We start from the raw sequence: 54646 nt of genomic DNA, 5'->3' as shown, positions 1-54646 counted from the left end.
GGGCCTACCAGCTGGCGGTGGTGGCCGACGATGCCGAGCAGGGCATCACCCATATCGTCCGCGGCCAAGACCTGCTGGTTTCGACGCCGCGCCAAATCTGGCTGCAGCGCTGCCTGAACTATCCGCAGCCGCACTACGCCCACCTGCCGCTGCTCACCAACCGCGCCGGCCAGAAATGGTCGAAGCAGACCCTCGCCCCCGCCCTTGATTTGGCGCGACGCGAACAGCTGCTGCGGCAGGTGATGGCCTATCTTCAGCTGCCGCCCTGCCCAGCCGTGGACAAACCGCAGGATCTGCTCGCCTGGGCGGTGCGCCATTGGGACATCGCCCGCATTCCGCCGCAGCCAATCTGCACCGAAGATGCGCCGGCCGAAACCGTTTAACAAGCAGCCTGAAAGCGCCTGCCCGGCTTTCAGGCTGCCAAAAGCGTTGGGGCAAACTTTCAGGCTGCCTGCAAGACGGTTTTGCGGTTTTCAGGCTGCCTGCGTAGCGTAGCAAAGTTGCGGAGCTAAAGCCGCTTTGCCAAGCCGGCATGCCGCGCGTAGAGATGGCGGGCGGTTTCTTAGGCTATAATCCGCCCTTTCTACACTTCCCGCCTGCCGCCATGAACGCCTTTGCCCAAGCCCTGTCCGCCGCCCTTCAATACGCCATCGTCAGCCGCGAAATCAGCGCCGGTGATGCCGCCGCCGGCTTCGTTTACCGCGAAGCGCCGGCCTTCGAGCAAGACAGCGGCTGGCGTTTTTTCAGCGGCGCGGAAAGCGACGAATTCTGCGAAGACGCCGCCAATTTCGACACCCTGCCGCTCTCGCAGGCGCTCGAACTCTGCCCCGAAGCCGCCGCGCTGATGAACGAAACCGCCGGCGCCTGGGAATGGGACGACGATGCCGGCCGCTTTCAGGCTGCCGCCGACTGGCAGCCGCAGGATTAGTCCTTCCCCCTTTCATCCACCTTCACAAGATCCCCGTCATGAAAACCATCGAACCCCTAAGCGGCGATTTTCGCCTGCGTATCGGCATCGTCCAAGCCCGTTTTTCCAACGAAATCGGCAGCGCCATGTTGAAAGTAGCCCACCAGAAACTGATCGAATTGGGCGTGGCCGACGACGATATCGTCGTCGCCACCGTGCCCGGCGCGCTGGAAATTCCGCTGGCGCTGCAGCAGATGGCGCGCGCACGCACCAAATTCGACGCGCTGATCGCCATCGGCGCGGTGATCCGCGGCGAAACCTACCATTTCGAGCTGGTGTCCAACGAATCGGGCGCCGGTATCACCCGCGTCGGCCTGGATCACGACATCCCGATCGCCAATGCCGTGCTCACCACCGAAAACGACGAACAGGCGCACGCGCGCATTGAAGAAAAAGCCCGTGATGCCGCCCTTGTCGCCGTAGAAGGCGCCCGCCTGAAAGCCGCGCTGCACTACCATCTTTAAACGCTTCCCGCCACACAGGAACCCTCCGATGAAAAGCAAACCTTTCCTGCCCTCGCCGCGCCGCCGCGCCCGCGAATACGCCGTGCAGTCGCTCTACCAGATCCAAATCAATCCCGACATCCTGCCCGAGCAAGCCGCCAAAAGCGTGTACGACAGCATCGCCAAAGACAAAGCCGCCGCCCGCAGCGCGCTGGAAAGCCGCGACGACGGCGCCGCTCCCGCCGCGGCGCTGGCCAAACTCGACAATCTCGAAAGCACCGCCACCGAGCTGTATGCCGCCATCTTTTTCGGCGCCCATGCCCGCGAAGGCGAGCTGATGGCCATCATCCGCCCGCTGCTCGAGCGCGACGAGAAAACCGTCAATCCCATCGAGCGCTGCGTGCTGCTGATGGCGGCGTTCGAACTGAAAGCCATGCCGGAAACGCCCTATCCGGTGATTATCAACGAAGCCATCGAAATCACCAAAACCTTCGGCGGCACCGACAGCCACAAATTCGTCAACAGCATTCTCGACAAACTGGCGGCCGAACTGCGCCCGCACGATCCGAAGCCCAAAGCGCATTAAACGCGCCGGCACAGGCTTTCAGGCTGCCTTCACCAACAAAGCAGCCTGAAAAGGCAGCCTGAAAACGCCGCACCCGTTTTACCGACAGCCGGCACGCCGGCACAAGGAGCTACACCATGAAACAGACTTCGCTGTTTTTCCCGCTACTGCTGATTATCTTCGGCGCACTGTGGTTCTTAAAAAGCATGCACTGGTTCCCCGAAACCAGCGACATCATCGCCTTTTTCCTGATTGCCGCCGGTATTCTGGTGTTTGTGCTCGACGGCTTTAACAAACAGTCCGTCGTCAGCGCGCCGCTGCTGATGTACTTTGGCGGCGCACTGTATGTGAACCAGCACCACGACTATCCGGTATCGCCGATGGCGGCGCTGGGGCTGGTGCTGTGGGGGCTGTGCCTGCTGCTGGCACGCAGCGGGCTGGTGCCGCCGAAACACCGCGAATGGAACGGCGGCTGATTGCCCGTCCCCAAACATAACAAGGCAGCCTGAAAACCGAAAATACGGTTTTCAGGCTGCCTTTTTGTTTTCATTTGCCTACTGCGGCGGCGTATCGTTTTCTGCCGCCGCTTTACCGCTAAAGCGGCAGACGATGATGCCGATTTCGTAGAGCAGCAGCATCGGCACCGCCAGCATAAACTGCGACAGCACATCAGGCGGGGTCAGCACCGCGGCGACGATAAAGGCGCCCACCACCACATACGGCCGCGCCTGCTTCAGTTTTTCCAGGCCGATCACGCCCATGCGGTGCAGCAGCACCACCGCCACCGGCACTTCGAAAGCCGTGCCGAAGGCAACAAACATGCCGATCACGAAAGACACATAATTGCCGATGTCGGTGGCCATATTCACGCCGTCGGGCGTGGTGCCGCTCAGGAATTTAAACACCACCGGAAACACCAGAAAATAACAAAACGCCATGCCGGCGGCAAACAGCGTCAGGCTCGACAGCAGCAGCGGCAGCACCAGCCGTTTTTCCTGCTTGTACAGCGCGGGGGCGACAAACGCCCACAGCTGGAACAGCGTATGCGGCAGCGACAGCAGAAAGGCCGCCATCGCCGTTACCTTCAGCGGCACGAAAAACGGCGCCGCCACATCGGTGGCAATCATGTGCGTGCCCTGCGGCAGCGCCGACATCAATGGCTGCGCCACCAGCGCGTAAATCTGCTTGGCAAAGGGCAGCAGCGCCAGCAGGCAAAGCACGAACACCGACGCCGCCCACAGCAGGCGGCGGCGCAGTTCGATCAGGTGCTCGATCAGGGGCTGACCCGCGCCCAGTTGTTCTTCGCTCAACGGCGGCTCCTTAAGCGCGGTTTGGGGCGGTAGCGCGGGCGCAGGTCGCGTTTGCGCGCCATCGCCTGTTTGCGCAGCGATTTGGTGTAAAAGCCAGCCTGTGCCGGCGGCGGGACGTATTCGTCGATGCCGAAATCGGCAGGCGTTTTCAGCGGCGGCAGGCGCTCCCAGGCCGACAGGCCGTCGGCATCGCGGCCGATGTCGGCAGCGGCTTCGTTCAGGCTGCCCTGCAATTGGCCGGCGGCCTGCTGCAATTCGTCTTTCACCGCAGAGAGTTCGGACGCTTCAACCTGGCGCATCAGCTCTTCTTTCATGCCGGCAGCCAGGCTGCGGATTTTGCCCGCCCAGCGGCCGGCGGTGCGCGCCACTTTGGGCAGGCGCTCGGGGCCGAGCACCACCAGCGCGACGGCGCCCGCTACCAGCATTTCGTTGAAGCTGAAATCAAACATTGGTTTTTCAGGCTGCTTTGCCGCCGTCGGACGATTCGCCGCCTTCGGCTTTTTCTGCGGTGTTTTCAGCGGTTTTTTCCGCAGGGGCGTCTTTATTTTCGCTGCCCTGGTTCAGGCCTTCTTTGAAATCGTGCACCGCGCCGCCCAGATCGCGGCCGATGTTGCGCAGTTTGGCGGTGCCGAATACCAGCACCACTATCAGTAAAACGATCAGCCAGTGGCTGACAGATGAGAGACCCATGATGTTTCCTTTCGGGTAAGGGACGGATGCGGCGGATGCCGGCCGCGCCGTTCGGATCGGGTAAAACGGTTTTCAGGCTGCCTGAAAGCGTTGCGGGGCGGTATCGGCGGCCGATACGGCTGTCTTTTATGCAAGCAGCCTGAAATAGCGATATTTCAGGCTGCCGTATTGTAATTTATTTTGCCGGCCGCAGGCGCGTTTTTTGGCACGAGCGGCGCTTGGGGCTCAACGGCCGCCACGGTTTTAGCTCCGCAACTGCGCTACGCTACGCAGGCTGCCTGAAACGCGGCAACGGCGCTGCCGCTCAGGATTTGAGCGGCGTAATCACGCACACGCCGTGCACCTGCTTGCCTTCGGACTGCGCGGCTTCAACGCCGGAAGCGGGTACGCCGCCGTAGCAGGCGATGCTGCTGAGCGAGTTTTTCGGCGAGCCTTGGATGATTTTGTCGCTGTATACCAGATAGGCGAAGGCTTTGCGCTTGGGGTCGTAGTAGCGGATGATCTGCTGGCTTTTGAAGGCGAAGCTGGCGCTGCGTTTGAACACTTGGCGCGGTTTTTTCACCACGTTTTCGTCGTATTCGATCTGCGGCGCGCTCTGCACGCAGGAAACCGAAGCGTCGCTGGCGTCTTCTTCCAGATTCACCGTTTCTTTCAGGCCGCCTTTTTTGGCGTAGGAAATATAGCAGGCCACGCCTTTGACGTCGGGGTCGTCGAAACCTTCCACTTCGATGCGGTCGTTCTTGCCCAGCAGGTTGAATACGGTGTCGGCATCGCCGATTTTGTCGGTGTCTTGGCCGCAGGCGGCCAGCGCCAGCGCGCACAGCAGGGGCAGATGGGGTTTCACGGGCTTCGTCCTTGTTTCGGGTTTTCAGGCTGCTTTTTCAGGCAGCCTCGATGAAGGCAGCCTGAAAAGCAAAACGGCCGTCAGATGTATTCGACGCTGACGATTTCGTATTCGCGCACGCCGCCGGGCGCCTGCACTTCGGCGATGTCGCCCTCTTCTTTGCCAATCATGGCGCGGGCGATGGGCGAATTGACGGAGATTTTGAAATGCTTGATATCGGCTTCGTCGTCGCCGACGATTTGGTAGCGTACTTCGTCGCCGCTGTCGACATCGGACAGGGTTACGGTGGCACCGAATACCACTTTGCCCTCGGCGTGGATTTCGGCAGGTTTGACCACCAGGGCGCGGGCGAGTTTGTTTTCGATTTCGGCAATGCGCCCTTCGATAAAGCCCTGGCGCTCTTTGGCGGCTTCATATTCGGCGTTTTCCGACAAATCGCCGTGCGAGCGCGCTTCGGCAATCGCGGCGATTACTTCGGGGCGGGCAACGCTCTTGAGCTGCTGCAACTCGCCGCGCAACAGTTCGGCGCCGTATTCGGTTAAGGGGATTTTTTGCATAGTGGTTCTCCTCAGGCGTTTTTCAGGCTGCCTGAAATCAATAAAAAGGCAAGCCGCTGTCTTCGGCGGCTTGCGGGTATGGAAAGATTGCGGCGCATTGTACCAAACCGGCAATAAAAAACAATATGGCGGGGAAGCCCTGCTCCGCCCGCCTGATTCGGCCGCTGTCGGTTTATTTGAGCGGCGTCATGCCCATGTGTTCGAGCAGGAAGTTGGCAAATGCGGGGTTGCTCGGCTTTTTGCGCACATGCGGCCAGCGCTGCTGCCAGCCTTTGAGCGCGTTTTCAACGTAATTCTTCGCCTGCTGCGGGCTGATTTTGCCCGATTGGCTGTCCACCGCAGCGCGCAGATAAACGTCGTACACGCTGTCATCGACGCTGTTGGCACCCACCAGCTTCAGGCGGTAGCGGTTCAGGTATTGCGCGGCTTGGACTTTGGTCATTTTGCCAGCGCGCACCTGTGTGCCCAAACGCTGGGCTTCGGCACGGATTTTGGCGACATCCGACCAGTGGCTGGATGCGAGCGTGTAGCCGCTGTCGGCGGGACGGCTGCTCGGCGGATTCAGGGTGGCGTCGCAAGCGGCCAGCGCCAGCATGGCGGCAAGCAGCAGGACGGGGGATTTTCTTACCATCACGGGCAATCTCCACATAAAACGGGCCGGCGCGTTTCAGGCAGTCTGAAAAAATACGGCGCGCAACGCACCAACCAAAATAACCGGGTTGAAAAATGCCGCGATTCTACCCGATTTCAGGCTGCCGTAAAAGCAGCGGACCGCCCCGCCGGATGCCGGGACAGTCCGCGCAAAGCAGCCTGAATCAGGCCAGATCGGCAAACAGCGGGGTGGACAGGTAGCGCTCGCCGTAAGACGGAATCACCACCACGATCAGTTTGTCTTTGTTTTCCGGCTTGGCGGCCAGCTGCAGGGCGCTCCATACGGCGGCGCCGGATGAGATGCCGACCAAAATGCCTTCCTGTTCGGCCATCGCGCGGGCGGTGGCAAAGGCGTCGTCGTTGGCCACCTGGATGACGCCGTCGTAGATTTCGGTGTTGAGAATGCTGGGCACAAAGCCGGCGCCCAAGCCCTGAATCGGGTGAGGGCCTTTCTGGCCGCCGCTCAAAACGGCCGATGCGGCCGGCTCAACGGCATACACCTGCACGCCGGGTTTGCGCGATTTGAGCACTTCGCCCACGCCGGTTACGGTGCCGCCGGTGCCGACGCCGGCCACGAAAATATCGACTTGGCCGTCGGTGTCGCGCCACACTTCTTCGGCGGTGGTCTGGCGGTGGATTTCAACATTGGCGGGGTTGTCAAACTGGCGCGGCATGAAATAAACATCGGGATTATTTTTCACAAACTCTTCGGCTTTGGCCAGCGCGCCGCCCATGCCCTCGGCGGCGGGGGTCAGCACCAGTTCGGCGCCGTAGGCGCGCAGCAGCATGCGGCGCTCGCGGCTCATGCTCTCGGGCATGGTGATAACCAGTTTGTAGCCCTTGGCGGCGCACACCATCGCCAAGCCGATGCCGGTATTGCCGCTGGTGGCTTCGACGATAATGGTTTTTTCATTGATTTTTCCCGCTTTCTCCGCCGCTTCCAGCATGGAAATGGCGATGCGGTCTTTCACGCTGCTGCCGGGGTTGAAAAACTCCAGTTTGGCGGCGACGCGGCCGGGCAGTCCTTTGCCCAGGCGCTGCAACTCCACCAGCGGGGTGTTGCCGATCAGGTCGATGATGCTGGAAGCGATGTTCATGGTGCAGATCCTTATATCGAGTGTTGGAAAGCGGGAAACCGCGCGTATCGTGTTGCGCCGCGCAGTATAGCAAACGCGAAAGGCGCCATGCTACGCACCGCACCGCCGCAATGAAAGACTTTGTGCTGCTTTGCCTTATAACCGCCCGCGCTATGCGGCAGCCTGAAAACCGGTTTGCCGCTTTCAGGCTGCCTGCCGCCGCATGGCGGGAATCTTTATAATGAGATGACCCGCATCCCCACCTTTCGGACAAAAAATGAAAAAAACATTATTCCTGCTGCTGGCACACGGTCTGTTTTTCGTCGTCTTTTTTACTGTGAACCACCGGCACTTCGACCCTGCGGGCTATGCCGCCTATTCAGCGGTAGCGGCGCTGGTGCAGACGGCAGGCGCCCGGGCAAAAACGCCCAGCACTACCAAAGCGGCGGATGCGCTGTTTGCCGTTTACCTGCTGTTGCTGCTGCTTGGCGCGGCGCCGTCGTCTTTCGGCAGCCTTGCGCCCGATGATGGCGACGGCAGCCGTTTTGTATGGTCGGCAGGGCTGGCGGCAGGCTTTATGGTTTTGCTGTTTGTGATCGGCAGGCAGGCGGGCAAAAAGGTTTCGTAAGGCCGTTCCCCAAACCGGCACAGGCAGCCTGAAAACGCACATTCTGCTTTTCAGGCTGCCTGTTGCATATAGAGTGCCTGCCGCATCCGCTATATAATCCGCGCCTTTTAATCCTGCCGCGCCCGCTGCGCGCAGGCAGCCTGAAAACGCCGAAACACGATGACGCCCGATTCCGCCCCCGTCCGCTCCCACCGCCTTGCCGCCGCTGCATGGTTCGGCCTGATGCTGCTCACCCTGTGGTGGGACTGGCTGGCCGCACCGCTGCACAACGGCATCTGGCTGCCGCTGATCAAACTGCTGCCGCTGCTGCTGGCGGCGCGCGGTATTTTGTCGGGAAAAATCTACACTTACCAGTATGCTTCGATGCTGGTGCTGTTTTATTTCACCGAAGGCGTGATGCGGCTGTTTGATGCCGTGCCGGCCAGCCGCTGGTTCGCCGCCGCCGAAACCGCGCTCTCGGTGCTGTTTTTCGTGCTGTGCCTGGCCTATCTCAAACAATTCAAAAACAAACGGAAACCCTAAATGTCCGATTCTTCCCGCCTGCCGCTGTTGGAGTGGCGCGTGCTGCCGCTGTGGTTCGGCCTGACGCTGGTGGCCGCCCTGCCCTTTTTGTCGATTTACCGCGTCGGCCCGCTGCCGAGTTTTTTCCTTGAAAGCGGCTCGCTGCTGTTTGTGCTGCTGTGGGTGCTGGCCAGCGTGTTTTCAGGCTGCCTGAAAAACCGTCCGCCTGCCGCCGCATGGTATTTCGCCGCGCTGGCGCTGTTTTGGGCGGGACAGGCACGGCTGATGGAAGTGGGCTATACCGGTCAGAACGATATGGCGGCGTGGTCCTTTCTGATTCTGGCGCTCGGCGCTTGGGCGGCGCGCGGCTGGATCGACAAAATCGGCCAGGAGCGCGCGGTATCGGTGCTGGCCTGGGTGCTGCTGTGGGCGTGTCTGGTGCAGGCGGTAATCGGCTGGCTGCAGTACACCGGCCTGGCGGCGCAGTTCAAAGGGCTGCTGATGTACCGCAACGGCATCGTTGAAGGCCAGCTCGGTCAGCGCAACCATTTCGGCCACTATCTGATGTGGGGCACGCTCTCGGCTGCTTATTTGTGGGGACAGCGCCGGCTGGCCGCCTGGCTGGCGCTGCCGCTGATTGTTTTCCTTGCCGCCACCATCGGCCTGACCGGCTCACGCACGGTGTTCGGCTACCTGCTGGCGCTGGCGCTGCTGCTGCCGCTGGCGCGCTGCTTCGGCGGGCGCCAAATCGGACGCAATCTGTGGTGCATGGCGGCTGCCGGCGCGGCGGTGCTGCTGTTTCAGTTTGCGCTCGAACCGCTGCTGGCGCTGTTTGATAGCAAAAACATGACCAGCGCCGCCGAGCGCTTGGGCAGCAGCTCTTTCGGCCAGTCCGGCCGCCACTACGAATGGCTCAAAGCGTGGAAATCGTTTCAGGCTGCCCCGTGGTTCGGCCACGGCTGGGGCAGTTATTCCCTGCAGGGCTTTCTGATTAACGACGTCTATCCCGACGGCTACCGCCCCTACGAAAACGGCGTGCTGTTCACCCACAGCCACAATTCCCTGCTCAACCTGCTCGCCGAAATGGGCATCGCCGGCACCGCGCTGGTGCTGGGCGGACTGCTGTGGGTGCTGCACGGCAGCCTGAAACGCACCCATGCCGCGCAGGGCGTGTTTGTACTGGGCGCGATTTCGGTGTCGCTGGTGCACAGCCTGCTCGAATATCCGCTGTGGTACATCTATTTCTTGAGCGCCTTTTCGCTGTTTGTCGGTTTTGCCCCTGCCGCGCGCGAGTCCCAACCCGCAGGCAGCCTGAAAACCGACGACGCGACAAGATCCGGCCTAATCTACAGCGGCATGGCCGCGCTGCTGGCGCTGGCCTTGTGCGGCGGCATCATGCGGCTGGCGGCGGCCTATCAGGAGCTGCGCGCCGTGGCCGGCAATATTCCGGCCGATTTGCGCGAACGCAGCCGCAATACCATGAGCCTGCTGCAAATCGCCAAAACCGAACCGATGCTCAAGTATTACGCCCAATACCATCTGATGAACTACATCGACCCGCGCGACGGACGTTTCCCCGACTGGGCGTATCAGGCCGGCCGCGACGCCCTGCGTTACCGCCCCTTCGCCAACAGCTACAAATGGGCGCTTCTGGCCTACCGCAACGGCGACAAAGCCGAAGCCGAACGCTGGATGGAAGCGGCTTACCGCTACTACCCCGCCCGACTCGATGCCTACGGCTCGGCGCTCTCGGCCAGCAGCTACTACCCCGAACTTTTGGCCGGCTACGGCAAACACTGCCGCGCCTACTACCAAAGCATCGGCCGCCCCGATTCCTGCATCACCGCCGCGCCGCCGCTGCCGTCAGCCGCATCATCCGTTTCGGCGCCCGCCCGTTAAATCAGCGCCGACAATATTTTCAGGCTGCCTTTTCCGCCCCTTAACCGCGGCGCAAGGCAGCCTGAAAACGTTTCGCCGCCCGCGTTAAAACTTGTTAAACCGCTGCCGCTGCCGGATAATGGGCAGCCACGGCGGGGCGCGGCAACTAGGTGGCCGCAGCGGCGTCCCGTTTCTTTCAGGCTGCCTCACACAAGGAATACCAAACTATGAATGCTGTAATTATCGGCGTGCTGGTGATGTTGGTGTTGTCGCTGGCACGGGTGCACGTAGTGCTCAGCCTGGTGGTCGGCGCCTTTGCCGGCGGGCTGGCGGCCGGATTGCCGCTGGCAGACGTAAACGATGCGGCGGGCAATGTCGTAACCCAGGGCGTGATGTCGCACTTTCAGGCTGGTTTGGCCAACGGCGCCAACATCGCCCTTTCCTACGCCATGCTCGGCGCCTTTGCGATGGCCATCACCCACTCCGGCCTGCCGCAGCAGATGGCGGGCGCCATCATCCGCCGGCTCGACAAAGGCCGCCACGACAGCATCCCGCCGCGCATCAACCTGCTCAAATGGGCGCTGATCGGCGGCATCGTGCTGATGGCGGTATCGAGCCAGAACATCGTTCCCATCCACATCGCCTTTATCCCGATGATGATTCCGCCGCTGTTGGGCGTGTTCAACCGCCTGCGCATCGACCGCCGCCTGATCGCCTGCGCCATCACTTTCGGCCTGGTAACCACCTATATGTTCCTGCCCTACGGCTTCGGCGCGGTGTTCCTGAACAAAATCCTGCTGGCCAACGTGGAAAAATCCGGCATGGACGTGCACGGCATCAATGTGATGCACGCAATGGCGATTCCGGCGCTGGGCATGGTTGCCGGCCTGCTGCTGGCCTTTGTCCACTACGGCCGCGAGCGCATCTACCAAGACCGCGAAATCGACCGCAGCAATGAAGAAAACAGCGCCGCGCTGCCCAAAGTTTCCGCCTACCGCAGCCTGGTTGCCGGCATCGCCATTTTGGTGTGCTTCGCCATCCAGCTGATTTACAAAGACGCGCTGCTGCTGGGCGCGATGCTCGGTTTTGCCGTATTTATGATGCTCGGCGTGGTGCAGCGCAAAGAAGCCGACAGCGTGTTCAACCAGGGCATCCGCATGATGGCGATGGTCGGCTTCATTATGATCGCCGCGCAGGGCTTTGCCGAAGTGATGAACGCCACCGGCGAAATCAAACCGCTGGTGGACGCCAGCGCCAGCATGTTTGCCGGCAGCAAGGCGATGGCCGCCTTCGCCATGCTGATGGTCGGCCTGCTGGTAACCATGGGCATCGGCAGTTCTTTCTCCACCCTGCCCATCATCACCTCGATTTATGTGCCGCTGTGCGTGGGACTCGGCTTCTCGCCGCTGGCCACCGTCGCCATTATCGGCACCGCCGGCGCGCTGGGCGATGCCGGTTCGCCCGCCTCCGACTCCACCCTCGGCCCGACCATGGGGCTGGATGCCGACGGCCAGCACAACCACATGCGCGACAGCGTGATTCCCACCTTTATCCACTACAACATCCCGCTGTTTATCGCCGGCTGGATTGCCGCCATGGTGCTGTGATGGACAGCCACGAAGAACGCATCACCGAGCTGGAAATCCGTCTCGCCCTGCAGGACGAACTGCTGGCCAGCCTGAACGACACCGTTGCCGACCTGCGCCAAACCCTTGATTTGCAGCAGGCACAGCTCAGGCTGCTCTACCAGCGCCAGCAGCAGGCGCAGGATGCCGGCAAACCCTTCGCCCCGCAGGAAGAAATCCCGCCGCATTACTGAATGCGGCCGCAGGCAGCCTGAAAAACCCTTTTCAGGCTGCCTGCCTTTCATCCCATCTCCAACACACAAGGATTCCGATATGACCGTTTACTTTCTCGGCGGCGGCAATATGGCCGGCGCCATCATCGCCGGCCTGCACCGCCAGTCGCCCGAAACCGCCGTCCATGTAGTCGATAACAACGCCGACAGACGCCGCTTCCTGAACGAGCAATACGGCGCCGCCGCTTCCGACACCCTGCCCGAACTCACGGCCGACGACGTGCTGGTGCTTGCTGTCAAACCGCAGGATATGGAAACGGCCTGCGCCGGTATCCGCCACAACGGTGCGCTGGTACTGTCCGTTGCCGCCGGCCTGTCCGTTGCCACCCTATCGCGCTATCTCGGCGGCACGCAGCGCATCGTGCGCGTAATGCCTAACACCCCCGCCCAAGTCGGCGAAGGCATCTCCGGCCTGTTTGCCGGCAGCGGCACCAGCGAAGACGACCGCCGCCGCGCCGAAGCCATCATGGGCAGCAGCGGCCAAACCCTCTGGCTCGACACCGAAGCGCAAATGCACGCCATCACCGGCATCAGCGGCAGCGGCCCCGCCTACGTCTTCTACCTGCTCGACGCCCTGCAGCAGGCGGCGCAAAATCTCGGCTTCGACCCGCAGCAGGCACGCACCCTGAGCCTGGCCACCTTCAAAGGCGCCGTCGCCCTGGCCGAGCAGTCCGGCGAAGACTTCCGCGTTTTGCAGGACAAAGTTACTTCCAAAGGCGGCACCACCTTCGCCGCGCTGGAAAGCTTCCGCAGCAACCGCGTCGCCGAGAATCTGCAGCAAGGCGCCGCCGCCGCCGCCACTCGCTCCGAAGAAATGGCCGCGCAGTTTGCCTGAGCCGGATGTGCCAGCAAACGCCAAAAGCAGCCTGAAAGCCGGTTTTCGCTTTTCAGGCTGCTTTTGCCATTGCCAAACGAATGCGTTTTGCCTACCCTTGCCACTTCCCAACCCGCAAAGGATCCACCATGAACTTCCAAAACCTGCTTAACCAAGTGCTCGGCGGCGTGCAGCAAAGCGGCGGCGACAAAAGCCTGATCGACAAGCTCGGCGGCGGCGCGGCGGTGGCCGGGCTGGCAGCGATGCTGCTGAGCAAGAAAACCCGCAGCCGGCTGCTGACCACCGGCTCGGCCACCGCCCTGGGCGCGCTGGCCTACCACGCCTACCAAAACTGGCAGCAAAGCCGCAATGCCGCTGGCGGCCAAACCGCCCAGTCGGCGCCGCTGCTGGCGCAAAACGCTTTCGAGCCGCAGGGCGAACAGGCGCAAAATGCCGGCCGTCTGATTCTGAAAACCATGATTGCCGCCGCCGCGGCCGACGGCCAGATTGACGAAGCCGAGCTCAAACTGATCAGCCGGGAAGGCGGCGATGACGAAGAAAGCCGCCAATGGCTGCTGGCCGAAAGCCAGAACCCCGCCACACCTGCCGAACTGGCACAGCTGGCCGGCGGCGATGCCGCAGCGGCGGCCGAGGCTTATCTCGCCGCCCGCATGGTGTGCGGCGAGCTCTCGCGCAAGGAAATCGTTTTCCTGTCGCAGCTGGCCGACGCTTTCGGGCTGGAAGCGCAGTTTGTCGAGCAGTTGGAACAGCAGGCCGGTTTCTAAACTGCGGCGACAGGCAGCCTGAAAGCTGTCTTGCGACCGATAAGGCACTCAAAACCATCCGCCCCGCCGGCATAATCTCGGCGGGGCGGATGCTTTCAGGCTGCTTTGCGTGTTGTCAAAGCAAACGCACCTGTCCGGCAGCGCACAGGCAGCCTGAAACGCCGTCAAAAATACTTTTCAGGCTGCCTTTGTATTCCCAAAGGCAGCCTGAAAAAAATCCGGCATTTGTCTGACTGCAGGCAGGATTTTATTCTGCGCTGCCGCTGCTTGGCTTTTTCTTGCGCGGCTTGCGGCGGCGGCGTTTGCCGGCCGGCTGGGCATCTGCCGGTGCGTTTTGCACCATTTCGTTGCGCTCGTTTTCACCGGCATGCTGGAAACGCGTCCACCAGTCGGCCAGCGGGCGCAGGCTGTCGTCGTGCGCGGCCCGCAACAGCAGAAAATCGTAGGCGGCACGAAAGCGCGGCTGCGCCAGCAGGCGGAACGGGCGGCTGCCGCGGCAATAGGCAAACTGCGGCTGCAGCGCCCAGATTTCGCGCATGGTGGCGGCAAAGCGCTGCGGCACGCCCCAGCCTTTTTCGATGCTGTCGCGCACATCGCTGATGGCGGCATTCATGGCGGCGGCTTCGGATTTGTGGGCGGCAGCGTTTTGCTTCAGCCGCCATTCCAGCTGTGGCCACAGCACGGCCGCCAGCACAAAGCCGACCGAAACGGTTTTGCCTTCTCCCAAACGGCGGTCGGTTTGGCGCAGCGCATCGGCGGCGATATGGCTTTCAGGCTGCCCGCTGCTGTCGAGCATGGCGGTGAGAATCGGGTGGATGTCGGCAGACACGCCGAGTTGTTCGAGCTGCACTAAGCAGCCGGCGGCATGGCCGGAAAATAGGATTTTCAGCAGCTCGTCAAACAGCCGCGCCACCGGCTCGCGCTGCAGCAGCACGGCAGCTTCGGCAATCGGCGCGGCGGTGGCGGCATCAACCTCAAAACCGAGTTTGCCCGACAGGCGCACCGCCCGCAGAATGCGCACGGGGTCTTCCTGATAGCGCTCGGCGGCGTTGCCGATCATTACCAGCCGCCGTGCGCGGATGTCGGCCAGACCGCCGCAGCGGTCGATGATTTCGCCGCGCTCACAGTCGTAATACAGGGCGTTACAGGTGAAATCGCGGCGCAATGCGTCCTGCTCGAGCGTGCCGTAGGCGTTGTCGTTCATAATCCGGCCGTGCTCGTTGCGCCGCACTTTGCCGCCACTGCGGAAAGTGCTGACTTCGATGGTTTCGGCACCGACCATCACATGAACGATTTGAAAGCGGCGGCCGATAATCCGGCTGCGGCGGAAGATTTTGCGCACTTCTTCGGGCGTGGCGTCGGTGGCGACGTCAAAATCTTTGGGCTCCATGCCCAACAGCAAATCGCGCACGGCTCCGCCGACCAGATAGCCCTGATAGCCGGCGCGATGCAGGCGTTTGAGCACCGATTCGGCGGCGGTGCCTTCGATATCGAGTGGGTAGGGGTAGCGTTCGCCGGTATTTTTGTTGTGTGGTTTGCGCTTGCTAAAAACGCTGTCCAACCATTTTTTCAGCATGGCGTATTTCTCAGGCAGCCTGAAATTCGCTTGCGAATCCAGACGCAACAGGACTGCCGGACAAAGCGCGGCAGCCGTCATAACGAATTGGCGGCATCATCGCCGCGTAAAACGGGCAAGATATACAAAACCAAAGCCGAATACCCAAAAGTATTCGGCTCCGGTAACAGCAGATAACTGCGGCAGCTTATTTAGCGGCAGAAGCAACTTCGGAAGCAGCGGCTTTAGCAGCAGAAGCAGTTTCTTGAACGGCTTCTTTTGCTTCGGTTTTTACTTCTTCAACAGCTTCTTTGGCATCGGCTTTTACTTCAGAAGCAGTAGCGGCAGCTTCGCTGGCCATTGCACCGGCAGCAGATGCTGCAGAAGCCATTTCGCTGCTTACTTGGGAAGCGGCGGCAGAAGCGGCATTTTCAGCAGCTTTCTGAGCATCGTTACAAGCGGCAACGAACAGAGTCAACAATGCGGCAGCGATCAGAGATTTTTTCATTTTTAACAACCTTAGTAAAACAATAAAAACAAGTAAAAAAGCGAGCTGACCTTGAGAAGGAATCTTCCTAAAGACGCCCGTTTGGTTTTGCAACGGGGCGTATTGTGCCTGAATTTGCGCAAATTGGCAATATGACGGAAAACGGCAGTAAATTAAAAACCCGCCCACATATTCGCAAATAAATTAAGCCGATATTTTGTTTGTGTATTTATTTGTCAAAACGTCAATTCCTCGTTGCATTCACGCAACAAGACGATAAATTTGCCCCGCCGCCATTGTGCTATACTCACGCCCCGCAAAAGATGGCCATTCCACGAAATCCGCAACCGTCCCATCCCAACTTAAAAGGAAACAGAATGATTAAGAAAAACTCCGTAGTCGGCCTGCATTACAAAATGTACGATGCCGACAACAACCTGCTTGACGAAACCACCGAACCGATGGTGTATCTGCACGGCGGCTACGACGGCATTTTCCCGCTGGTGGAAGAAGCGCTGCACGAAAAAAACATCGGCGATACCGTTGATGTGCTGATGCAGCCTGAAGACGCTTTCGGCGAACAAGATCCCGAGCTGGTGCGCATTGAAGATGTGAAAGTCTTTCCGGTGGAAGTCGAGCCGGGCATGATGTTTGAAGCCGACGACCCGCAGCACGGCGTCGTTATCTACCGGGTAACCGATGTTGCCGACGGCAAAGCGGTGGTGGACGGCAACCACCCGCTGGCGGGGATGAAAATCCGCTTCCAAGGCACTGTCGAGAGCATTCGCGAAGCCAATGCCGAAGAAATCGCCCACGGCCATGCCCACGGCGCGCACGGACATCACCATCATTAAACTGCCGAGTTGAAAACAAAACGGGTAATGCACTGGCTGCATTACCCGTTTTTTATCGCAGCATTACGCCGAAATGCCATACATAAAAAGTTTTCAGGCTGCCTGAATAATACAGGCAGCCTGAAAACCGGTTTGCGGCCAAATGGCTTATTTGCTGCCGACGGCGTTTTTGGTGTCGGTCGGCAAAGCCTTGCCTTTGGGATGGGATTTGCCCCACACATAGGCGGTCAGGATGTGGATTTTTTCGTCGGTCAAAAAGCCTTCCCATGCCGGCATCTGGTTGTGGCGACCGCCGGTAATGGTTTCGATAATGGCTTTTTCGCTGCCGCCCCACAGCCAAGTGTTGTCGGTCAGGTTCGGTGCCATGCCCTGGTTGCCCTGGCCTTTGTCGCCATGGCAGACCGCGCAGTTGGCGGCAAAAGTTGCCTGGCCGCGGGCGGCACGCTCTTCGTTATGTTGCTTGCCGGAGAGCGACATCACATAGTTGGCCACGTCTTTCACGCCTTCTTCACCGAATTTCGGACCCCAAGCAGCCATCACGCCGGTACGGCCTTTGGAGATGGTTTCGTGGATTTTCTCTGGCGTACCGCCCCACAGCCAGTCGGAGTCGGTCAGGTTGGGGAAGCCACGCCGACCCTCGGCATCGGAGCCGTGGCATTGGATACAGTAGGTGGCAAACAGGTTTTGGCCGATTTTCATCGCTTCCGGATTCTTGGCGACGTCTTCGACTTTCATCTGCGCAAACTTCTTATATATCTTGCCGTATTGCGCTTCGGCAGCCTGAACTTCCTTGCGGTAGGCATTGCGGCTGGTCCAGTGTTCGCCGCCGAAGGAGATGCCTTTGTAATCGCCCATGCCAGGATAGACGATCAGATATGCGATACCAAATACAATGGTACAAATAAACATCCAAAACCACCACTTGGGCAGGGGGTTGTTGTATTCCTCAATACCGTCCCAAGAATGACCCATGGTTTTGACTTCTTCGCCTTTGGGCGGGGCTTTGACTTTGTTTTGCGACAGCAGCAGCCATATGATGCCGATAAAGCTGGCAACGACTATTGCGATAATGTAGTAATGCCAAAATCGGCTGGTGAATTGTGATTCCATTATTTTGCTCCGTGCCCATGTTCTGACTGGACATCATCTTGTTTTTTGGTTTGTGTTTGCTCGTCAGGCGTATCGGGGTCATCCACGATGCTGTTGGCCGCTTCGTCGTAATTGGCTTTGTTGCGCTTGTTCATCACGACATAAACCACCAGGGCAAAGCTGATCGATACCCACAAGGTAAACAAGATGCGTACCCCATTCAGATCCATAGTGTTTTACCTTGTGTTTTTCAGCGCCAGACCCAAGCCCTGCAGATAGGCAACCACCGCATCCAGCTCGGATTTATTTTTCAACTCTTCCGGTGCTTTTTCAATTTCTTCGTCGGTGTAGGGGGTACCGGCACGCTGTTGGGCTTTCAGGTTGCTGACCGTCGCTTCGATATCGACCTTATTGCGCGCAAGCCACGGGAATGCGGGCATATTGGACTCGGGTTCGACTTCGCGCGGGTTGATCAGGTGGATGCGGTGCCATTCGTCGGAATAACGGCCGCCCACGCGCGCCAAATCAGGGCCGGTACGTTTGGAACCCCATTGGAAGGGGCGGTCGTACACCGATTCGCCGGCCACCGAATAGTGGCCGTAGCGTTCGGTTTCGGCGCGGAAGGGGCGAATCATCTGCGAGTGGCAGTTGTAGCAGCCTTCACGGATATAGATGTCGCGCCCGGCCGACTGCAGCGCGGTATAGGGTTTGACCCCTTTGGTCGGCGTGATCACTTCTTTGGTGAAAAACAGCGGGACGACTTCAACCAACAAGCCGATACTGATCACGATAAAGGTAAACACGATCAGGAAACCGACTTTCTCTTCAACCAATGCTTGTAATTTCATTTTGGTAGCCTGTTAGTATTATTAATGGTGCTGTGTTTGTGCGAGCGCGGGGATTTCGGCATCGACCGGTTTGCCCTGCATAATGGTGCGGTACATATTGTAGGCCATCAGTACCATGCCGCTCAGATACAGTACGCCGCCGAGGAAACGGATAACGTAGTAGGGCTTGGAGCGGCTGACCGAAGCGATAAACGCATGAGTCAGCGTGCCGTCGGCGTTGAGCTGGCTCCACAACAGACCCTGCATCACACCGGCAATCCACATCGAAGAGATATAGAACACCACGCCAATGGTGGCGATCCAGAAGTGAGCGTCGATCAGTTTCACGCTGTACATTTCCTTACGGCCGAACAAGCGCGGAATCAGGTAGTAGATCGAACCGATGGTAACGAAGCCCACCCAGCCCAGCGCGCCGGAGTGCACGTGGCCGACCGTCCAGTCGGTGTAATGGCTCAACGCATTGACCGCTTTGATCGACATCATCGGGCCTTCGAAAGTGGACATGCCGTAGAAAGACAGCGACACCACCAGGAATTTCAGAATCGGGTCGGTACGCAGTTTGTCCCAGGCGCCGGAGAGCGTCATGATGCCGTTAATCATGCCGCCCCAAGAGGGTGCGAACAGAATCAGCGACAGCACCATACCCAGCGACTGCGTCCAATCCGGCAGCGCGGTGTAGTGAAGATGGTGGGGGCCCGCCCACATATAGGTGAAAATCAGCGCCCAGAAGTGCACCACCGACAAACGGTAGGAGTAAACCGGACGGCCGGCCTGCTTGGGAACGAAGTAGTACATCATGCCCAAGAACGCCGCGGTCAGGAAAAAGCCCACCGCATTGTGGCCGTACCACCACTGCACCATCGCGTCGATGGCACCGTAGTAAACGGGGTAAGACTTCATCGGTGAAGCGGGGATGCTGAGATTGTTGACGATATGCAGCAGCGCAATCGCAAGAATGTAGCCGCCGTAGAACCAGTTGGCCACATAAATGTGTTTTACCTTGCGCTTAGCGATGGTGCCGAAGAACACGATGGCGTAGGCGATCCACACCGCCGCGATCAGGATGTCGATCGGCCATTCCAGCTCGGCATATTCTTTGGCCTGGGTGTAGCCCAGCGGCAGGGTAATCGCCGCCAGCACAATCACCAGCTGCCAGCCCCAGAAAGTAAAGGCCGGCAGCCAGCCGCCGAACAGGCGAGTGTTACAGGTGCGCTGCACCACATAGTAAGACGTTGCGAAAAGGCCGCTGCCGCCAAACGCGAAAATCACCGCGTTGGTATGCAGCGGACGGATGCGCCCGAAGTGGAACCACGGACCGACGTTGGACAAATCCAACTCCGGCCAGCGCAGCTGGGCGGCGGCAATCACCCCCACCAGCATGCCGACGATGCCCCAAATCACGGTCATCACGGTAAACTGGCGCACCACTTTATAGTTGTAGGTTTGCGTTTCCATTGTTCAAAGTCTCCATAAATACCGCCGCAACGCGAGCCGCCTGCAGGCAGCCTGAAACCTGTTACGTTACCGACGGTTTTACTGTGTAAATATTTTTTTACATGTGTGGTCAATCCAACTCGGCATTTTAAAGCAAAACCGCCTTTCCCACCAAACAGAATAATGGTAAAACACACATCTTTTCCGCAGGCATATGCGGCTTTTGCTGAATGTTGCCGGCTTATCCGCTTTTCAAAAAAGCGGTTTTAACACAATTCGAATAACTAAATCAAACAAACTTTAACACTTCTTATGATTCGTTACACCGTCTCTCCGCTGCCCGCAAGCCACCAATGGCAGGTATGCCTGACTTTCAGGCAGCCTGAAAACGCCACGCAAACGCTCGCGCTGGCCAACTGGACGCCCGGCAGCTACATGATCCGCGACTTTAGCCGCCACATCACCGCCATCCGCGCCGAGTGCGACGGCCGTCCCGCCGCGCTGGTGCAAACCGCCAAAAACCGCTGGCAGACGCCGGCGCAGGCCGGGCAGTACAGCATTTTCTATACCGTTTACGCCAACGATATGTCCGTGCGCGCTTCCCTGCTCGATACCGACCGCGGCTTTATCGACGGCGCCTGCCTATTTCTCAGTCTGCCCGATTGCCACAACCAGACGCACCAGGTCAGCTTTGAAAAGCTGCCTGAAAACTGGCAGATCGCCACCACTTTGACGCAAACAGCCGCGCAAACCTTTCAGGCTGCCTCCTACGGCGAATTAATCGACCACCCTTTCGAGCTGGGTGCCGCCATCGAAATCCTTGAATTTTCCGCCCGCAGCATTCCCCACCGCATCGCCATTAGCGGCATTTATCCCGATTTCGACCGCAGCCGCCTGATTGAAGACAGCCGCAAAATCTGCGAAACCGCGCTGGCGGTTTTCCCGCAGCAGGCACCGTTTGAGCGCTATTTGTTTTTGCTGCACGTTGGCGACCAAATCTACGGCGGTCTCGAACACCGCAGCAGCACCGCCCTGCACATCGACCGCCACAGCCTACCCGCCCACGGCCTGGGCGAAGCCGACCGCGGCTATACCGAGCTGCTCGGCCTGATTTCCCACGAATACTTCCACGCCTGGAACGTCAAATCCGTCAAACCCGCCGCCTTCGAGCCCTACGATTTGGAGCAGGAAAGCTACACCGAGCAGCTATGGGCGTTTGAAGGCATCACCGCCTATTACGACGACCTGATTCTCGCCCGCAGCGGCGTTATCAGCCCCGCCGCCTATCTCAACCTGCTCGCCCGCACCCTCAGCCACTGCCGCCAGCTGCCCGGCAGCCGCGTGCAGACGCTGGCCGAATCCAGCTTCGCCGCCTGGCACAAATTCTACAAAGCCGACGAAAACAGCCCCAACGCCATCGTCAGCTACTACCAGCAAGGCTCGCTGGCTGCCCTGTGCCTAGACCAACTCATCCGCCGCAACAGCGACAACAGCCAAAGCCTAGACACCGTGATGCGCGGCCTTTACCAAGACTGGCTCGACAGCCGCAGCGGCATCACCGAAGGCAGCTGGCAGCGGCGCGCGCAGGAAATCCTCGACCAAGACCTCGCCAGCTTTTTTCAGGCTGCCCTGTACAGCACCGCCGAGCTGCCACTGGTCGAAGCGCTGCGCCATATCGGCGTTGAGTTGCGCTGGCAGCCTGAAAAATCCGGCAGCAAAGGCGGCGTGGTCGAAAACTTCCCCGCCGCAGCCGAGCCGGCGGCCGAACTGGGCTGCCGTTTCAAACAGCAAGACGGCCACGCCCTGATTACCCACGTGCTCAACGGCAGCGCCGCCGAGCGCAGCGGTCTGATGCCGCAGGACAAAATCATCGCCGTTGACGGCTACGCCTGCCGCGATTTCGACCACCAGGCCGCTGATATAGCCGGTAAGCGCCACCGCCTGCACTTTTTCCGCCACGGCGTGCTGCGCGAAACCGATATCGTCCCCCAAGCCGCCGCCGCCCAAACCGCCTACCTGAAAATCAGCGACCCCGCCGCTCTCAAAAGCTGGCTCGCCGCCCAAGCAACCTGAAACCGCTGTCCTTATACCACAGCGGCAAAGGCAGCCTGAAAACCCCGTCCACCCGCAACCCGCCCCACGGCCAAGCAGCCTGAAAACCTTTCAGGCTGCCTTTTGCACCGAAAGAAACGCATGAAACCCCTGCTCCGCCTGCTGCTGCCGCTCGCCCTGCTCGCCGCCCTTGCCGGCTGCGAAGGCGCGCTGAGCCAAGATTTGTCCGACGACGCCTCGGCAGCCGCAGCCGCTTCCGCCGCCGTCGAAGCGCAATCCGCAGAACGGCCGCTGCCGCAGCTGCCGGCCGCGCAAAGCGGCAACCTGCTGCTTGATGCCGCCGCCCTTGCCGACGCCCAGCAGCGGCTGTCCGAACAGCTTGGCCGGCCTGCCGAACAAATCCTGATAACCGGCAGCATCGACTTTTACGACGGCGACGAGCCGCGCATCGAAATCGACCTGGTCGCGCCCGACGACGCTCTGCGCAGCGAACACTACATCTACCGCAGCGGCCTGTGGCAGCGCAGCGAAACCGACATCTTGCCGCCCGAGCGCAAAAAGCCGCTGCCCGCCGAAGCGCTGTCGTCCGTGCGCTTTGACCAAGCCGCCGAGCTGGCGCAGGCATGGGCAGCCAAAGCCGCCGGCGTGCATGCCGTTGTCCGCGAGCCCTATTATCTGTCGCTGATGCCGCTGGCAGACGGCAGCCACTTCTGGCACAGCGCCACCATCGAAACCCGCCGCGGCCAGTATTACCTGAGCTTCCACCGCGACGGCAGCGTATGGGAATTCAAAAAACTGTAAACCCGTGCCGTTTCAGGCAGCCTGAAAGCCGCCGTTTGCCCTTTCAGGCTGCCTGAAACCCTGTTCAAGAAAGCCCGAGCATGACTTCCCCTTCCCGCCGCCCCGCCATCGGCCTGTTCGGCGGCAGCTTCGACCCCGTCCACAACGGCCATCTGCACATCGCCCGCGCCTTTGCCGACGAGCTGGCGCTCGACACCGTCATCTTCCTGCCCGCCGGCGACCCCTACCACAAAGGCGGCAGCCGCACCGACGCCCGCCACCGGCTGGCGATGGCGCAACTGGCGGCGCAGGCCGACCCGCGCTTTGCCGTCAGCGACTGCGACATCGTCCGCCGCGGCGCCACCTACAGCAGCGACACCGCCGCCATCTTCCGCCAAAACTTCCCCGCCGCCGATCTGTGGTGGCTGCTCGGCGCCGACAGCCTGAACACCCTGCACACCTGGAAAAACTGGCGTCAGTTTGCCGACACCGTCAATATCGCTGTCGCCCGTCGTGCAGACGGCGGCACCGCACCCACCCCGCCCCACGCCGAATCCGCCGCCTGGCAGCGGCAGGCCGAAGCCGCAGGCAGCCTGAAAACCCTGTCCGCGCCGCTGCATCCGGCCAGTTCCACCGACATCCGCCGCGCCCTTGCCGGCGGCGGCGATGCCGGCGCGCTGCTGCCGCCAGAAGTGGCCGCCTATATCCGCCGCCACCGCCTTTACCATGCAGCCTGAACGCCGCCGCGCCGCGATGGCGTATAATCGCCCGTTTCCCAAACCATCCGATTTTTATCTATGAACGAACAAGATTCCGCCCGCCTGGCGCAGATGGTCGAAACCGCCGTCAATGCGCTCGAAGACATCAAAGCCAAAGACATCATCGTTATCGACACCTCCGAAAAAACCTCGCTGTTTGCCCGCATGATCATCGCCAGCGGCGACAGCAGCCGCCAAGTGCGCGCGCTGGCCAACAACGTTTCCGTGTCGCTCAAAGAAGCCGGCTTCCCGCTGATCGGCAGCGAAGGCCAGGACAGCGGCGAATGGGCGCTGGTCGATGCCGACGACCTGCTGGTACACGTTATGCTGCCGGCCGTGCGCGATTTTTACGATATCGAAGCGCTGTGGGGCGGCCAAAAACCCGCCTTCGACGGCGCCAAACCCTGGCATTCGGCCGATTAAGGCGTTTTTGCCCTTTCAGGCAGCCTGCGTAGCGTAGCGCAGTTGCGAAGCTAAAACCGCCGTCCGCCCCGTTTTCCCCTTGCCGCCATGGATCTCACCGCCCGCCTGACCCACGCCAGCGAACTCACCGACCGTCTGCAGTTCGACGCCGCCGAGTCGCTGCTGCGCCGGCTCGGCCGCCAAACCGAAGCACAGTTCGGCAGCCGCTCGGCCGAATACGCGCTGTGCCTGCGCGGCCAGGGCGAATGGCATCAGGCGGTGGGCGATCTGGCCGCCGCCGGCAGCCTGCTCAAACAAGCCAGGCTGATTTGTCTCGGCACCGTCGGCGCCGATGATCTGGCCAGCGCCCGCACCGGCGGCAGTCTCGCCCGCTTTCTCGACTGCTACGGCCGCCACCGCGAAGCCCGCGAAATGCTGGAAAACGCGCTGGCAACCTACCGCCGCGCCCTCGGTCCCAAACACCCCGACACCCTGCGCCTGACCGCCGATCTCGGCCGCGCCTGCCGCCACGACGGCGACATCCCGCAGGCGCTCGCCCATCTCGAAAGCGCCGCCGCCGCCTACGAAAAACTGTTCGGCATGGAGCACCGCCACACCGCGCAAACCTACACCGACGCCGCCGCCTGCTACCGCGTCCAAGGCTGGCACAAACAAGCGCTGTCGGTGCTCGCGCAAACCCGCGCCATCCAAAGCCGCTGCTCTGGTGAGCGCCACCCGCGCACCATCACCGCGCTAATCGAAACCGCCGCCGTTTACGACGCGATGAAAGACCACCGCCAAGCCAAGCCGCTCTATATCCGCGCCGCCGCCGACTGCCGCGCCGTTCTCGGCAGCCGCCACCCGCTCTACGCCCACATTCTCAACTACCAGGCGCAGCACTACTGCCGCCAGCACCGCTTCGGCGCCGCCGCCAAACTGATGCAGCAGGTGCTGCCGCTGTATCTCGAACACTTCGGCAAACAACACCCCTACACCCAAGAAGCCTCGCGCAATTTCGAACTCTTCGCCCTCTTCGGCGAACGCGGCGGCGGCCAGCGGCACTGAGCCGCCAACCGGCAAAGCAGCGCCAAGCAGCCTGAAACCAAGGCAGCCTGAAAACCGCCAACGGTTTTTTCAGGCTGCTTTTTATTGCTACCGTTCGGCTTTCAGGCTGCCCGTTTCGCGGGCAGCACGTAGGTCGGATTCTCGAATCCGACAACCAGCCGTAAGGGCGGCATTTATGCGGGAACGGAAAATGTCGGATACGGGTATCCGACCTACAACGGCAAAGCAGCCTGAAAAACCTCCAACACGGGTTTTCAGGCTGCTTTGTGTGAAGTGCGCCAGACTCAGAAGCTGTAGTTCACGCGCAGGGTGTAGTTGCGCGGGGCGGCGGGCATGGCGTCGGAGCGCCAGTATTTGCGGTCGAACAGGTTGCCGACGGCAAAGGTGGTATTGAGCTGCTTCCAGTTCCAGCCGACCATGGCATCGACGCGGGCAAAGCCGGGCAGGTGGTCGGCGGCGCCGGCGCGGGTGTAGCCGTAGCGCTTGCCGCTGCCGGTGATGCCGACTTCGCCGTAAAGCTTGGCGGTGGGTGTGTAGCGGAAGAACAGGTTGCCGGTTACGCTGCTGGTGCCGCTCAGGTGCTGGCCGACATTATTCGGCGTGGCGTCGTCTTTCACCACTTTGGCCTGCATCACGCCGAAGGAGCCGCGCAGATAGAGTTTTTGCGGCACGATTTGGCCGATGGCCGAGAGTTCGGCGCCGCGCGAGCGGTGTTTGCCGCTGACTTCCCAATGGAAGGGATCGTTTTGCGGGTCGGGGCGGTAACGGATGTTGTAGCGCTCGATTTGGTACAGCGACAGCGTGGTGTCGAGCTTGCCGCCCAGCCACGAGCTTTTGATGCCGGTTTCATACTGCTTGGCGTATTCGGGCGAAGTGTTGGAATTGGCGGCGGCGTTCACCGCGTTGATGCTCATGTAGCTGCGGCCGCCGTAGGGCGAGAAGCCTTTGTTGTAGCCGGCGTAAACGGTGTGCGCGGGCGTGATGTCCCATACGGCGCCGAAGTTGGGGCTGAAGGAATGGCCGCTGTAGCTCTGGCTGGTGTTTCTCAGCTTGTTTTCGGAGCGGAAGGTGTATTTATCGTAACGGCCGCCGGCAACGAATTTGAGCTGCGGGGTTAGCGAGAAGATGTTTTGCACAAACAGGCCGTAGGAATCGGCTTTATGCTGGTTTTGGGTCAGTATCGGCTGCAGGCGGCCGGACGAAGGCCAGGTATCGCGGTTATAGGGATCGATCGGCACGGTAAAGCTGCCGCGGTAGCCCAAAGTCGGGTTGCGGTTTTCGCGGCTGGCGTCGAAACCGACGGTCAGGTGGTTGTCGAAACGGCCGATTTGGTAGTCGCCGTTGAGCGTGAAGCTGCTGGATAAGGTTTTGTTGTCGGTCTGCTGCCAGGCGTAGTTGCGCACAATCTGGCTGCCGTTGATGCGGCCGGCGTAGAAATGGTCGAAATCCTGCGCGGCGCGGCGGTGGGCTAGCTGCCATTGCAGGTTCCAGCGCTCGTTAAAGGCGTATTCCAGATTGGAGCGCCACACTTGCAGTTTGTCTTCGACAAAATCATTGGGGTGGGCAAAACCGGTGCGGTAGGAAAGATTGAAATGGTCGTAAACGTTTTTGCCCGGGCCGCGGTCGGGCGTGCGTTTGACTTTGTCGTAGGTGTACTGCCCCGTCCATTTCAGGCTGCCGAAACGCAGGGTAATGCTGGGCGAAACCATCGCGTTTTTGCTGTCGATGCCCGAGCGGAAAGAATTGGCGCGGCCGACTTCGCCGCTCAAACGCAGGGCGACGTGCGGGTTGAGCACTTCGTTCACGTCCACGTTCAGGCTGCGGTTTTCCCAGCTGCCCAGGCTGACGCCGACGTTGCGGCTTTGTTTGAAGTTGGCGTATTTGCTGACCATATTGATCACGCCGCCGCCGTTGGTGCGGCCGTAGAGCACCGACGAGGGGCCTTTGAGAATTTCCACGCGCTCGATATTGGCGGTGCTGCGGCGCACCTGGCCGCTTTCGCGCACGCCGTCGCGGTAGATGTCGTTGGCATCGGCGTTGAAACCGCGCAGCATTATGCTCTCGCCACGCATATCGTAGGCAGCGTCGATGCCGGCGTTGCCTTCCAGAATCGAGCTCAAATCGTTGGTGCCGTAATTTTTGTTTTTCTGGATGTTGAGGGTATCGACGGTTTGCGGGATTTCTTTGGTACGCAAACCGTTGCGGGTAACGGCGGCTTCGCCGTAGTCGATATAGCCTTTGAGAATGCTGGTTTCAGGCTGGCCGACCACGGTTACCGTGGGCAGCGTGGCGGCATAACCGCCCTGCTCATCGGCATCGTCGGCATGGGCAGACAAAGGAAACGCCGCCAGCAGCATCAGGCTCAGCGGCGACAGTAAACGGGTGGGTGCGGGCATAAATACTCCGGAAATCAGGTTAAAAAGAAGCAATCGAAAATAGTTTTTGTTGTGATTCGTATTTTAACGTAAATTTTCCAAGCAGGCAGCCTGAAACTTGCCGGCAACAACAAAACCACAACAGAAAACAGCGGCCGGCCGCCGTTTTGCGCAAGGGAATTGGGATGGCACAGGCAGCCTGAAAACCGCAAACAGGGTTTTCAGGCTGCTTTTTGGTTACACAGCAGCACGTAGGTCGAATTCTTGAATCCGACAGCCGGCCGCAAGGATGGCACTTATGCAGGAACGGAAATGTCGGATACGAGTATCCGACAGTTGCTACACAACTTTCAGGCTGCCTTTTGCGTTGGGGCAGCCTGAAAAGCACAGCAGCCTGAAAACCGCAAACACGGGTTTTCAGGCTGCTTGGCATTCGGGTGCGGCGTTTACAGCAAACGCTCGATTGGCAGCAGCGACAGGAAATTGTTGAGCAGCCGTTTCCAAGTGCCGGCTTCGGGCTCGCGCTTGGAGGTTTCGCCGGTTTGCGGGTCGCGCCAGCGCAGCTTGCCGCTGCTGTCCAGGCTGACGCGGTAGGCTTCGGCGGCGGTTACCCGCTCAAGGTGCGCCTGCATTTGCGCGGCCAGCGGCGGGTAGTAGATCATCAGCCCCATTTCGGTGTTGAGGCGGGCGGAGCGCGGGTCAAGGTTGAAGGAGCCGACAAACACGCGCTCGCGGTCGAAAATAAAGGTTTTGGCGTGCAGGCTGGTGGAAGAGCCGGTCAGGCCTTTGTCTTTACCGCGCGCGGCCACAGCCTGGCCGGGCTTGAATTCGTAGAGGGTAACGCCGGATTCCAGCAGGCGGCGGCGGTAGCGGGCGTAGCCGGAATGGACGGCGGCAACGTCGGTGGCGCGCAGCGAGTTGGTGAACACGGTAACGGCAACGCTGCGCCGCGCAAGGCTGTCAAACAGTTTCAGCCCGCTGCGGCCGGGCACGAAGTAGGCGCTGACCAGATACATTTCGCGCTCGGGTGTTTGCATCGCCTGCTCGATTTCGTCGGCGATATTGATGCGGATGCGGCGGTCGAGGGCTTTGTCGGGGTCGTCGCTCACCAAACGGGTGTCGGCGCGGATGTAGTCCACCCGCCCGGCATCGACGGCCTGGCGCAGCGGGCTGTCGGCCAGCGTCTGCAAAAAGGCGCGCTGGGCGGCATCGGGGGCGGCGGCAATGGTTTCAGGCTGCGCGTTGGCGACGATGCGCTCGAAGGGATAGGCCGAATCGCTGTGCCAGTAGCGGTCGAAATCCTGCGAGATTTCGCGCACCACCGGCCCGGCCAGCAGCACGTCGGTATCGGCAAAGGCGGTGTCGGGATGGCTGCCGAAGTAGGAATCGCCGATGTTGCGCCCGCCGATGACCGCCATCTGGTTGTCGGCGGTGAGCGATTTGTTGTGCATGCGCCGGTTCAGGCGCGGGAAGTCGGTGAGATAGCCGAGAAAGCGCCATTTGCGGTGGAGAAAGGGGTTGAACAGGCGCACGCTGATATTGGGATGGCGGTTGACGGCGGCCAGATAGCCGTCCATGCCGCGGGTGTTGTTGTCGTCCAAAAGCAGGCGCACGCGCACGCCGCGGTCGGCGGCGGCCAGCACTTTCTGCATCAGCAGGCGGCCGGTAAGGTCTTTGCGCCAGATGTAGTAGCGGATGTCGAGCGACACTTGGGCGTGGTCGATCAGCTCGGCACGGGCGACGAAAGCATCTTGGGCGTCGTCAATCACATACAGCAGGGTCGGCAGGCGGCCGTCGCCGGCGGGATGCGGTTGCGGCGACGGCTGCTCGGCACTTTTCAGGCTGCTTTCGCCGTTTGCGCCTTTAAGGGGTGCGACGGCGGCGGAATTTTCAGGCTGCCTGCCGTCTGCATCACCCGCTGCCGCTGCGGTTTCGCTGCTTGTGGGAACGGCTGCCGGCGTATCGCTGGCGTGTTCAGGCTGCCCTGCCCCATCGGCTTTCAGGCTGCCTGAAACCGCAGCCGATGCCGCTGCGCCGTTTTCAGGCTGCTTGGGCGCGGCGGAGATTTCCGGCGGCGGAGTACCGTTATCCAGCGGCGGCAGCCGCAGCGCGGCAGCCAGCAGCGGCGAAGCAGCAGTGTCGATAAAGCTGCTCTGCTCGCGCCCGTCCTGCGAGGGCAGCGACAGGCAGCCTGAAAGCAGCGCCGCCGCCAGAAATACAGGCAGCCTGAAAGGGCGCAAAGTGCTTCCCGACGGGAAAAAACACCTTGCGGCGGCTTTCAGGCTGCCTGCGGCGGCCGGTTTATTTGGCCAGTTCGGCATCGACTTCACGGTACAGCGCGGCAAAATCGGGGATGCCGACATAGGTTTTCAGCACCTTGCCCTGTTTATCGATCAAGACGCTGGTGGGGTAAAGCTCGGTGTTCAGATAGCTGCGGCTAACGCTGCGTTCGGCATCGAAGGCGACGCGAAAGGGCAGGCGGCGCTGTTCGCTGTAGGCGCGCACCTGTTCGAGACCGTTTTCCGGACTGACGGGCACGGATATGGCGAGAATCTGGAAGTCGCGGCCGCGGTAGTCGCCGTCCATTTTCACCAGCTTGGGCATTTCGCTGACGCAGCCGGGGCAGGTGGGAAACCAGAAATTGACTAGGGTTACGCGGTTTTGGAAGTCTTGTTCGGACAGCGTTTGGCCGTTGAGATCGGTAAGGCTGAAGGCGGGGGCGGCGGGCTTGTCTTGCGACAGGGCAAAGGCAATCAGGCCGCCAACCAGGATGATGGAGAACAGGGGCAGGATGATTTTTTTCATTGTTTTAAGACGGGGTTTGTGTGCGGATGTGCTGCAGGGCGGCCAGCAGCGTGTCAGGCAGCCTGAACGCGCGGGCGTCGCGGGTGGGAATCAGGGTTACGGCGGCTTCGGCGGCGGTTTTGCCGCTCTGGGCAACGGTAACGGTTTGGGCGACCAGCAGGCGGCGCGACTGGACTTCGAGCAGGCGGCTGGCAATCAGCAACTCGTCGTCGAGCACGGCGGCGTGGCGGTAGCGGATGTCGATATGGGCGACAACCAGGCGGGCGCCGCCCAATTCGTCGAGCACGCCGGCGCGGCGGAAATACGTCCAGCGCGCCTGCTCGAGAAATTCGAGATAGCGCGCGTTATTGACGTGGCCGTAGCCGTCCAGATGGCAGTTGTGGACGAGAATGCGGTGGGCTTCGCTCATGGTTTCAGGCTGCCTGCGCCGTCAGTTAAGCAGGGTAATCGGGCGGAAGCTCTCGCGCACCAGCGCATCTTCGCTCAAATCGGTGATGACGCTGGAGAGCTCGATGTCGAACCATTCGTGGAAAATATCCGGATGCAGCTCGGGCCAGGTGCTTTCGTCTTCACACCAGTCGGCCAGCTCGGCGGCGAACACGGTTTCGAGATGGCTTTGGATCTGGTCCCACACTTCATCGGCGTTTTCGCAGGGGGCGACGAGATAGGAATTGGCGTCGGCCTGCAAATCTTCGAGGGTCAGCCCTTCGGTTTTGCCGCCGGGCAGGCTCTCCAGCCACGCCCAGAAGGGTTCGAGCGGAATCAGCAGAAAAACGCTGCGGTTGACTTCGTACATGGATTTTCCTTATCGCGGTGGACTTGGGGCGGCGCGCAATGCGGCGGCGGTTTTTTAGCTCCGCAACTCCGCTACGCTACACAGGCTGCTGTTGCCGGCTACTCGGCGGCGGGCGCGGATGCGCTGCTTTCGGCGGCGCCGGCGTTTTCAGGCTGCCTGCTGTCGGCGTTGGCATCGGTCGCGGGGCTTGGGCTTGCAGTTTCGCTGGCTGCAGTGGCAGCGTTTTCAGGCTGCTTGGCGCTGCCGTTGCTGTTATCGGCGCCGTTTTCGAGTTCGGGGTCGGTCAAATCGTCGCCGGCGCCGGCATCGGGGCTGGCGGACAAGGCGGGATCGGACAGCTCGCCGTCGGCGGCGGCCGGGTCGGTATTGCCGGTTTGCTTGGCGCGCAGGGCAAGATAAACGTCGCGGGTGTAGGCGTATTTGTCGAGCGCAACCTGGTCAAGCGTATCGGTCAGATCCAGCAGCTGCTCGCGCTGGCTGACGACGTTCAGGCCGGCGGCGCCGTAGCGGACGCCGGCGGCGGGCATCAGCAGCCGTTCGGGCGAATACAGCACGGCAACCACGCCGCCGACGCTGTCGCGTATGGTGGACGGCCCCATCAGCGGCAGGACGAAATAATTGCTGCGCTTCCAGCCCCAGCTGGCGAAGGTGTCGCCGAGGGTGTTTTTGTTGTTGGGCATGCCGGCGGCGTCGGCGATATTGATCAGGCCGCCAAGGCCGAAGGTGGAATTGACCGCCACGCGCATAAAGTCGTAGCCGGCTTTGCGCACGTTGCCGCGCAAAAGATTGCTGCCGATGCTGCCGATGTCGCGCAGGTTGTTGAAAAAGTTGCTGACGGCGCTGCGCGCGGGCTTGGGGGTAACGGCGCGATAGGCGCGGGCGGCAGGGCTTAAGACGTAGCGGTCGGCCTTGTCGTTGAACTTGAATACCGCGCGGTTGTATTTCTCATACGGGTCCTGCGGGTGATCGGCAAGGGCGCTCAGGCTGAAACACAATGCCAGCGCGCAAAGGGCGGCGTGGGCGGCTTTCATTCGGCGATCCAGTCTTCGATGTCGTAAAGGGCGGCCAGCTCGCGGGCGGCGGCGGGCAGCGCCAGATGTTTCAGGCTGCCTGCGCCGCGGATGCGGCGGGCGGCGAGCAGTAGCGACAGGCTGGCGGAATCGACGGCGGCCACGCCGCTCCAGTCGATGCTGTGGGTTTCAGACTGCCGGCACTGCTCTTGGAAGCGGCGGTAGTTTTTGCCGTTCAGGCTGCGGACGGTGATGTCGCCGCGCAGGTGCAGGCAGCCGCTGCGCACTTCGCTGTCCATTATTTGCCGCCGTTTTTCGCTTTCAGATCGGCAATCAGGCCTTCGACGCCTTTTTCTTTGAGTACCGGCTCAAACTGTTTTTTCTGGCCGCGTACCAAGTCGAACACGCCTTCAAAGCTGACGTTGAACACGCGATAGACTTTGCCGTCCTGATAGGTACTGAAAACGGCCTGCACCGGCTGCTGGCCGGGCGCCTGAATCACGGCGTGCACTTCGACAATCTGTTTGTTGCCCAACAGCTTGCCGCCGTTTTTGACTACCGGATTGCCTTTGATATCGACTTTGGCGTTTTTGTACATCAGCATCTGGCGCGAATAGGTGCGGATCAGCATGGCGCGGTGTTCTTTCACCAATTCCTGCTTCTGCGCTTCGCTGGCCTGGTTCCACGGCGCGCCGACGGCCACACGGGTCATCAGGTCGAAATCGAAATAGGGAACCGCGTAGTTTTCGGCTTCGCGGCGCACGGCGGCATCGTTTTTGCCGTTGGCTTTTTTCAGGATGGCGAGCACTTGGTTGGAATTGTCGCGAACCTGGTTGACGGCCTGCTGCGGGCTGGCGAAAGCCAGGCCGATGCTCATGGCGCCGATGGCCAGCGCGGTGGCGATTGCAGATTTTTTCATAAGGTTTCCTTTCCTTGCCCCGTGTTATTCGGAAGCCGCCGGGGCGGAAGCGGCGGAGTCGGTTTTCTCTTCTTTGTTTATAAAGTTGCCGATAAACTGGTTGATCAGGTTTTCCAGCACCACGGCGGAGGTGGTGAGGGCGATGGTGTCGCCGTTTTCCAGCTTCTCTTCTTCGCCACCCTGGCTCAAGCCGATGTATTGCTCGCCCAGCAGGCCGGAAGTGAGGATTTGGGCGCTGGCATCGCTGCTGTAGCGGTATTGGCTGTCGATTTCTAGGCTGACTTTGGCCTGGAAGTTCTGCGGGTCGAGTTCGATACGGCTCACCCTGCCCACCAGCACGCCGGCGGTACGCACCGGCGCCTGCACTTTCAGGCTGCCGATGTCGGCGAACTCGGCATAAACCGTATAGCTGGGACGGCTGCCTGAAAAGCCGCTGCCGCCGCCGGCGACGCGGAAAGCGAGCGCCGCCAGCGCGGCAAAACCCAATAGGACAAACAGTCCGACCCAAATTTCCAAAACGCTTTTTTTCATCGGCTTATCCGGCAAACATAAATGCGGTTAATACAAAATCCAAAGCCAGCACGCACAGGGCGGAGGCGACGACGGTGCGGGTGCTTGCCCGCAGGATGCCTTCGGCGGTAGGCACGCAGTGAAAACCCTGGTAAACGGCAATCAGCGTAACTGCGACGCCGAACACCGCCGATTTGGTCAGGCCGTTGAGCACATCATAGCCCAAAGCGATGTTGTTCTGCATCTGCGACCAAAACACGCCGCTGTCCAGCCCCAGCCATTCGACGCCGATCAGATAGGCGCCGGCGATGCCGGCAACATTAAACACCGACGCCAGCAGCGGCATCGACAGCACGCCCGCCCAAAAGCGCGGCACCACCACCCGCGACACCGGATCGACGGCCATCATGCCCATCGCTTCGAGCTGCTCGGTGGTTTTCATCAGGCCGATTTCGCTGGTCATCGCACCGCCGGCGCTGCTGGCAAACAAAATCGCCGCCAGCACCGGCCCCAGTTCGCGCAGCAGCGAGGCGGCCACCATATAGCCCAAAATGTCGGCCGATTTGAATTTCGCCAGCTGGGTATAGCCCTGCAGCCCCAGTACCATGCCGACAAACAGGCCGGACACCGCCACAATCAGCACCGACAGCACGCCGGCAAAATACATCTGGCGCACGGTCAGCCGCAGCCGCGCCAGCTGCGCGGGCGAGCGCGCCAAGATACGCAGCAGAAATAGGCTGACTGCGCCGAGCGAGCGGATAAAACCCAGGGTGTTCGCCCCGAGGATGCGGATCAGTTCCATAGTTTAAGGTGCACAAACGTTCAAATGCGGGTTTGGGTTTTCAGGCTGCCTGATTAACGCTTTCAGGCAGCCTGAAAGCATCCGGTGGCGGTTTCAGGCTGCCCTGCCTTTGCGCGGCGAGAGCAAATCCTGGCGCAAATCCTGCTGCGCCGGATAACGGAAAGCCACCGGCCCGTTGGGCAGGCCGCCGACAAACTGGCGCACCCACGGCGAATCGAGTTCGCGCATTTCGTCGGGCGTGCCGGAAAACACGATTTCGCCGTGGGCTAGGAAAATCACCTGATCGACAATCTGCAGCGATTTTTCGATGTCGTGGGTAACCATCACGCTGGTGGAGCGCAGCGAACGGTTGACACGGCTGATCAGATGGGCGATGACACCCAGTGAAATCGGATCAAGGCCGGTAAAGGGTTCGTCGTACAGCACCAGTTCGGGATCGAGTGCGATGGTTCGCGCCAGCGCCACCCGCCGCGCCATGCCGCCGGAGAGCTCGGCGGGCATCAGATTTTCGACGCCGTACAGCCCGACGGCGTTCAGTTTGAGCAGCACCAGATCGCGCACCGCTTCTTCGGGCAGCGCGGTCAGCTCGCGCATTGGGAAAGCGATATTTTCGTACACCGACAAATCAGTAAACAGCGCGCCGTGCTGAAACAGCACACCCATGCGCCGGCGGTGTTCGTCGAGCTCGCGGCGGCTGAAAGACGCCAAATCGCGTCCCTGCACCAAAACCTGGCCGGTAGTGGGCTGCAGCTGGCCGGTAATCAGGCGCATCAGCGTGGTTTTGCCGCTGCCCGAGCCGCCCATCACGGCGGCGAAACGCCCTTCGCCGATGCTGAAGCTTACCTGCTTGAGCACCGGTCGTTCGTCGTAGGCGAAGGCGACTTCGCGAAACTCAATAAACGGCACGGCCATGCGCGTATCCCGATGTGAAAGCGGCGTATGTTATGCGTAAGCGTCTGACAAAGCAAGACGGCAACCCGGGCTGCCGTCCTGTTTTGCTGCGCGGAAAAACTTTCAGGCTGCCTGAAAGCCGGCGGAGGCGATATAGGCGTAGGCCGAATGGTTGTGGATGGATTCGAAGTTTTCGCTCTCGACCATAAACTCGCTGATGCGCGGGTCGGCAGCCAGCGCCGCAGCGGCGTCGCGCACGATGTCTTCGACGAATTTCGGGTTTTCGTAGGCACGTTCGGTAACGAATTTTTCGTCGGGGCGTTTGAGCAGGCCGTAGAGCTGGCAGGAGGCCTGGTTTTCGATGATGTCGATGATGTCTTCCGGCGGCATGCTCTCGGCGCAATCAAGGGTAACGGTAACGTGCGAGCGCTGGTTGTGGGCGCCGTACTCGGAGATTTCTTTCGAGCAGGGGCACAGGCTGGTAACCGGAATCAGGATTTTCAGCCGGCTGCGGTAGCGGCCGCCGTCAAGGTCGCCGCTCAAAACGATGTCGTAATCGAGCAGCGAGCGGATGCCGGACACCGGCGCGGCTTTGGTGCGGAAAAACGGAAAAGCGGCGCTGATGCTGCCGGCGTCGGCACCGAGCCGCGCGAGCATTTTTTCCAGCAGAACCCGCATGCTGCCGGCATCGAAGGCTTCGCTTTGCGCTTCCATCAGTTCGACAAAGCGCGACATATGCGTGCCTTTTTGTTCGGCCGGCAGGAACACGGTCATCGTCATCCGTGCCACCGTGGCCTGTTCGCCTTCGCGGTGGCGCACGCGGATCGGGAAGCGCAGGTCTTTGATGCCGACGCGGTTGATGGGGAGATTGCGCAGGTCTTTGCTGCTTTGCACGTCTGCGATGGCACTCATGCGGGGGAAGTCCTTCAAATCGGGTGTGTGTGGTGTGTGGTTTCAGGCAGCCTGAAAGCCGCGCTGCCGCCCCTTTCGCTGCGGGGCGGGCAAGTATATCATTTGGCCTGTTGTTTGACATACGCCCAAAATTGATTCTGGCTATCCGCCCCATCCGCGTTTCAGGCAGCCTGAAACGCCCGACCATACAAACAAGGAGCCTGTTGTGAAGTTTGCCACCGAAGCCATCCACGCCGCCTACAATCCCGACGAACACAACCGCGCCATCATGCCGCCGCTGTACCAGAACAGCATGTTCGCCATGCACGCCATCGGTGAAAACATCCCCCACCGCTATTCGCGCCTGTCCAACCCCACCCGCCAGGTACTCGAAGACACTGTAGCCGCGCTCGAACACGGCAGCCGCGGTCTGGCCTTTGCCAGCGGCATGGCCGCCGCCGACTGCGTGTTCCGCACCGTGCTGCGCCCGGGCGATACCGTGCTGGCGGTGTCCGACATCTACGGCGGCGTCCACGACCTGCTCACCCAGGTTTACGCGCCTTGGGGCGTGAACGTAGTGTTCGCCGATCTGACGCAGCCTGAAAACCTGGATGCCGCGCTGGCGGCGCAGCCGGTGAAACTGGTGTGGCTGGAAACTCCGTCCAACCCGCTGCTGCGGCTGGTCGATATCCCGCTGCTGGCGCAAAAGGCCAAAGCCGCCGGCGCGCTGGTCGGCTGCGACAACACCTTTGCCACGCCCTATCTGCAAAACCCGCTGGATATGGGCTGCGACATCGTTCTGCATTCGGCCACCAAATACCTGTGCGGCCATTCCGACGTGCTGATGGGCGTGCTGGCACTCAAAGACGAAGCGCTGGCCAAAGCCATGCACAATATGATGGTCAACACCGGCGGCGTGGCCGGCCCGATGGACTGCTGGCTGGTGCTGCGCGGCATCAAAACGCTGGCGGTGCGGATGCAGGCGCACCAAAGCAACGCGCTGGAAACCGCCCGCCGCCTGCAACACCACCCCGCCGTGGCCGCCGTCTATTACCCCGGCTTGGAAAGCCACGAGCATCACGATTTGGCCAAACGCCAGATGCGCGGCTTTGGCGGCGTGGTTTCCCTGCGCCTGAAAAACGACAGCCGCGAAGCCGCCGACCGCGTGGTGCGCACCTTTAAGTTGGTGCAAATGGCCTCCAGCCTCGGCGGCGTCGAAACGCTGGTGAACCACTGCTACAGCCAGTCGCACAGCGGCATGCCGCCGGCGTTCAAAGAAGCCCACGGCATCACCCCCGGCCTGCTGCGCCTGTCGGTGGGCATCGAAGACATCGAAGACATCTGGCAGGACGTCGATCAGGCATTAAAGGCAGCCTGAAAAACGGATGCCGTTTGACGGGCGCAAAAGCAGCCTGAAAACCGTATCGGCGGTTTTCAGGCTGCTTTTGCGCGGAACAAAGGCGGTCTGTGGATTGTTATTTTTTGATGCGCTGGCATGTCATGCCCATCAGCGGGGGATTGGCGGCGTTGGTAAGCGTAAACAAATCGGGGGTGAAGGTGAGTATGCGATAGGATTCGCTGCTTCTGTTTTGCAAGATGCGGGCGAGCTGTTTGTCTATCGCCGCTTCGGGCGAATCGGGCGCAGGGGACAACTCAGGCGCAGCGGGTCTGTGTTTGTGCAGCTTGGTGGTTTTTTGGTCATGGAAAGTGAGAATGTTGCCGCGCACGCTCCATTTGCCGTTTGCGGTTAGCTTGTATTGATAGTTGGTTTTGTCGTTGCTGCCGGGTTGGGACGAGCCTTTTTCGCCGGGCGCATCTATGCGGAAGGTAAGCGTTGCTTGGCTGGTGTAACGAGCGTTGGGCTTAAATTGTATGGTGCTGTCGTCTTGCACTTCATCGCCTATTTGGGTGCGGCATTGCCAGTTGCCGATAAAATCGCCGGCTTTGGGCGCAACGGTTGATTTGCCTTTGGGCGCGGCGAAGCCGGCGACGGGCAGCACGAGCAGAAGGGCGGAGAGTAGGATTTTAGACATAGCATTTCCTTGTTAATTTAGATGATGGGAGCGTTTGGCTGTTGTGGGCAAGGCAGCCTGAAAACGCATAAAAGGCGTGTTTTGCTGGGGGGATGCCAAAGTGCGTAAACCTATTTTCAGGCTGCCTTGCGATGGTTGAACACAAAGCAGCCTGAAAACGTTTGGCGGCGGGTTTCGTGTGTTTAGCCAGCCGCCAGCGCCGCGCGCAACTCGTCGAAACTGCATACGGCGGTGCCGAGTTTGGCGACCACCACGCCGGCGGCGGCATTGGCGGCGTGCATGGCGTCGGTCAGCGTGTAGCCGGCAGCCAGGCACAGCCCCATGGCGGCGATTACGGTATCGCCGGCGCCGGAAACGTCGTACACCTCTTGGGCGCGGGTGGGCTGGTGGTCGGTCTGGCCGGCGCGGTAAAGGCTCATGCCCTCTTCGCTGCGGGTCAGCAGCAACGCCTGCAAATCGAGCTGCTGGCGCAGGTTTTGCGCTTTGAAGCCCAGCTCTTCTTCATCTTGCCAGTTGCCGGTTACTTCCCGCAGCTCGGCGCGGTTGGGGGTAATCAGGGTGGCGCCGTGGTATTTGCGGTAGTCGCTGCCTTTGGGGTCGATCAGCACCGGCTTGCCGGCGGCACGGGCTTCGGCGAGCATCTGGGCGACTTCGGCCAGCACGCCTTTGCCGTAGTCGGAAAGAATCACCGCATCGTACTCGGGCAGCAGTTCGCGGTAGCGGCGCAGCACGTTTTTCAGGCTGCCTGCGCTGGGGCGCTGCTCGAAATCCAAACGGATCAGCTGCTGCTGGCGGGCAAGCACGCGCAGCTTCAGGGTGGTTTCAAAGCCGGGGCAGCGCTCGAGATGAGGCGCCACACCGTTGTCGCGCATCAGGCCTTCCAGCGTATCGGCGGCATCGTCTTCGCCGCAAACCGCCAGCAGCGCGGCCTGACCGCCGAGCGCGGCAATATTGCGGGCAACGTTGGCGGCGCCGCCGGCACGGTGTTCGGTTTTGGTGATTCTCGCCACCGGCACCGGCGCTTCGGGCGAAATGCGCGACACGTCGCCAAACCAGTAGCGGTCGAGCATCACGTCGCCCACCACCAGCACGCGGGCGGGGGAAAAATCTTGGCGCTCGGGAATGCGGTAAACCATACGCTTCTCCAATCACAAAGGCGCGGCAGGCAGGCGGCCGCACCGGTTTTCAGGCTGCCGCAAACGCAGCGGCACGGCGCTGTTTGCGGGCGCGGCATTTTAACCTGATTTGCCGGTCAAACGCCGCCGGCAGGCAGCCTGAAACGGCAAAAGCAGCCTGAATCAAAGTACCGTTTGCGCGAAACGTTTGTTGCAACGGCATATTTTTTTGTGCGCCCCGCCCTTGAATTCGTCTGCTGCCGCCTTAATTTACCCGTCCGTTGCAGACTTCGGTCTGTATTGCTTTTTTGTCCAACCCTGATTATCCGGAGTAAAACATGACTATCCGCCCCCTGCACGACCGTGTGGTTGTGAAACGCTTGGAAGCTGAAGAGAAAACCGCATCTGGCATCATCCTGCCGGGCTCTGCCGCCGAAAAACCCGATATCGGCGAAGTAATCGCCGTGGGTGCCGGCAAAGTGGGCAAAGACGGCCAGCGCCGCGCTTTGGATGTGAAAGTCGGCGACAAAGTGCTGTTCGGCAAATACAGCGGCCAAACCGTTAAAGCCGACGGCCAGGAATTGCTGGTGATGCGCGAAGAAGACATCTTCGGCATTGTCGAATAAATCCGCAGGCAGCATCTTTAATATGTACCCGGGACTGCCGTTTCAGGCAGCCTGAAAATTAAAAAACCCTTTGGAGTAAATTGATTATGGCAGCAAAAGACGTTCAATTCGGCGCCGACGTGCGTCAGAAAATGGTAAACGGCGTAAACGTACTGGCCAACGCCGTGCGCGTAACCCTCGGCCCCAAAGGCCGCAACGTGGTGCTTGACCGCTCCTTCGGCGGCCCGCACATCACCAAAGACGGCGTTACCGTGGCCAAAGAAATCGAATTGAAAGACAAGTTTGAAAACATGGGCGCGCAAATGGTGAAAGAAGTGGCGTCCAAAACCAACGACGTGGCGGGCGACGGCACCACCACCGCCACCGTGCTGGCGCAGGCCGTGGTCGGCGAAGGCATGAAATACGTTACCGCCGGCATGAACCCCACCGATCTGAAACGCGGCATCGACAAAGCCGTGGCCGCGCTGGTTGACGAGCTGAAAAACATCTCCAAACCCTGCGAAACCTACGAGCAGATCGCCCAAGTTGGCTCCATCTCCGCCAACTCCGACGAGCAGGTCGGCAAAATCATCGCCGACGCGATGCAGGAAGTGGGCAAAGAAGGCGTGATTACCGTGGAAGACGGCAAATCGCTGGAAAACGAATTGGAAGTGGTCAAAGGCATGCAGTTTGACCGCGGCTACCTGTCGCCCTATTTCGTGAACGACCCCGAAAAACAAATCGCCGGTCTCGACAGCCCCTTCGTGCTGCTGTTCGACAAAAAAATCAGCAACATCCGCGATCTGCTGCCCGTTTTGGAACAAGTGGCCAAAACCAGCCGTCCGCTCTTGATTATTGCCGAAGACGTTGAAGGCGAAGCGCTGGCCACTCTGGTGGTGAACAATCTGCGCGGCATCCTGAAAACCGTTGCCGTCAAAGCCCCGGGCTTTGGCGATCGCCGCAAAGCCATGCTGCAGGACATCGCCATTTTGACCGGCGGCACCGTGATTGCCGAAGAAGTCGGCCTGTCGCTCGAAGAAACCAAGCTTGAACACCTGGGCCAGGCCAAACGCATCGAAGTGGGTAAAGAAAACACCACCATCATCGACGGCATCGGCGACAAAGCCCTGATCGACGCCCGCGTCAGCGAAATCCGCAAGCAGATCGAAACCGCCACCAGCGATTACGACAAAGAAAAACTGCAAGAACGCGTGGCCAAACTGGCCGGCGGCGTAGCCGTGATCAAAGTGGGGGCTGCTACCGAAGTCGAAATGAAAGAGAAAAAAGACCGCGTGGACGACGCGCTGCACGCCACCCGTGCCGCCGTTGAAGAAGGCGTGGTTGCCGGCGGCGGTGTCGCCCTGCTGCGCGCCCGTGCCGCCCTGCAAAAGGTTCATGCCGACAACGCCGACCAGGAAGCAGGCGTGAAAATCGTCCTGCGCGCCGTTGAAGCCCCGCTGCGCCAAATCGTTGCCAATGCCGGCGGCGAAGCCAGCGTGGTGGTCAACAAAGTGCTCGAAGGCGAAGGCAACTTCGGCTACAACGCCGGCAACGACACCTACGGCGACATGATCGCCATGGGCGTGCTCGACCCGGCCAAAGTAACCCGCAGCGCCCTGCAACACGCCGCTTCCATCGCCGGCCTGATGCTGACCACCGAGTGCATGATCGCCGACATCCCCGAAGACAAACCCGCCATGCCCGATATGGGCGGCGGCATGGGCGGAATGGGCGGCATGGGCATGATGTAAGCCCCGCCGCCGGCATCGCGCCGTTTTGAAACCAGGCAGCCTGAAAACCGGATTCGCGGTTTTCAGGCTGCTTTTTGTTGGTGCTGCCAGAAACTAACAATCCCATTGATACCGTTTCAGGCAGATGGGTTTCGTCTTTCAATTCCACACCTTCATCGCGCAGCAAATCTGCCTGCGCCGCCCAACCCGGCACCAGCCGCCCTGCGGCATTGACCACGCGGTGACAAGGATAATCGCCGTAATCCGCCGCATGGCGCAGCACGCTGCCGACCAGGCGGGCGTTTTTGTCCCTGCCAATTAGACGGGCGATTTGGCCGTAGGTGGCGACTTTGCCGATGGGGATTTCGGATACGGCGGAAAGAATTTGGTAGGCTAGGTAGTCGTTTTTTGGGCGCATAGATAAAGTTGGAACACAAGCTATGAACTTGCATTATTTGTTAAATTTTATAAGGGCTGTACTAGATAAGCAGTCATGTTAGACTGCAAAAATGAAGATAACCCGTTGCAAACTAAAAAAGAGTATTCAAAAGAAACTGCTTGAATTTTTTGTACTCGAAGTTACCGCCCGTTCTGCCGCCGATATTTTGGGTATTCATCCCAATTCGGCAGTCCTGTTCTACCGCAAAATCCGTATGGTCATCAACCATCATTTAGCCTTGGCTGCCGATAAGGTTTTTGAGGGCTCTGTTGAGTTGGACGAAAGCTATTTCGGCGGACGGCGTAAAAGCAGACATGGTCGTGGTGCGGCAGGAAAAGTGGTTGTCTTTGGCATTCTGAAACGCAACGGACGGGTCTATACCGTTGTCGTAGATAATGCCAAGTCCGATACTTTAATGCCTGTCATCAAAAGGAAAATCATGCCGGACAGTATTGTTTATACTGTATAGTCTGAGCAGCTACGACAAGTTGGATGTGAGCGGTTTTATCCATTACCGCATCAACCATTCCAAGGAATTTGCCGACCGCCAGAACCACATTAACGGCATTGAAAACTTTTGGAATCAGGCGAAACGCGTCTTGCGCAAATACAACGGAATCGATCGCAAATCTTTCCCGCTATTCTTGAAAGAATGCGAATTTCGGTTTAACTTCGGCACACCGTCCCAACAGCTAAAAATCTTGCGGGAGTGGTGTGGAATTTAGGGCTAATCTACGTCAGCCCCTAAGAGAAAGGCTACCTGAAAAATGGTTTTCAGGTAGCCTTTGGTGTTAGAGCACGATACAAAGAGAATGATTTCAGGCTGCTGCACGCCCAGCCATAAGGACAATCGCAGCCCCCGTCCTTAATGTACAAATCACTATCCAGCTTCAGCCATACCGAATAGTTTTCCGAACCGCACACCTCCGCCCGATAACGCCCGGCGGAAGTTTTTTGGACATCGCGAACCTTACCCTGCTGAAAATACAGCAGTCCGCGTTCGGCGATGTGGGGCGGAAATAGGCGGGGTAGGTAGATACCGGACATGGTTTGCTTCCAAGAAGTTGTTGAAACATGGGAAGTTTACTGGTTCGGCGATGTTTGGGGAGATGGCGGCGGGAAGATTTGCTTTGCAAAGGGGCAAAAGGTCGTCTGAAAATGGGGTTCAGACGACCTTTTAGGTGCTTGAAAGGAGGCGATAATTTATTTGGAATGCAATGATTGGATAATCAGCGGTATACAGGCTGCCACATCGCATCCTGCACGGCCTGTACCCAGTTTTCAGGCTGTTTGGTCGCTACACCGTCCTTGACCGCCTGTTTCGCCACGGCAACCGCCACAGTGGCGGATGACGCGCGCAGGTTGTCCACTGGCGGCAGCAGGGATGCGCCTGTATCTTGCGGGTTCACTTGTGATGCTACGGCTTCGGCGGCGGCAAGCAGCATACCATCGGTAACTTCTTTCGCGCCGGAGACGATCACGCCCAAGCCCAGACCCGGATAAAGCATGGCGTTGTTGGCTTGTCCGATTTGGTAGTTCACGCCTTTATAAGGAACAGGCGGAACAGGAATACCGACAGAAATTAACGCTTTGCCGTCCGACCATTGAACCGCGTCGGTAGGCATGACTTCGATTTTCTCCGTCGGATTGGACAGCGGCAGCAAAATAGGCCGTTCTACGCCCGCGCACAGCGCTTTCACCACTTCTTCGGTAAACGCACCGTGATCGGTGGATGTGCCGATTAAGATGGTCGGTTTGACCTGTTTGACCACTTCCAGTAGGCTGATTTTGCCGTTGGTTTTCGTCCATGCAGCCACTTCGGCGGCAGGACGAGCATATTCCTGCTGATAATCCGGTAGATTCGGCATATCGTCGGTAACCAAGCCGTTGATGTCTATCAGCCATACGCGTTTCTTGGCTTCTTCGCGGGAGAGTCCGTCGCGCTGCATGGCCGCGCTGATTTGGTCTGCCATGCCCGTACCCGCCGTACCCGCGCCGTAAACAACCAGACGCTGTTCGGCAAAGTTTTGTTTGGTTACTTTCAATCCGGAGAATACTGCCGCCATCACAATCGCGCCCGTCCCCTGCATATCGTCGTTGAAAATACGGTAGCGTTCGCGGTTTTCCACCAAAATGCGGCGCGCGTTGGACGGACCGAAATCTTCAAAGTGCAGCAGCGCGTTGGGGAACAATTCCGCTGCTGTTTTCAGGTATTCGGCAATCAGTGCGTCGTAGCGTTCGCCGCGCACGCGGGCGTGGCGGTTGCCGAGGTAGGTGGGGTCGTTGAGCAAGGCTTCGTTGTCTGTACCAACATCAAGATTGACGGCAATGGTGCGCGCTGGATCGATGCCTGCGGCAGCGGTGTAAACCGCCAGTTTGCCGACGGAAATATCCGTACCATTCACGCCCCAGTCGCCGATGCCGAGTATTTCTTCCGCGTCCGACACTACAATCAAATCCACATCGTTCGCACCCAGCCCCAAAGATTCAAGGGATTCGCGAATGGCTTCGGGGTGGTTGATATCCAAATACACCGCGCGCGAACGGCGGTAGTCACGGCTCCATTTCTTAATTGCTTCGCCTACAGTCGGGTCGTACACAATCGGCAGCATCTCCGCCAAATGGTCGGTCAGCAGTTTGTAATACAGCACTTCGTTGCGGTTGTGCAGCTGGTCGAGAAAAATATATTTTTCAATATTTTCGGCATATGAAGCGTATTGGCGGTAGGCGCGTACGGCTTGTTGGTCAAGCGTTTCCACCGCTGCGGGCAGGCGGCCGATTAGGCCGTATTTCTTACGCTCTTCAACGGTAAACGCCGTGTCTTTGTTGGTCAGCGGGTTTTGCAGGATTTCAGGGATGTCGCTCATGATGCAGTCTCCTATGAGGTGAGGTGGTTGGGGAATTCCCAATTCATTCTATACTCAATTTCATAAATTAGTAAAACAGATGAAAAATAAAGCGGAATAACGTACTCGGATATGAGAATACAGGTAAGCAATGACAAATCAGGTAAGAGAATATTAAAAAACGGTTGAATTTTTTGTAATCAAAATTACGTCTTACTTTCTGAAAACAAGAAAGGGGGTGCAGGCTGCTTTGGAATTGGTTGAAAAGGGTAGTAGTTAGAAAGACCACATTCCATGCATTATTTTTTGAAATATAAAATTTAAATGTTTAAGGCTACCTGAAAATTTTCAGGTAGCCTTCATTTATTTCAACCTCTCCCACTCCTTCAACAACCTCTTCACCGACACCGGATACGGTGTCTTCAATTCCTGCGCAAACAGCGACACCCTCAATTCCTCAATCATCCATTTAAACGCGGCTAGGTCGTCTGAAACGGGCAATCCTTGTTTTACCAAGCTGTCGGTTTTTTCCTGCCACATTTGTTCCAGCTCTTGAATATCGGCTTCGCGGGCTGCGTCGCGGGCGGGGTTGCTGCTGTATTTTTCGAGGCGCAGGGTCATGGCTTTGAGGTAGATGGGGAGGCGCGGCCATTGTGCCCACGGGGTGCGGGTGGCGAAGCCGGCGGCGAGCAGGGTTTGCAGGCGTTGGCGCAGGAGGTGGGTGAGCGGGTGTTTGCCGAGTTTGCCGTTCAGTTCGGCGTAGGCGGCGGCGGTTTCCTGCAAGTAGCGACTGAGGGCTTCTTTGACGGCGGGCAGGCGGCTGCGGGCGCGTTTGATTTGTTCTTTGAAGGCTTTTTCGTTGCGCGGCAGCTCGTCTTCGCCGATAAAGGCGCGGTCGCAAACGGCTTGGGTGAGGTCGTCGCGCAGGGTGTCGGCGTTGATGTGCTTGAGCAGCATGGCGGCTTGGGTGAAGCCTTGGATACCTTTGTTCAGGTCTTTAACTTGTTCTTTTAGTTGTAGTTTCATGAGTTCGATCACGCCTAATCTGTGGGCTTGTTCGGCGGCGGCGGACGTGTCGAACAGGCGCAGGGCGATGCGGCCGTCTTTTTCTTTTTGCAGGCCGAGGTAGCCGGTGAGCTGTTGTTTGCCGCGTGCGAATTTGATGGATTCGGGCAGGGTGCCGATGTCCCATGTGGTGACGTTGTCGCGCTCGAATTCTTGGGTGTTGTCGCGGAAGGTGGTGGCGGCGGCTTTGCCAAGTTGTTGTTGGATTTGGATTAAATCGCGCCCCATGGCTAATTCTTGTCCGCCGTCGTCGATGATGCGGAGGTTGAAATAGCAGTGTTCGGGCAGCTTGAACGCGGCCCATTCGTCTTGGTTGATTTGCTCGAGTATGCGGATGTCGCCTGCGGTTTTGGCGATGGCTTGGGCGAGTTGGGGCAGGATGGGGGCGTTGCGGTCGGGGTTTTGGCTTAAAAATTGGGTGATGAATTCGGGCACGGGCACGCAGATGCGGCGGATTTGCTTGGGCAATGCTTTGATTTGTAGCTGGATTTTTTCGCGTATCATGCCGGGTACGAGCCATTCGAGGGCGGCGGGGCTGATGCGGTTGAGCACGGTGAGCGGCAGGGTGAGGGTAACGCCGTCGAGCGGGTGGTGCGGCTCGAAGCGGTAGCTGAGTTTGAATTTGCCGTCTGCGGTTTGCCAGTGTTTGGGGAATTGTTCTTCGGTGATGTGCGCGGCGGCGTGCTGCATGAGGTCGTCGCGGCTGAGGAACAGCAGGCGCGGGTTGTCGCGCTCGGCGGTTTGGAGCCAGGCTTGGAAGGTGCGGATGTCGGCGAGGGGTAGGGGTTTCAGGCGGCCTTTTTGGGGTGCAGGCTGCTTTTTGGGTTTGGGGTCGTCTGAAAGGTTTTCAGACGGCGTTTTTGCGTTTTCAGGCTGCCTATTGTCTTTTAGGCTACCTGAAAATGTTTCGGACGACGTTTGGGTGTTTTGTTGGGTCGCGACCCAAGCTACCTTATCTTCAGGCTGCTTTTGGACATGGTTTGCCTGACGAACCATGCGGTAATTGGTCAAAACCAAGCCGTTGCGTGGGATTTGGTTTTCGTGTTGCCGCACAAAGCCTTGTTTTTGGAAAAATGCCAATGCGGCTTTGGATGCGTCTACCGTTATGGTTTTGCCGCTGTCTGCCGATGGCAAAACGGCATTCAGCAGCGCGGTGGCAATACCTTGCTGCTGGTAGCTCGGGTCGGTAAAGAGACAGTTTAGGTGGCTTTGTTCGGGCTGGTATTCAATAAAACCGAGCATGCGCCCGTTGTGCGTGGCGACGCGGACATTGCCGCCGCCAATGCGTTGTTGCCAAAACTCGGCATCGTCCGCGCCTTGCAGCCATGCGTTTTTTTCCTGCTCGCTGTAATGGCTGTTTGAGATGTGTTTGACGGCGCGGCAGAACAATTCGGCAAGGGCGGCGGCATCGCTAGTTGTGGCGGGGCGGATATGGGGTTTCAGGCTGCCTGAAAGGCCGTCTGAAACGCGTGTAGGTCGGATACTCGTATCCGACAAAACTTTTGACGCTGCACAAATGTCGGATTCAAGAATCCGACCTACGTTTTCAGGCAGCCTTTGTACATTTTGTTGGGTCGCGACCCAGCCTGCCTTATTTTCAGACGGCAAAACCGCATTTTCAGACTGACCGACTATCTCACCGCCGCTTTTAAACACAGTTTTGGGCAAACGCGCATCGTAAAACTCAAACAAAATCTCATCGTCCACCAGCACATCTTGGCGGCGCGATTTGTGTTCCAGCTCGGCGACTTCGCGGATCAGTTTTTGGTTGTGCACGAAAAACGGCGCGGTGAAACTGCCCATTTCTTGGGCGACCAATGCGCTGCGGATAAAGATTTCGCGCGCTTCTTCGGGGGCGATTCTGCCGTAGGCGACGGGGCGGCGCGGCAGCACGGTCAGCCCGTACAGTGTTACGCGCTCGCTGGCGACGACTTCGCCGCGTTTTTGCTCCCAATGCGGCTCAAAATAATGGTATTTCACCAAATGCGGCGCTTCCTGCTCAATCCATTCGGGCTGAATCGCCGCCACATCGCGCGCGTACAGGCGCGTGGTTTCGGTGAGCTCCGCCGCCATCACCCATTTGGGCTTGCTTTTGAACAGCGCGGACGCGGGGAACAGATGAAAACGGCTGCCGCGCGCGCCGGTGTAGTCGTTGCCGTCGGGCGATTTCATGCCGACGTTGGCAATCAAGCCCGTGAGCAGGGCGCGGTGGATTTGTTCGTAACTCGCTTCCTTGGCGGCGCGGCGCTCGGCGCGGGCGTGTTTTTTGTCCAACTCTTTTTGTTTCAGACGGGCGGCAAGGTCGGCGGACTGCTTTTCAGACGGCGTTTGCGTTTTCAGGCTGCCTGAAACCTGCGGTGCGGCGGCTTCGGGTTTGCGAAACGCGCTTTCCTTATCGGTCAAACCCATTTCAATGGCAATCTGCGCCAGTTGCGCGTGCAGCTCACGCCATTCGCGCATCCGCAGGTGCGACAGAAAATACTGATGACACCACGCCACCATCTGGCGGTTGGACAAACCCTTGTCGCGCTCGCGCTGGAAGCTGTCCCAAATATTCAGGTAGGCGAGAAAATCCGACTGCTTGTCGGCAAACCGCTCATGCGCCTTGGCAGCGGCTTCACGCGCTTCCAGAGGCCGCTCGCGCGGGTCTTGAATGGACAGCGCGGACACAATCACCAGGATTTCCGCCATACAGTCGTGCTTTTTCGCCGCCAGCAAAATGCGGGCGACTTTCGGGTCAATCGGCAGACGTGCCATTTGCTCGCCGATTTTGGTCAGGCGGTAGCGGGGTTTAGGGCTGGCTGAATGGTTTTCAGACGGCGTGCCGGGGGTTTTGTTTGGATGAGTTTGAGTGGCTTGCATAGTAGGTTTGGAATGGGGAAATCGGTTTCAGGCTGCCTTTGTGGCGCATATTGTTTTCAGACGGCGTAACTTATGCCGTCATTCCCGCTCAGGCGGGAATCTTAGTGGATATTCGGCAACTGTTTAAAAACAATTTGTTGCTCAAATTCTACCAAGATTCCCGCCTGCGCAGGAATGACGGCGGCGGGTTTCAGGCTGCCTGAGTGTTGCTTGCGCAGGGCGTGCGCTGTTTTCAGACGGTATCGGTATTAGACCTCTTGCGAAAATATTCATCCCATCGCATTAACCAGTCCTGCAATCAGATTTGCCCTTAACCCGAACCGTTTCCGCCTGTTGCGGTAAGGCAGCGACAAGATTTTGAATATCTTCAGCTTCCTGTTGATGTGCCCGATGACGGTTCTGAGTTTGCCTAACCGCCTGTTCGCCTCTTTATCCTGTTTGTCCAGCGGATGATGTTTGGATTTCTTTTTCGGGGTCTGTAATCCGGTTTTAGCCAATCCTTGATAACCCTTATCCGCAATGACTATAGGGCTGTCCTAGATAGTTAGGAAAAGTGTAAACAGCGCAACGATTTCCTACAGGAAACCGCTCGGGTATCAATATTTGCTCCACAGCCGGTATTTCGGCGGCAATATTGACACACTATATAACTGTATGTATAATATTAATTTTTTAGAAAGGATACTTATTCATGATAAGCAAGAAAAAATTCAATACTTTTATCGGAAGCATAGGCGCGGCAATCGGGATTTTTGTATTCATCGCCTATATTCCCCAAATTATCGCCAATTTGGATGGGGCAAAGGCGCAACCGTGGCAACCTCTGTTTGCGGCAGTATCCTGTTTGATTTGGGTTTTATATGGTTGGAGCAAAGAACCCAAGAAAGACTGGATTTTAATTGTGCCCAATGCGGTTGGTGTGATATTGGGTTCTTTGACTTTCCTGACCGCGCTTTAAAAACAACCGACGCGGTAGCGTAATCGCCATCATAAAGGCTACCTGAAAACGATAAAAGGTGTTTCAGGTAGCCTGAAATCATTTTTAAACCGAAAAAGGAAAATGCTATGAAAACCGTCGCCGTTATTATCTTGGAACAGTTTGTAGGGATAAAGCTCTGCAAGGTGCTTCTTGGCTAAACGCATGTCATGCCGGGCACCCATCCCCGTCCGGATACTGATGATTTTTTCAGTTTCTCTGCCGTATATGACCCGGATTTTAACCGTATGTCGCTTTTTCTTGCCGCTGTAATACTGCCGCTGTTTTTTTGGGACGTTCAATCGGGCTTTCGGTAACGTCAATGATGACCGTTTGATCGCCCGGATTCTTGTGTTTTGGCAGGGAGAAGCGTTTGCAACGGATGAGGGCGTCCTCGGTTTTACGGATGGTGCGGCAGACATTGCTTTCGGAAAGGCCGTAGATGGCGGCCAATTCGAGTTGGGTATGGTAATGGCGCAGATAACTTAGGGTAAGCAGCAGTTGGTCTGCCAAACCGAGCGTATGCGGACTGCCCGACTTGACCTTCCGGCTTTCTGCTTCTGTGGTGACTTGCAGCATTTCGTGAAAAAGGACGGGTGTTACACCTGTGAGCCGTTTGAATTCCCTGTCGCTTCTTTGGATTAGGTTTTCGTATTTCATTTGGGAATTGTAAATCTTCAGGATACTTTCGCAAAAGGTCTATTTTTCAGGCTGCCTGAAAACGCCGTCTGTAAACCAAAAACCTAGCCCTGCGGCAGCATGGTGCGGAAGGTCAGGTTGATGCGCGGGGTGTGGATTTTGCTGCTTTTCATCACGGCGTGCCGCCAGTGGGTTTGGGTGCTGCCGCGCATCACGATGAGCTGCCCGTGTTGCAGCATGAATTCGCGCTTTTCCTGTGTTTGTTTGTGTTTGAAGGCGAATTTCCGCGTTGCGCCGAAGCTGACGGAGGCAATTACGCTGTTTTTGCCCAGACTGGCTTCGTCGTCGCTGTGCCACGCCATGCCCTGACTGCCGTCGGCGTAGCGGTTGAGCAGGCAGGAGTTGAAGCAGACGGGGCTGACGGCGGCAAGCTGTTGTTCTACCTGCTGTTTGATGTCGGATAACACGCCGTCCCACGGCAGGGCGGTGCGGGTGGTGCCGGAATAGGTGTAGGCGAAATTTTGCTCGCCGTACCAAGCGACTTGGCGGGCGGTAATGATGTGTTTGCCGTAGATAACGGCTTCATCGTGCCGCCATGCGATGTTGTGCTCCAAATAGGCAAGGTAATCATCAGCTTGCTGCAGGGTGAAAATGACGCCGTAGTCGTTGACGATGCCGTCGTAGGGCAGCAGGTTGTCGTCGGGGTGGGGACTGAACAGGTTCATGTTGATTCCAATTCCTTGCCCAACAGGGCGATTTTCCGCCCGCGATGCCAGCGGTAGCCGCCAACCATACCGGTTTGGCGGATAACGCGGTGGCAGGGTATCAGCACGGCGACGGGGTTGCTGCCGACTGCGGTGCCGACGGCGCGGCAGGCTTTGGGATGTCCGATGCGCGCGGCGAGTGTGCCGTAGTCGGCGAGTTGTCCGCGCGGGATGTTGAGCAGTGCCTGCCATACTTTGAGTTGGAACGGTGTGCCTTTGATGTGCAAAGCGATCAGCTGCTGCGGCGGATGTTGCAGGGCGTGCAGAGCTTGTGCCTGCATTTCGCTGGCGGCGTTGCGCAGTTCGGCATTGGGGAAAAGGGCTTGCAGGCGCGCGCGTTCGGCGGCGGGGTCGTCGGCGAAACTGAGGAAGCAGATGCCTTTGCCGGTGTTGGCGACCAACACGCTGCCGTAGGGGCTGGCGGCGAGCTGCCAGTCTATTTGCAGGCCGGCGCCGCCGTTTTTGTATTCGCCCGGGGTCATGCCTTCTATGGTGGTAAAGAGGTCGTGCAGCCGCCCGGTGCCGCTTAGGCCGCTTGCCAGCGCGGCATCCTGCACGCTGCCTTGCGCGTGCAAGATGCGTTTGGCGTTTTCAATGCTGATGTGTTGCAGCATTTTTTTCGGGCTGATGCCCGCCCACTGCTGAAATTGCCGCTGCAAGTGCTGGGGGCTGAGGTGGACGTGTGCGGCAACGGCGGCCAGGTCGGGCTGCTCGCGGTGGTGGTCGTAGAGAAACTCTATCGCGGCGGCGATGCGGGCGAATTGGATTTGTTCGGCGGGAGTCATCGTATTTCCAGTTTGTTTTAGATAAAGGAAAAACGCTTTTGCAGTTTGCCCGACAGTATTTCAGGCAGCCTGAAACGTTAAAACAAACTTGCTTGCTGTGGATTGGGTGCGGATGCGTTTTCAGGCTGCCTGAGCATATAGCTTGTAACCCGGTTAAAAAAATCTTGCGAAATTTCAAAATGCCCGTAGCGCAGCAGGCTGGCGTATTGTTTCCATTCGCCATGCTGGCGGGCGATGTCTAGCGGACAATCGCGCACAATTTGGGCATACGCCACATTGCGGCGAAACGGGATAAAAGTTTCACTCATCTGAAATGGATAGGCTCGCTCGTCCAGAATTTGCCCGAACGCGGTAAAGGCTTGCAGCTTTTCGTTGCCGTCCAAACGGATTTTTGGGCTGTAATACAGCAGCCAGTCGCCGCGTTTCATGCGGTTGAGCGGGGCGGCTTTGCCGTGGCAGACTTGGCAAAAGCCGCCTGCGACACCGCGTAAAACGTGTTCTTGGGAAACTGTGCCTATCCAATATTTCATATATGCTCCTGTGATTGAAGGTGCCCGACGGCATTTCAGGCAGCCTGAAACGCCGTCGGGCAGAACCCTATTTCACCGATGAATTGCCGCCGTCGGCAAACAGCGACGCGCCGGTGACAAAACTCGCCGCTGGGCTGGCAAGAAAGGCAATCACCGAGGCGATTTCTTCAGGCTGCGCGATGCGTTTGACCGCGTGCAGCCCCGCCGCCCACGCCTTTTGCTCCGCGTTGCCCGCCATATTCGTATCCACACCGCCCGAAAGCACCGCGTTGGCGCGGATGCCCTGTGCCGCATAATCGGCAGTAATGCCTTTTACCAACGCGCTCAACGCCGCTTTTGCCGTGCCGTACGCCGACAGGTTCGGCAGGGCAACGCTGCTGCCGACAAAGCTAGATGTGAACACCAGCGCTCCGCCGCCGCGCGCCAGCATCGCCGGGATTTGGCTGCGCGCGCCCAAAAATGCGGTAGTCAAATTACTCTCTAGCGTGTCGCGCCATTCATCGGGCGACAGCTCGGCAAGCGGCTTGTACACGCCCAGTGCGCCAACATTGTTGACCGCAATATCCAGCCCGCCGAAAACCTGTTCCGCCGTACGCACCACCGCCGCATGGGTTTCAGGCTGCCGCGCGTCGCCCGCTACCGTTTCCGCCCTGCCACCCGCCTCGCGCACCAACGCCGCCGTCTGCGCCAATTCGTCCGCCCGCCGCGCACACAACACCACCGCCGCGCCCTGTTTCGCCAACAGCAAGGCCGTTGCCCTGCCAATGCCCGACGACGCGCCGATAACGGCGGCGACTTTGCCATTCAGATTCAAAAAATCGTTTTGCATGGTTTTTCCTTTTCTGTCAGTTGCTTGGTAACAGGGACGGATTTTAAGGAAAAGACGCGATGCAAACGACCCGATTCTTGCGGAGTTTTCAGGCTACCTTTGGAGCTTTCAGACGGCGTATCGGGCATAAGTAGGTCGGGCATTTATGCCCGACGGTTTTTAAATTTGTCCTGGCTTGTCGGGCATCAATGCCCGACCTACTGCCTGAAAAGTTTTCAGACGGCGTATCGGCTTATTTGAGATAGACGATTTTTGTCCCGTCAAGACGCAGAATTTTTTTGACCTGCAAATGTTGTACCAGCTTTTCCGTTTCTTGGTCGCTGTATTTTGCAAGGGATTTAATCATGTTACGCAACGCGCTAACCTTATTTGGTCTGTTCGGCTTTGAAGCCGATAAAGCAGCCGTTATCTTTTTCCATACCGTTTCATCGGGCTGATAATTTTCAGGCTGCTTTGGAGTTGGCTTCGGCTTGGGTTCTGCAAAAGGTGCATATTCTATTTTTCCGCTCTCTTGGCGGATTAAATTCTGCTCACCCAAATAGTATGCAAACGCTTGAATATCGTCTTGGCTGATGTTCAAACACAATGCGTTTGCACGGTTTTCCACGGCAGCCTGAAAATCTGCATAGGTTTTGGGCTTTTGACTCAGAATATAACGTTGGATTTTTTGTAATAAATCCGCATCGCTCACGTGATAAGACACGCGATTTTGCTCATCGATTTGAATCAGGTTTTGCGCTTTAAGTTTATTGGTTACTGCAATGGTTGTGGCTTCGCATTCTTCGTCCGTTTTATCGGCAAACAAATCATGCAAAATATATTTGCGCAAATTCTGCTGCAAATTGTGCAGATAATTGGGGCGGAAGGCATCGGGCTTTCGCAGCGCGGTCAAGGCAGCCTGAAAATAAGGGGCTAACGGTTGCTGCGGTTTGGATGGTTTGGATGGTTCGGATGGTTGCGCGGTTTCAATCAACGGCACGGGCTGGGAAGCAGTGATTTTTTCATGCTGCACTTCTTCTATGCCGGCTAAGCGAATGATATTTTGAGCGTATTGGTTTTCTAAAATGTGCTCAACCAAAACATCGTAACCGCCATCGCGCGAGAGTATGCCGATTTGGGCATTTGGGTCGGTGGCGGTAATTTGCCCGAGATAGTAGCTCAAATAAAAATCCAAGGCGTTTTTGCCCATTTTCTGCAAATGCACAAGATGGGCGCGTTCGCCAAAACGCAGCAGGGATTTAACCAGGCTGACCGGCAGCATTTTGTGCATGACGCCGATAAACAGCCAAACATGCGTGTTTTCTACTGGCAGTTTATCCAAATTTTGTGGTTGGACGTTTTCAAAATCTATGAGCAAGTGTTTCATGGTTTTAATTCTGTCAGTCGGGCATTCATGCCTGACGGTTTTTAAATGGGGCTGTACTAGATAAGCAGTCATGTTAGACTGCAAAAATGAAGATAACCCATTGTAAACTAAAAAAGAGTATTCAAAAGAAACTGCTTCAGTTTTTTGTACTCGAAGTTACCGCCCGTTCAGC

Annotated in this window: 57 protein-coding genes and 5 pseudogenes (1 of these 62 cut by a window edge); 24 read left to right on the top strand and 38 right to left on the bottom strand. The window is 58.8% G+C overall.

The annotated features are described in order from the left end of the window. The 5 genes from gluQRS to OP500_RS08520 form a co-directional block, all read left to right on the top strand. On the top strand, positions 1-383 hold the end of the coding sequence (gluQRS, locus tag OP500_RS08540) for a tRNA glutamyl-Q(34) synthetase GluQRS (protein WP_238746680.1). The gene continues 532 nt to the left of window position 1, outside the view; only the last 383 of its 915 coding nucleotides appear in the window; its start codon lies beyond the left edge, outside the window; it ends in the stop codon at positions 381-383. Positions 384-604: 221 nt separating this feature from the next. Beyond that, entirely contained in the window at positions 605-928 is a 324-nt protein-coding gene (locus OP500_RS08535; RefSeq protein ID WP_238746837.1) for a DUF2185 domain-containing protein, read from the top strand. Positions 929-966: 38 nt separating this feature from the next. Then, positions 967-1431, top strand: coding sequence for a 6,7-dimethyl-8-ribityllumazine synthase (gene ribH, locus OP500_RS08530; RefSeq protein WP_238746681.1), 465 nt, complete (start codon positions 967-969; stop codon positions 1429-1431). A 28-nt stretch (positions 1432-1459) separates the two neighbouring features. Next, complete coding sequence (nusB, locus tag OP500_RS08525) at positions 1460-1996, top strand: transcription antitermination factor NusB (RefSeq protein WP_274070711.1); 537 nt, start codon at positions 1460-1462, stop codon at positions 1994-1996. Positions 1997-2112: 116 nt separating this feature from the next. Continuing rightward, a complete protein-coding gene (locus OP500_RS08520; protein WP_274070710.1) occupies positions 2113-2451 on the top strand; it encodes a LiaF transmembrane domain-containing protein in 339 nt (112 codons plus the stop codon). 78 nt (positions 2452-2529) lie between these two features. On the opposite strand, the gene tatC is transcribed toward OP500_RS08520, so the two are convergent. The 7 genes from tatC to cysK all read right to left on the bottom strand — a co-directional run bounded on the left by tatC (position 2530) and on the right by cysK (position 7124). Next, positions 2530-3285 (bottom strand): twin-arginine translocase subunit TatC, encoded by a 756-nt coding sequence (gene tatC, locus OP500_RS08515; protein ID WP_274070709.1) that lies wholly within the window; start codon positions 3283-3285, stop codon positions 2530-2532. Next, on the bottom strand, positions 3282-3734 hold the full coding sequence (gene tatB / locus OP500_RS08510; protein WP_274070708.1) for a Sec-independent protein translocase protein TatB: 453 nt from the start codon (positions 3732-3734) through the stop codon (positions 3282-3284). The genes tatC and tatB overlap by 4 nt, the downstream gene beginning before the upstream one ends. 7 nt (positions 3735-3741) lie before the next feature. Beyond that, positions 3742-3975, bottom strand: coding sequence for a Sec-independent protein translocase subunit TatA (tatA, locus tag OP500_RS08505; RefSeq protein ID WP_238746689.1), 234 nt, complete (start codon positions 3973-3975; stop codon positions 3742-3744). 304 nt (positions 3976-4279) lie between these two features. After that, entirely contained in the window at positions 4280-4819 is a 540-nt protein-coding gene (locus OP500_RS08500; protein ID WP_274070707.1) for a CreA family protein, read from the bottom strand. Between the two features lie 80 nt (positions 4820-4899). After that, positions 4900-5376, bottom strand: a complete 477-nt coding sequence (gene greA / locus OP500_RS08495) for a transcription elongation factor GreA (protein ID WP_274070706.1) — start codon at positions 5374-5376, stop codon at positions 4900-4902. Between the two features lie 172 nt (positions 5377-5548). Beyond that, positions 5549-6025: a hypothetical protein gene (locus OP500_RS08490; protein ID WP_274070705.1), complete on the bottom strand. Its 477-nt coding sequence runs from the start codon at positions 6023-6025 to the stop codon at positions 5549-5551. 166 nt (positions 6026-6191) lie between these two features. Next, positions 6192-7124, bottom strand: a complete 933-nt coding sequence (cysK, locus tag OP500_RS08485) for a cysteine synthase A (protein ID WP_238746695.1) — start codon at positions 7122-7124, stop codon at positions 6192-6194. A gap of 256 nt (positions 7125-7380) precedes the next feature. Here cysK and OP500_RS08480 point away from each other — a divergent pair, with 256 nt between their 5' ends. From OP500_RS08480 to OP500_RS08450, 7 genes are all read left to right on the top strand, one after another. After that, positions 7381-7731 (top strand): hypothetical protein, encoded by a 351-nt coding sequence (locus OP500_RS08480; protein WP_274070704.1) that lies wholly within the window; start codon positions 7381-7383, stop codon positions 7729-7731. Between the two features lie 159 nt (positions 7732-7890). Continuing rightward, complete coding sequence (locus OP500_RS08475; protein ID WP_274070703.1) at positions 7891-8253, top strand: DUF2069 domain-containing protein; 363 nt, start codon at positions 7891-7893, stop codon at positions 8251-8253. Beyond that, positions 8254-10131: a PglL family O-oligosaccharyltransferase gene (locus tag OP500_RS08470; RefSeq protein ID WP_274070702.1), complete on the top strand. Its 1878-nt coding sequence runs from the start codon at positions 8254-8256 to the stop codon at positions 10129-10131. Between the two features lie 206 nt (positions 10132-10337). Further along, on the top strand, positions 10338-11717 hold the full coding sequence (locus OP500_RS08465; RefSeq protein WP_274070701.1) for a Na+/H+ antiporter family protein: 1380 nt from the start codon (positions 10338-10340) through the stop codon (positions 11715-11717). Next, positions 11717-11929: a SlyX family protein gene (locus OP500_RS08460; protein WP_274070700.1), complete on the top strand. Its 213-nt coding sequence runs from the start codon at positions 11717-11719 to the stop codon at positions 11927-11929. The genes OP500_RS08465 and OP500_RS08460 overlap by 1 nt, the downstream gene beginning before the upstream one ends. Positions 11930-12008: 79 nt before the next feature. Next, positions 12009-12803 carry a pyrroline-5-carboxylate reductase gene (proC, locus tag OP500_RS08455; protein WP_274070699.1) on the top strand — a complete coding sequence of 265 codons (795 nt, stop codon included), beginning with the start codon at positions 12009-12011 and terminating at the stop codon, positions 12801-12803. 128 nt (positions 12804-12931) lie between these two features. Continuing rightward, positions 12932-13567: a tellurite resistance TerB family protein gene (locus tag OP500_RS08450; protein ID WP_274070698.1), complete on the top strand. Its 636-nt coding sequence runs from the start codon at positions 12932-12934 to the stop codon at positions 13565-13567. 247 nt (positions 13568-13814) lie between these two features. Here the strand turns inward: OP500_RS08450 and pcnB are convergent, their stop codons facing one another. Together pcnB and OP500_RS08440 are read right to left on the bottom strand one after the other, a co-directional pair. After that, on the bottom strand, positions 13815-15143 hold the full coding sequence (gene pcnB / locus OP500_RS08445) for a polynucleotide adenylyltransferase PcnB (RefSeq protein ID WP_274070697.1): 1329 nt from the start codon (positions 15141-15143) through the stop codon (positions 13815-13817). 187 nt (positions 15144-15330) lie between these two features. Further along, positions 15331-15723 (bottom strand): hypothetical protein, encoded by a 393-nt coding sequence (locus OP500_RS08440; RefSeq protein WP_238746720.1) that lies wholly within the window; start codon positions 15721-15723, stop codon positions 15331-15333. Between the two features lie 263 nt (positions 15724-15986). On the opposite strand from OP500_RS08440, the gene OP500_RS08435 reads away from it, so the two are divergent. Continuing rightward, a complete protein-coding gene (locus OP500_RS08435) occupies positions 15987-16463 on the top strand; it encodes an FKBP-type peptidyl-prolyl cis-trans isomerase (protein WP_238746723.1) in 477 nt (158 codons plus the stop codon). Between the two features lie 147 nt (positions 16464-16610). Here the strand turns inward: OP500_RS08435 and ccoP are convergent, their stop codons facing one another. The 4 genes from ccoP to ccoN are packed head-to-tail and all read right to left on the bottom strand — an operon-like array spanning position 16611 to position 19855. Beyond that, complete coding sequence (ccoP, locus tag OP500_RS08430; RefSeq protein WP_238746725.1) at positions 16611-17573, bottom strand: cytochrome-c oxidase, cbb3-type subunit III; 963 nt, start codon at positions 17571-17573, stop codon at positions 16611-16613. Continuing rightward, the gene (locus OP500_RS08425) at positions 17573-17782 is read right to left on the bottom strand and encodes a cbb3-type cytochrome oxidase subunit 3 (protein ID WP_238746727.1); all 210 of its coding nucleotides are present in this window, start codon (positions 17780-17782) and stop codon (positions 17573-17575) included. The genes ccoP and OP500_RS08425 overlap by 1 nt, the downstream gene beginning before the upstream one ends. A gap of 6 nt (positions 17783-17788) precedes the next feature. Continuing rightward, positions 17789-18400, bottom strand: a complete 612-nt coding sequence (ccoO, locus tag OP500_RS08420) for a cytochrome-c oxidase, cbb3-type subunit II (protein WP_238746730.1) — start codon at positions 18398-18400, stop codon at positions 17789-17791. Between the two features lie 21 nt (positions 18401-18421). Next, on the bottom strand, positions 18422-19855 hold the full coding sequence (ccoN, locus tag OP500_RS08415) for a cytochrome-c oxidase, cbb3-type subunit I (protein ID WP_238746731.1): 1434 nt from the start codon (positions 19853-19855) through the stop codon (positions 18422-18424). A gap of 291 nt (positions 19856-20146) precedes the next feature. Between ccoN and OP500_RS08410 the strand changes: the two genes are divergently transcribed. The 5 genes from OP500_RS08410 (at position 20147) to OP500_RS08390 (ending at position 24891) form a co-directional block, all read left to right on the top strand. Beyond that, on the top strand, positions 20147-21907 hold the full coding sequence (locus OP500_RS08410) for a M61 family metallopeptidase (protein WP_274070696.1): 1761 nt from the start codon (positions 20147-20149) through the stop codon (positions 21905-21907). A gap of 120 nt (positions 21908-22027) precedes the next feature. Continuing rightward, positions 22028-22687, top strand: a complete 660-nt coding sequence (locus OP500_RS08405; RefSeq protein ID WP_274070695.1) for a hypothetical protein — start codon at positions 22028-22030, stop codon at positions 22685-22687. An 80-nt stretch (positions 22688-22767) separates the two neighbouring features. Next, positions 22768-23403: a nicotinate (nicotinamide) nucleotide adenylyltransferase gene (gene nadD, locus OP500_RS08400; RefSeq protein ID WP_274070694.1), complete on the top strand. Its 636-nt coding sequence runs from the start codon at positions 22768-22770 to the stop codon at positions 23401-23403. Between the two features lie 60 nt (positions 23404-23463). Beyond that, positions 23464-23847, top strand: coding sequence for a ribosome silencing factor (rsfS, locus tag OP500_RS08395; RefSeq protein ID WP_274070693.1), 384 nt, complete (start codon positions 23464-23466; stop codon positions 23845-23847). 87 nt (positions 23848-23934) lie between these two features. Further along, positions 23935-24891 (top strand): tetratricopeptide repeat protein, encoded by a 957-nt coding sequence (locus OP500_RS08390; RefSeq protein ID WP_238746742.1) that lies wholly within the window; start codon positions 23935-23937, stop codon positions 24889-24891. Positions 24892-25175: 284 nt separating this feature from the next. Here the strand turns inward: OP500_RS08390 and OP500_RS08385 are convergent, their stop codons facing one another. From OP500_RS08385 to folE2, 12 genes are all read right to left on the bottom strand, one after another. Then, on the bottom strand, positions 25176-27287 hold the full coding sequence (locus tag OP500_RS08385) for a TonB-dependent receptor (protein ID WP_238746743.1): 2112 nt from the start codon (positions 27285-27287) through the stop codon (positions 25176-25178). A gap of 425 nt (positions 27288-27712) precedes the next feature. Beyond that, the gene (locus OP500_RS08380) at positions 27713-29587 is read right to left on the bottom strand and encodes a phospholipase D family protein (RefSeq protein WP_274070692.1); all 1875 of its coding nucleotides are present in this window, start codon (positions 29585-29587) and stop codon (positions 27713-27715) included. Further along, positions 29568-30071: a peroxiredoxin family protein gene (locus tag OP500_RS08375; protein ID WP_274070691.1), complete on the bottom strand. Its 504-nt coding sequence runs from the start codon at positions 30069-30071 to the stop codon at positions 29568-29570. Before OP500_RS08375 ends, OP500_RS08380 begins: the two co-directional genes overlap by 20 nt. Before the next feature lie 4 nt (positions 30072-30075). Further along, positions 30076-30480 carry an acyl-CoA thioesterase gene (locus OP500_RS08370; protein ID WP_274070690.1) on the bottom strand — a complete coding sequence of 135 codons (405 nt, stop codon included), beginning with the start codon at positions 30478-30480 and terminating at the stop codon, positions 30076-30078. A gap of 21 nt (positions 30481-30501) precedes the next feature. Further along, positions 30502-30867, bottom strand: a complete 366-nt coding sequence (locus OP500_RS08365; protein ID WP_238746748.1) for a VacJ — start codon at positions 30865-30867, stop codon at positions 30502-30504. Between the two features lie 98 nt (positions 30868-30965). Next, entirely contained in the window at positions 30966-31898 is a 933-nt protein-coding gene (locus OP500_RS08360; RefSeq protein ID WP_274070689.1) for an MlaA family lipoprotein, read from the bottom strand. Continuing rightward, positions 31895-32176 (bottom strand): STAS domain-containing protein, encoded by a 282-nt coding sequence (locus tag OP500_RS08355; protein ID WP_274070688.1) that lies wholly within the window; start codon positions 32174-32176, stop codon positions 31895-31897. The genes OP500_RS08360 and OP500_RS08355 overlap by 4 nt, the downstream gene beginning before the upstream one ends. Then, the gene (locus OP500_RS08350) at positions 32176-32796 is read right to left on the bottom strand and encodes an MlaC/ttg2D family ABC transporter substrate-binding protein (RefSeq protein ID WP_274070687.1); all 621 of its coding nucleotides are present in this window, start codon (positions 32794-32796) and stop codon (positions 32176-32178) included. The genes OP500_RS08355 and OP500_RS08350 overlap by 1 nt, the downstream gene beginning before the upstream one ends. Before the next feature lie 24 nt (positions 32797-32820). Further along, positions 32821-33327, bottom strand: a complete 507-nt coding sequence (gene mlaD, locus OP500_RS08345) for an outer membrane lipid asymmetry maintenance protein MlaD (RefSeq protein ID WP_238746752.1) — start codon at positions 33325-33327, stop codon at positions 32821-32823. A gap of 4 nt (positions 33328-33331) precedes the next feature. Continuing rightward, entirely contained in the window at positions 33332-34108 is a 777-nt protein-coding gene (mlaE, locus tag OP500_RS08340) for a lipid asymmetry maintenance ABC transporter permease subunit MlaE (protein ID WP_274070686.1), read from the bottom strand. Between the two features lie 93 nt (positions 34109-34201). Next, positions 34202-35020: an ABC transporter ATP-binding protein gene (locus tag OP500_RS08335; RefSeq protein ID WP_274070685.1), complete on the bottom strand. Its 819-nt coding sequence runs from the start codon at positions 35018-35020 to the stop codon at positions 34202-34204. A 102-nt stretch (positions 35021-35122) separates the two neighbouring features. Beyond that, positions 35123-35911, bottom strand: a complete 789-nt coding sequence (folE2, locus tag OP500_RS08330) for a GTP cyclohydrolase FolE2 (RefSeq protein WP_274070684.1) — start codon at positions 35909-35911, stop codon at positions 35123-35125. A gap of 205 nt (positions 35912-36116) precedes the next feature. On the opposite strand from folE2, the gene OP500_RS08325 reads away from it, so the two are divergent. Further along, the gene (locus tag OP500_RS08325; RefSeq protein ID WP_274070683.1) at positions 36117-37268 is read left to right on the top strand and encodes a trans-sulfuration enzyme family protein; all 1152 of its coding nucleotides are present in this window, start codon (positions 36117-36119) and stop codon (positions 37266-37268) included. 97 nt (positions 37269-37365) lie between these two features. Here the strand turns inward: OP500_RS08325 and OP500_RS08320 are convergent, their stop codons facing one another. Further along, the gene (locus tag OP500_RS08320) at positions 37366-37923 is read right to left on the bottom strand and encodes a hypothetical protein (protein WP_274070682.1); all 558 of its coding nucleotides are present in this window, start codon (positions 37921-37923) and stop codon (positions 37366-37368) included. Between the two features lie 182 nt (positions 37924-38105). Next, positions 38106-39059 carry a D-glycero-beta-D-manno-heptose-7-phosphate kinase gene (gene rfaE1, locus OP500_RS08315; protein ID WP_274070681.1) on the bottom strand — a complete coding sequence of 318 codons (954 nt, stop codon included), beginning with the start codon at positions 39057-39059 and terminating at the stop codon, positions 38106-38108. A 317-nt stretch (positions 39060-39376) separates the two neighbouring features. On the opposite strand from rfaE1, the gene OP500_RS08310 reads away from it, so the two are divergent. Continuing rightward, positions 39377-39664, top strand: coding sequence for a co-chaperone GroES (locus tag OP500_RS08310; RefSeq protein WP_238746780.1), 288 nt, complete (start codon positions 39377-39379; stop codon positions 39662-39664). 86 nt (positions 39665-39750) lie between these two features. Then, on the top strand, positions 39751-41394 hold the full coding sequence (groL, locus tag OP500_RS08305; protein ID WP_274070680.1) for a chaperonin GroEL: 1644 nt from the start codon (positions 39751-39753) through the stop codon (positions 41392-41394). A gap of 205 nt (positions 41395-41599) precedes the next feature. Here the strand turns inward: groL and OP500_RS08300 are convergent. Beyond that, positions 41600-41791: pseudogene (locus tag OP500_RS08300) on the bottom strand (MGMT family protein); the annotation flags it as partial. A 91-nt stretch (positions 41792-41882) separates the two neighbouring features. Here OP500_RS08300 and OP500_RS08295 point away from each other — a divergent pair. Beyond that, positions 41883-42537, top strand: a pseudogene (locus tag OP500_RS08295) (IS1595 family transposase). Positions 42538-42586: 49 nt separating this feature from the next. Here the strand turns inward: OP500_RS08295 and OP500_RS08290 are convergent. From OP500_RS08290 to OP500_RS08275, 4 genes and pseudogenes are all read right to left on the bottom strand, one after another. Continuing rightward, the gene (locus OP500_RS08290) at positions 42587-42859 is read right to left on the bottom strand and encodes an SWIM zinc finger family protein (protein ID WP_274070679.1); all 273 of its coding nucleotides are present in this window, start codon (positions 42857-42859) and stop codon (positions 42587-42589) included. A 182-nt stretch (positions 42860-43041) separates the two neighbouring features. Continuing rightward, on the bottom strand, positions 43042-44679 hold the full coding sequence (locus OP500_RS08285; RefSeq protein ID WP_274070678.1) for an NAD-dependent malic enzyme: 1638 nt from the start codon (positions 44677-44679) through the stop codon (positions 43042-43044). Positions 44680-45021: 342 nt separating this feature from the next. Then, positions 45022-48585: a GNAT family N-acetyltransferase gene (locus OP500_RS08280; RefSeq protein WP_274070677.1), complete on the bottom strand. Its 3564-nt coding sequence runs from the start codon at positions 48583-48585 to the stop codon at positions 45022-45024. 269 nt (positions 48586-48854) lie between these two features. Next, positions 48855-49112 (bottom strand): annotated as a pseudogene (locus OP500_RS08275) (transposase family protein); the annotation flags it as partial. A 164-nt stretch (positions 49113-49276) separates the two neighbouring features. Here OP500_RS08275 and OP500_RS08270 point away from each other — a divergent pair. Then, positions 49277-49543: a SemiSWEET family transporter gene (locus OP500_RS08270; protein WP_003784708.1), complete on the top strand. Its 267-nt coding sequence runs from the start codon at positions 49277-49279 to the stop codon at positions 49541-49543. A 119-nt stretch (positions 49544-49662) separates the two neighbouring features. On the opposite strand, the pseudogene OP500_RS08265 reads toward OP500_RS08270, so the two are convergent. The 6 genes and pseudogenes from OP500_RS08265 to OP500_RS08240 all read right to left on the bottom strand — a co-directional run. Continuing rightward, a pseudogene (locus OP500_RS08265) lies at positions 49663-50221 on the bottom strand (transposase family protein); the annotation flags it as partial. Positions 50222-50304: 83 nt separating this feature from the next. Further along, positions 50305-50925: an alpha-ketoglutarate-dependent dioxygenase AlkB gene (locus OP500_RS08260; RefSeq protein WP_274070676.1), complete on the bottom strand. Its 621-nt coding sequence runs from the start codon at positions 50923-50925 to the stop codon at positions 50305-50307. Next, positions 50922-51749, bottom strand: a complete 828-nt coding sequence (locus tag OP500_RS08255) for a bifunctional transcriptional activator/DNA repair enzyme AdaA (protein WP_238746809.1) — start codon at positions 51747-51749, stop codon at positions 50922-50924. The genes OP500_RS08260 and OP500_RS08255 overlap by 4 nt, the downstream gene beginning before the upstream one ends. 77 nt (positions 51750-51826) lie before the next feature. Then, positions 51827-52279 (bottom strand): EVE domain-containing protein, encoded by a 453-nt coding sequence (locus tag OP500_RS08250; protein ID WP_009427618.1) that lies wholly within the window; start codon positions 52277-52279, stop codon positions 51827-51829. A gap of 67 nt (positions 52280-52346) precedes the next feature. After that, a complete protein-coding gene (locus OP500_RS08245) occupies positions 52347-53108 on the bottom strand; it encodes an SDR family oxidoreductase (protein WP_238746812.1) in 762 nt (253 codons plus the stop codon). A gap of 232 nt (positions 53109-53340) precedes the next feature. Beyond that, positions 53341-54474 carry a PIN domain-containing protein gene (locus OP500_RS08240; RefSeq protein WP_274070675.1) on the bottom strand — a complete coding sequence of 378 codons (1134 nt, stop codon included), beginning with the start codon at positions 54472-54474 and terminating at the stop codon, positions 53341-53343. 86 nt (positions 54475-54560) lie between these two features. Here OP500_RS08240 and OP500_RS08235 point away from each other — a divergent pair. Continuing rightward, positions 54561-54646 (top strand): annotated as a pseudogene (locus OP500_RS08235) (IS1595 family transposase); the annotation flags it as partial.

This window comes from Kingella sp. SNUBH-2017, from assembly GCF_028680565.1.
Classification (GTDB): Bacteria; Pseudomonadota; Gammaproteobacteria; order Burkholderiales; family Neisseriaceae; genus Kingella_D; species Kingella_D pumchi.
The sequence above is the reverse complement of the archived record's forward strand: the minus strand, read 5'-3'. Positions and strand labels throughout refer to the sequence as shown.

Coding starts and splice junctions, on each gene's coding strand:
- OP500_RS08475 (WP_274070703.1), top strand. CDS start 7,891: ATGACGCCCGATTCCGCCCCCGTCCGCTCCCACCGCCTTGCCGCCGCT.
- OP500_RS08490 (WP_274070705.1), bottom strand. CDS start 6,025: ATGTGGAGATTGCCCGTGATGGTAAGAAAATCCCCCGTCCTGCTGCTT.
- OP500_RS08360 (WP_274070689.1), bottom strand. CDS start 31,898: ATGAAAGCCGCCCACGCCGCCCTTTGCGCGCTGGCATTGTGTTTCAGC.
- tatB (WP_274070708.1), bottom strand. CDS start 3,734: ATGTTTGATTTCAGCTTCAACGAAATGCTGGTAGCGGGCGCCGTCGCG.
- rsfS (WP_274070693.1), top strand. CDS start 23,464: ATGAACGAACAAGATTCCGCCCGCCTGGCGCAGATGGTCGAAACCGCC.
- nusB (WP_274070711.1), top strand. CDS start 1,460: ATGAAAAGCAAACCTTTCCTGCCCTCGCCGCGCCGCCGCGCCCGCGAA.
- OP500_RS08355 (WP_274070688.1), bottom strand. CDS start 32,176: ATGGACAGCGAAGTGCGCAGCGGCTGCCTGCACCTGCGCGGCGACATC.
- OP500_RS08250 (WP_009427618.1), bottom strand. CDS start 52,279: ATGAAATATTGGATAGGCACAGTTTCCCAAGAACACGTTTTACGCGGT.
- OP500_RS08310 (WP_238746780.1), top strand. CDS start 39,377: ATGACTATCCGCCCCCTGCACGACCGTGTGGTTGTGAAACGCTTGGAA.
- OP500_RS08380 (WP_274070692.1), bottom strand. CDS start 29,587: ATGCCGAACTGGCCAAATAAACCGGCCGCCGCAGGCAGCCTGAAAGCC.
- tatA (WP_238746689.1), bottom strand. CDS start 3,975: ATGGGTCTCTCATCTGTCAGCCACTGGCTGATCGTTTTACTGATAGTG.
- OP500_RS08450 (WP_274070698.1), top strand. CDS start 12,932: ATGAACTTCCAAAACCTGCTTAACCAAGTGCTCGGCGGCGTGCAGCAA.
- groL (WP_274070680.1), top strand. CDS start 39,751: ATGGCAGCAAAAGACGTTCAATTCGGCGCCGACGTGCGTCAGAAAATG.
- ccoO (WP_238746730.1), bottom strand. CDS start 18,400: ATGAAATTACAAGCATTGGTTGAAGAGAAAGTCGGTTTCCTGATCGTG.
- OP500_RS08375 (WP_274070691.1), bottom strand. CDS start 30,071: ATGAAAAAAATCATCCTGCCCCTGTTCTCCATCATCCTGGTTGGCGGC.
- OP500_RS08465 (WP_274070701.1), top strand. CDS start 10,338: ATGAATGCTGTAATTATCGGCGTGCTGGTGATGTTGGTGTTGTCGCTG.
- OP500_RS08470 (WP_274070702.1), top strand. CDS start 8,254: ATGTCCGATTCTTCCCGCCTGCCGCTGTTGGAGTGGCGCGTGCTGCCG.
- OP500_RS08280 (WP_274070677.1), bottom strand. CDS start 48,585: ATGCAAGCCACTCAAACTCATCCAAACAAAACCCCCGGCACGCCGTCT.
- OP500_RS08520 (WP_274070710.1), top strand. CDS start 2,113: ATGAAACAGACTTCGCTGTTTTTCCCGCTACTGCTGATTATCTTCGGC.
- OP500_RS08405 (WP_274070695.1), top strand. CDS start 22,028: ATGAAACCCCTGCTCCGCCTGCTGCTGCCGCTCGCCCTGCTCGCCGCC.
- OP500_RS08425 (WP_238746727.1), bottom strand. CDS start 17,782: ATGGATCTGAATGGGGTACGCATCTTGTTTACCTTGTGGGTATCGATC.
- OP500_RS08350 (WP_274070687.1), bottom strand. CDS start 32,796: ATGAAAAAATCTGCAATCGCCACCGCGCTGGCCATCGGCGCCATGAGC.
- OP500_RS08480 (WP_274070704.1), top strand. CDS start 7,381: ATGAAAAAAACATTATTCCTGCTGCTGGCACACGGTCTGTTTTTCGTC.
- OP500_RS08270 (WP_003784708.1), top strand. CDS start 49,277: ATGATAAGCAAGAAAAAATTCAATACTTTTATCGGAAGCATAGGCGCG.
- mlaD (WP_238746752.1), bottom strand. CDS start 33,327: ATGAAAAAAAGCGTTTTGGAAATTTGGGTCGGACTGTTTGTCCTATTG.
- OP500_RS08285 (WP_274070678.1), bottom strand. CDS start 44,679: ATGAGCGACATCCCTGAAATCCTGCAAAACCCGCTGACCAACAAAGAC.
- OP500_RS08535 (WP_238746837.1), top strand. CDS start 605: ATGAACGCCTTTGCCCAAGCCCTGTCCGCCGCCCTTCAATACGCCATC.
- proC (WP_274070699.1), top strand. CDS start 12,009: ATGACCGTTTACTTTCTCGGCGGCGGCAATATGGCCGGCGCCATCATC.
- pcnB (WP_274070697.1), bottom strand. CDS start 15,143: ATGCTGAAAAAATGGTTGGACAGCGTTTTTAGCAAGCGCAAACCACAC.
- OP500_RS08245 (WP_238746812.1), bottom strand. CDS start 53,108: ATGCAAAACGATTTTTTGAATCTGAATGGCAAAGTCGCCGCCGTTATC.
- ribH (WP_238746681.1), top strand. CDS start 967: ATGAAAACCATCGAACCCCTAAGCGGCGATTTTCGCCTGCGTATCGGC.
- OP500_RS08460 (WP_274070700.1), top strand. CDS start 11,717: ATGGACAGCCACGAAGAACGCATCACCGAGCTGGAAATCCGTCTCGCC.
- ccoP (WP_238746725.1), bottom strand. CDS start 17,573: ATGGAATCACAATTCACCAGCCGATTTTGGCATTACTACATTATCGCA.
- OP500_RS08390 (WP_238746742.1), top strand. CDS start 23,935: ATGGATCTCACCGCCCGCCTGACCCACGCCAGCGAACTCACCGACCGT.
- OP500_RS08320 (WP_274070682.1), bottom strand. CDS start 37,923: ATGTCTAAAATCCTACTCTCCGCCCTTCTGCTCGTGCTGCCCGTCGCC.
- OP500_RS08365 (WP_238746748.1), bottom strand. CDS start 30,867: ATGTACGAAGTCAACCGCAGCGTTTTTCTGCTGATTCCGCTCGAACCC.
- rfaE1 (WP_274070681.1), bottom strand. CDS start 39,059: ATGGTTTACCGCATTCCCGAGCGCCAAGATTTTTCCCCCGCCCGCGTG.
- OP500_RS08410 (WP_274070696.1), top strand. CDS start 20,147: ATGATTCGTTACACCGTCTCTCCGCTGCCCGCAAGCCACCAATGGCAG.
- OP500_RS08335 (WP_274070685.1), bottom strand. CDS start 35,020: ATGGCCGTGCCGTTTATTGAGTTTCGCGAAGTCGCCTTCGCCTACGAC.
- OP500_RS08240 (WP_274070675.1), bottom strand. CDS start 54,474: ATGAAACACTTGCTCATAGATTTTGAAAACGTCCAACCACAAAATTTG.
- nadD (WP_274070694.1), top strand. CDS start 22,768: ATGACTTCCCCTTCCCGCCGCCCCGCCATCGGCCTGTTCGGCGGCAGC.
- mlaE (WP_274070686.1), bottom strand. CDS start 34,108: ATGGAACTGATCCGCATCCTCGGGGCGAACACCCTGGGTTTTATCCGC.
- folE2 (WP_274070684.1), bottom strand. CDS start 35,911: ATGAGTGCCATCGCAGACGTGCAAAGCAGCAAAGACCTGCGCAATCTC.
- OP500_RS08385 (WP_238746743.1), bottom strand. CDS start 27,287: ATGCCCGCACCCACCCGTTTACTGTCGCCGCTGAGCCTGATGCTGCTG.
- OP500_RS08260 (WP_274070676.1), bottom strand. CDS start 50,925: ATGAACCTGTTCAGTCCCCACCCCGACGACAACCTGCTGCCCTACGAC.
- greA (WP_274070706.1), bottom strand. CDS start 5,376: ATGCAAAAAATCCCCTTAACCGAATACGGCGCCGAACTGTTGCGCGGC.
- OP500_RS08370 (WP_274070690.1), bottom strand. CDS start 30,480: ATGAGCGAAGCCCACCGCATTCTCGTCCACAACTGCCATCTGGACGGC.
- OP500_RS08290 (WP_274070679.1), bottom strand. CDS start 42,859: ATGTCCGGTATCTACCTACCCCGCCTATTTCCGCCCCACATCGCCGAA.
- ccoN (WP_238746731.1), bottom strand. CDS start 19,855: ATGGAAACGCAAACCTACAACTATAAAGTGGTGCGCCAGTTTACCGTG.
- OP500_RS08435 (WP_238746723.1), top strand. CDS start 15,987: ATGATTAAGAAAAACTCCGTAGTCGGCCTGCATTACAAAATGTACGAT.
- OP500_RS08255 (WP_238746809.1), bottom strand. CDS start 51,749: ATGACTCCCGCCGAACAAATCCAATTCGCCCGCATCGCCGCCGCGATA.
- cysK (WP_238746695.1), bottom strand. CDS start 7,124: ATGAACATCGCTTCCAGCATCATCGACCTGATCGGCAACACCCCGCTG.